Genomic DNA, 57,671 nt, shown 5'->3' on the forward strand with positions numbered 1-57,671 from the left:
GCATCCAAGTTTGACAGAGGCTCATCCATCAAGAATACTTTGGCATCACGGACAATCGCACGGCCCATCGCCACACGTTGGCGTTGACCACCAGAGAGGTCAGCTGGTTTACGTTGGAGGAAGTCGGTAAGAGCTAGAATCTCAGCTGCTTCACGCACTCGACGGTCGATATCAGCCTTGTCGTACTTGCGCAACTTGAGCCCGAAAGCCATGTTGTCATAGACCGTCATGTGTGGGTAAAGCGCATAGTTCTGGAAAACCATGGCGATATCGCGGTCTTTTGGCTCGATGTCATTCATCAACTCATCATCAATGTAGAACTCACCCTCAGTGATGTCCTCAAGTCCTGCAATCATGCGAAGAGTGGTCGACTTACCACAACCTGATGGTCCAACAAAGACGATGAACTCCTTGTCCTTGATGTCCAAATCAAAGTCCTCAACAGAGTAGAAGTCACTGTTTGGGTANTAGAAACCTTCCTTTTTCTTATTTTAGTGCGGCGATAAAGCGCTCAGCAATTTCTTTTGGTCGAGTAATGGCACCGCCAACAACGATACCAGCAACACCTAGGTCTTTGACGGCTTTTGCTTCGTGAGGATAATGAATTTTACCTTCTGCGATAACATCTACCCCAGCTTCTGTCAACTGTTTCATCAACTCCAAATCCGGACCTGACTCTTGACGACTATAAGAGGTGTAGCCAGATAAGGTTGTCCCAACAAAGTCAACACCAGCTTCATATGCCGCCATACCTTCATCATAGGTTGAAATATCTGCCATCAACAGTTGACTTGGATATTTAGCCTTAATCTGACCAATAAATTCGCTAATTGTCAGCCCATCATAACGCTCACGTTTTGTGCAATCAAGGGCGATGACGGCAATACCTAGTTCGGCTAGCTCATCTACTTCTTTCATGGTTGCCGTGATAAAAGGTTCCTGTGGCGGATAGTCTCGCTTAATAATGCCAATAATCGGCAAGTCCGTTACCGCTTGAATTTCTTTGATATCACGGACGCTGTTAGCACGAATCCCAACAGCACCAGCTTGCTCAGCAGCCTTAGCGAGAAGCGGTATCACACCACCTGTTTCACTGTATAACGGCTCATGCGGTAAGGCTTGACAAGAAACGATGAGACCATCTTTGACTTGACCTAAAAATGCTTCTTTGGTCATTTGGCCCATAGACCTTGCCTCCTTTTCTAATCTATAACAACTTACGTTTACAAGTTTTATTATACATTATTCCCATTTTTTTGCAAGCGTTTTTTTTGTTTCGGTTTCATTTTCACGCTTCTGTATCTGCTTTCATAACCTTAAAACTACTTTCAGCACTCTGAAAATAGAATCAGTCTTCAAATAAAATAGGCTTTACTGTAGAGGACAGCATTAAACTCAATCCGATGATTACGATTAAAATCTCACAAAATAAAAAGTAATGAGGACAAAAAACGCCCGATGTTCGGACGTTTCTTGGTTAGGATAGGCTTCTCTGAATAGGAGCAACAGATTAGCTTTTAACCATTTGATTAACCTTATCTGCGTGAGACTCTAGGTCTTTTTAAGCTAGTGGTTGCTAGCCCAAGAGCCGCGAGAAATGAAATAGTTCCCGTAACTGCAAGCCTTGAATCTTCTTCGCCAGTATTTGGTAACATGGTAGCTGGCTTGGCGACATTCATCATCTGACTTAATGGTGCGCTGGCGGATGACCTCATAACAGCTGTGATATTTTCAGAAATATTCACTAAGCACTCAGGTTCTAGATCGTTTGCCAATAAAGTTGTTGCGGTAACCTGCTGTTGAGGAGGAACAGTCGCTATTGGTTTGTAGACAATCCCATATTCACTGAAGTGATTAGCGGTGAAGACGACATAGCGCTGACCGTTTTGTTCGATTTCAGTAAATGGCAAGACCTCACGCTCATTGCTATTGGGCAAATAAACAACATGTGCAACAGATTTCTCGGCATCAATTGGAAGAGAGACCGTTGCTGGAAACTTCGGCTTGAGGATGTGACCATCTTTATCAAGCGTTTCGATATAGGCATCAACCTGTTCTTGCTCGGTAATCAGTTTGTTATAGTCAATCCGCTGCATCACACGGTCGAGATTGAGCACAGTGGTTAATGTGTAGTTCGTCAAGTCCTCTGGAACAGTTGACAATATGCTTCTAATGGCGCTGTAATCGGCAGCCTTGTAGGTTAATCGCTCCAGATAGCTTGTTAAATTGCTCTGCCAATCGTTAACAATCTCCTGCTCATGACGTTCCCGGTTGGGACTGATTGCCGCAAGCAATGCTTGAAGTGGCTGAGCGACTTCTTCTTTATATAAAGATAGGTTAGAAGGAACTCGCTCGAGGACCTTGTTCAGCTCTGCATAATCTGCCAATAGATAGTCCTCAGCTTTCAAGTGCCCCATAAGATTAAATTCAGCAAGAGCTGGACCAGCTGCATAAAAGGTACCTTTTCCAGTGATACCGTAGTAATCTATCTTAGCACTGCGAATCGCTCGTTTAACGGGAATCACAAAATCTTTTTCAGCAAGTGTCCCTGTGTGATTGCGGTAGCGGTCATAGACCACTGTTTCTCGTCCATCAAGTTCGGTGACTTTCACCACAAACTTAAAGGGACGACCAGCAGATTCAAACACCACATCAATCGTATCAACTAGGGCTGTTTCAGCTACTGGTACAGTAACTGTAGCTGGGTAAGCTCTTGTTCCCCAGTCCATTGTTTTCCAGAGATTGTCCTCATTACCATCGGTAATGTTGGTCAGCGGGAAACCATTGTCTGTATTTCCTTTATTGGTTGTTGGCGTTACCCCTTTGACAAGATTTACCCTTTCTTCACCAAGGGCATGACCGATAATCTCGATATCATTGAGACGTATAGGAGACGTCGTCTCCCGTGACGTCATTTTTAATCTAAACTTGCTGGCAATAGCTGTCGTCGTAAAGCTCTCGTTAGCATCCAGTTGGCGATTGTAGCGACGTTCCACTAATGTCCAATCGTTGAGGAAGGGATTGAACACTTCGACATCAATATCATATGGGAAGGTTGTGGCTAACTGCGGGAAGGCCAAGTTAATGCTATCCAGACGATAAGTGCCGTCTAAATCAACCTCTAACTGATGACGCCCGCCGCCTTTTGGTTGCCAAGTAAAGTCCGTTAAGCCATCGCTGAGCAGGCTTATTTTGCCTTCCGCTGTTTCAGAAGCTGTGACAAAGGTTTTACCCAGCACCAGATTACTTTTAGGAATAAGTTGTTCCCCTTGCCGTTTAATGGTTCTGTAAGAATGCTGGTTGAGCACTGTACGAGCTAAGCTACCGAGGCTTGTTGTATCTGGTTGAGTGACCAGATCGGCGGTGTCAGATTTGAGAGCTGTCCACCGTGATTCCCAACGGTACCAGTTGCTCTCAGCTTTGACATCCTCAGGTCGTTTGCTGGTGCCAGCTAACTCAGCTTGACGGTTGCGAATCCAGATTTCCCAACGCTTTTTATAAAAGTCAGCCGTCAGTCCAGACCATTTCCGGTTAGAGTAATCTTTTAATGAACCAGAGCGCTCTGTCCCCCATGTGGTGACAATCGTTCTGGCATTGGCTTCAAACAGGTCGCTCGTCCAATCATCAGCATCAGGCAGCAGCTTATGAGCCATCAAAATCCAATTATCCAGCATGAATTTTTGCGTTGTTGCAGCCAGCTGGTCTGTCAAATCAATGGTTTTCAGAAATTCGCCAGCATAATGGTTGAATTTATTGAGGTTTCGTTCCTGTTTAGCCGCAATCATGCGGTCGTAGTATTCTTTAGCCCCATTGCTTAAAACTTGATTGGCTAATTCAGCGACATCATAGCGATAAGCGGCTGAATCTTTGAAGGTGTCGTAGCCTGATAGCATCAACTTCAGGGCTTGGTCGATCTTTTCACGGTCGTAGTAAATGCTACTATGTCCCCAAGTGGAAGCAGCTTTGAAGTTTTCCTTTGGTCGGGCATTGATAACGGACTCCGGTGCACCTTGATAATATTGTCCCTTATCGCGATAAGAGGTCTCTAACAAGAGTTTCCACGCTTCTTTAATCGGTGCATGGTCGCTGCCGATACGGCGCTCTGCGTATTTATCCAGCCATTGGTTGATGTCAATCGGCCCATCTGCCCAGTTAGTGTCAAATAATAACCCATAAACGACAGGATTGTTTTCCAATGCTTCAGCTGTCAGACCGATACCCACCATGTGCTTACGTTGCTTGAGCATTTTTAGGGGATCAACAGCAACTTTAGTGAGGTTCCCATCAGAGCCCATGCGTCCACCGAAGTTATGGAGAACGTTGTAAATCCAAGGCGTGCCATTATTCTCAAAAAGCCCATGCTCGTGCCGCATATCGGTCTGCAAGTCAAGAGCCAAAAGTTTAGACTTGTCCAAATCCAGCATTTGTGGCGCTTTTAGATTACCTTGCCACTGTTGCATAACCCAAATGGCTTGTGGGTCGTGTTCTAGCATTTTTTGCTGCACAGAGCGGTAAATCTGACGGACATCTAAGCCACCTGTATTGCCCCCTTCGTGGAATGGGTCAGTAGAATAATAATGTGATACTGAGCCGAAAACATTACGTTGCTTGGCATAGAAAACATCAGCTACCCGAGAGAAGAAATCCTCCTTACCTGCCTGGCGCTCCTCTTGCGTCAGATAGGTCTTGATAATTGATAGCCGAATAAAGCTCGGCCAGTGGTCTTTCGGTGTCAGGACAGCACCAGGATTTTTCTGAGCAAAGGTTTCAGGCACTTGACCAGCAAAGCCTTGAATAACAGGTTTGATGCCAAACGTCTGCATGCGGTCATGAATCCGACGCCCCAACTCCACCCTTTGGGCAAACCAGTTATCAGGCAGAGAACCTCCGATGCTATAAAGGTTTTGCATGTAGAACCAAGCATAGTAGGCAGGTCCTGGAATGTAATCCTTAATCTCTTGGTCACTGTAATTAAATTCCCTCAGGGTCTGGCGGAGAACTTCCTCTTGCCCAACGATGTCTAGCATGAGGTTAATACCATTCATAGCTGACCAGTCGAGAAGCTTCTCGTACTCATCCCAGTCCCAAAAGGCCATGGTGTAGGAGTAGGTCGTGTAGTTCAAGGCGTAACGGTGGTCAAAGTTAGCCTGCTTAATCACTGGACCTTCTACTGGTGTGACCTCGGAAAAAGCGGTGTTGGAGGCGAAAACAGGGTCATAATCAACCTTTGCATCAGGTAATAGTTAAAACCTGATGCAAAGGCGATCCCGTTATTGGCCTTGATGACAATACCGCCATCTTAGCGGTTATCAATTTCAAAAGTATCCTTATCATTGATGGCTTCTTTGAACTCAAAAGTGAACTTGTCCTGCCATTCTTGACCGATAACTCGCCCAACCAGCTCTCCCATTTGTTTGATGACCGTATCTTTGGCATAGGTCTTATCTTCTTCAAACCGATCCCATTTCTCTTTCCACTCGCTTTTTTCCCAATCAGTGACAGTGATCGGTTCTTTTGCTGGAATATGGTCAGAAACCTTGTGACCACGGATATCAAGCTCAGCTAAATTGGTGATAAAACGCTCAGAGTTATAAGCCATATTGACATGGATGTAAGCTGCACGCGTGTTTTCAAGGGCATAGGTCTCACCCTGAGCTGTCGCAGGAGTTTCGTCTACTTTAGCAGCGATGCGCTTGTAGTCGTTGCCATCTTCGGAGGCGTAAATGTAATAATTGCTGAATGAATTGTCAACTCTTGTTTTAACAGTAATCTTGGTCAGGTCGTATGTGCCGTCCAAGGTTAAATCCAAGACGCGATTATGGTCATACATGCCCTCATAGCTGTTTGGTTGACTGGGGACAGACTCTCAGACCGTGCTAGAGTTCCCGTCAAGAACTGCTTCAGGGCTGGTGTTATTACCAGATTTAGCGCTGATATTGGTGACGCCGACGGTAACTTCTGGACTGCTGGTTGGCTCAGCTGCTCGATCCATTACTATCGTCGGCTGACTGCTAGCATTGTCAGTCTGATTCGTCGGTTGAGCGGCTTCTTCTGCTTGCTCCGAAACCTTTGTAAGACTTGAAGCAGGTGTGTTCTCGATAGGCTGGACGACCTCCTTGACGACAGGTGCCATTTCTGATTTAAGCTCTTCTGTCTCTGCCGCAGCGACCTGCGTACTGGTTAGGAAACTTAATCCGATAATGGCAGAGCAAACACCGACGGAAAATTTCCTAATGCTATAGCGGTTCTGTTTGTCAGATAAAAATATGGCTAACTCCTTTTGGTTGCGTTTTCAATATATTTATAGTATAGCTCAACGACTACAGAAAATCAACACTTATTAAGTAAAATTTAGTAAAAAGATGTTAAATTTACCATTGTTAGTTCAGTGTGAGTTAGCTATAAGTGACCTGTGGTTCTAACTGTCATAGATGCTTGGTTGAGTAGCAAACTTTTTGATGAAAATATAAAAAAACTCCCAGAAACTGAGAGTTTAGATGTCTTAGCCATCTTATTTTCCAGCAGGTGCCATAGCATTTTGAATATTATATTTGCGTTTGAGGTAATAGCGTGCGCCAAAACCGATAGCAGCAAGAACGAGCAAAACAGGCAGAGGAAGGGTAATGTTGATGCTATCTGGCAATAGTGCTGTCGCCGAGCTGATGGTAATCCAAAGTGCCATCGAGGTAACTAAAATCAACAGACTCTTGAACATCGGCGGACGTTGGCTACGGTCGAGCCCCATGTAACGGTAGATGAAGTGGTAGTTGAGGTACATCGCAACCCCACCCAGCATCGCAAGAACCAGCAGAGACACTAGTTTGGTCGGCAGAGCTTCCTTGCTAAACAGCGTAGTCGCCGCATTCAGAAGAGCGATAACGGCAATCAAAAGTAAGGTCATGTCAAGCCACATGAGATAAGGATTGGTATTTTTTTCAGCGATGGCTGACTGGCTTATTTCCGGCTGACTAAAGCCAACTGCCCAAACCGTCGGAGCCCCCAGCAGATGACGAGCGGTCTCGCCTGTCTGTTGCGCCTCAATAATCGTTGGCAAAATGTCTTCCAGAATCGCTTTAATCTCATCGTCTGACTTACCATCTTTAATCAATTGCTTAGTAGCGATGTGGATAAATTCCTGATTTTTCTTAGTGAGTTGTTCGAGTTGTGACATGATTGTCCTTTCTAGTTTGGGATAAGTTAGGGAGTGGTCAATGGCAGAGCTGAGCTATTCTGATTTATAGAGCTACTGTTAGAAGCCTTGGCACAGAACATGTTTTTTTAGAACCATTTATTTTTGATAAAGTAGACAACAACGCTGAGGCTAAAGCCAAGCGAAATCAAGACAACAATCGTGAAAGCTTGTGGATACTGACTAAAGGGCATACCAGCTTCGCCGACGTTCATGCCGTAAGCTGAGAAAATCACCGTAGGGATATCTAAGGCAATCGTCATCAGCGCTAAGGTTTTCATAATGGTGTTCTGATTGTTGGAGATAATGGCTGCAGACGTCTCTGTCAGAGCTGATAAGACCGTCCCATAGATATCCGCCATCTCCAAGGCCTGCTGGGTCTCAATCAGGGTATCCTCTAGCAAATCTTCGTCTTCGGGGTACTTTTTCAGGCTACTACTATGAGACGATAGCTTTTTAACCACGCGCTCATTGAGTTTCAGGGAAGCCTTCAGGTAAACGACAGACTTTTCCAGCTCCATCATATCGATGACTTGCTCATTTCGGGTGGCACGTTCCAGATGGGCACTAATTCGGTCTGTTTGGCGGTCAATGCTGCGCAACGCTGTCAGAAAGAGCTCAGCATTGCGATAAAGCAGTTGAAAGACGAAACGCGTTTTCATAAAGGTGTAAAAATTCTTCACTCGCTTTTTGAGGAAATTATCAAAGAGAGATAAGGGCTCAAGACAAGTGGTAATAATAGCCTCCTTTGTAACAATGATGCCCAAAGGAATGGTGGCATAGTAATTTTTGTGATTACGCTCTTCCTGGGTCGGAACGTCAACGATAATCAAGGTATAGTTATCCTCGATAGCAACACGTGACGTTTCTTCCACATCGAGCGGTGCACGTAAGTCAGTGATGTCGATATTAAATTGCTCGGCTAATTTGACAGACTCTTCTTGTGAGGGGTTGACTAAATTAATCCAAGAGCCCGGCTGGAAAGTTTCAATTTCGTCAAACTGTCCAACGGATGATAAGAATATCTGTTTCATGATAGCCCTCCTTGATTAATGGTCATACCTTTCTATTATACACTAATTATGAAACTTTTGGGACGAAGTTGTTCTAAAAAATTTGGTATAATGGAAAGATAATGAAGAAAGACTGATAACTAACTATGCAAGATAAACTCATCGTTCGTGGGGCGCGTGCCCACAATTTGAAAGATATCACGGTGGAGATTCCTCGTGACAAACTGGTCGTGGTGACTGGTCTCTCCGGGTCTGGCAAGTCCAGTCTGGCCTTTGATACCATCTATGCCGAAGGGCAACGCCGTTATGTGGAGAGCCTGTCCGCCTACGCCAGACAGTTTTTGGGCAACATGGAAAAGCCTGATGTGGATAGCATCGAGGGGCTCAGCCCTGCCATTTCCATCGACCAAAAAACCACCAGTAAGAACCCACGCTCAACCGTAGGGACAGCGACGGAAATCAACGATTACCTGCGCCTGCTCTACGCGCGGGTCGGCAAGCCCTACTGCGTCAATGGGCACGGTGAGATTGCGGCCAGTTCAGTAGAGCAAATCGTGGATAAGGTTCTAGAGCTGCCCGAACGGACACGGATGCAGATTCTAGCGCCTGTCGTTCGGCGCAAGAAAGGCCAGCACAAACCCTTATTTGAAAAGATTGCCAAGGATGGCTATGTACGGGTGCGGGTCAATGGCGAGGTTTACGATGTGACTGAAGTGCCTGAACTGTCCAAGAGCAAGCTCCATCACATCGAGGTTGTGGTCGACCGTCTGGTCAATAAGGACAGCATTCGGTCGAGACTCTTTGATTCGATCGAGGCGGCCTTGCGACTGGCAGATGGTTACGTCATCATCGACACCATGGACGGCAACGAATTGCTCTTTTCTGAGCACTATGCCTGCCCTGTCTGCGAATTTACCGTGCCTGAGCTGGAGCCGCGACTCTTCTCTTTCAACGCACCGTTTGGTTCTTGTCCGACCTGCGATGGTCTGGGCATACGGCTTGAGGTCGATTTGGACTTGGTTATTCCTGACCCTAGCCTGACCCTGCGTGAGGGGGCGCTTGCACCTTGGAACCCGATTTCTTCTACTTACTACCCTCAAATGCTGGAGCAGGCCATGGGTCAGTTGGGGGTTGATATGGACAAGCCTTGGGCTGACCTGTCTGACACTGATAAGGAGTTGGTGCTCTACGGCTCTGGGGAGCAGGAGTTCCATTTCCACTACGAAAACGAGTTTGGCGGTATTCGTGACATCGACCTACCTTTTGAGGGCGTTGCGGTCAACATCAACCGCCGCTACCACGAGAGCACCAGTGACTATACGCGAAATGTCATGCGTTCCTATATGAACGAGCTGACCTGTGCGACCTGCCACGGCTACCGCCTCAATAGCCAAGCTCTGTCTGTTCGGGTCGGTGGTGAACAGGGAATCCATCTAGGGCAGTTGTCCGACCTGTCCATCGAAAAGCACCTGGCGGTTCTCAACGAGCTGGAACTAGGCGACAACGATGCCATCATTGCTAGACCCATCATCAAGGAAATCCATAATCGCCTGACCTTCCTCAACAACGTCGGGCTCAACTACCTAACCCTGTCTCGCTCCGCAGGCACCCTATCAGGAGGCGAGAGTCAGCGAATTCGCCTAGCGACCCAAATAGGCTCCAACCTATCTGGCGTCCTCTATGTGCTGGATGAGCCTTCTATCGGTCTCCATCAGCGGGACAACGACCGCCTGATTGACAGCTTGAAAAAGATGCGTGACCTAGGCAATACCCTGATTGTCGTGGAACACGACGAGGATACCATGATGGCGGCAGACTGGCTCATTGATGTGGGACCTGGTGCTGGTCAGTTTGGTGGCAAAATTGTCGCCTCTGGCACACCCAAACAAGTCGCCAAGGATAAACAGTCCATCACAGGCGCCTACTTGTCTGGTAAGAAGAACATTCCTGTCCCAACTGAACGACGAGCAGGCAACGGTCGCTTTATCGAGGTCATTGGCGCTACTGAGAACAATCTCAAAAACGTCTCTGCCAAGTTCCCGCTGGGCAAATTCATCGCCGTGACTGGGGTCTCAGGCTCTGGCAAATCAACCCTGATCAACAGTATCCTCAAAAAAGCCATTGCTCAAAAACTTTACAAAAACAGTGACAAACCTGGCAAGCACAAAGCAATCACTGGTATCGAGTACATCGAGCGGTTGATTGACATCGACCAGAGCCCTATTGGGCGGACACCGCGGTCAAACCCTGCGACCTATACCGGGGTCTTCGATGATATTCGTGACCTCTTTTCCCAGATCAACGAAGCCAAAATCCGTGGCTACAAAAAAGGGCGTTTCTCCTTTAATGTCAAAGGGGGACGTTGTGAGGCCTGCTCAGGCGATGGGATTATCAAGATTGAGATGCATTTCCTGCCAGACGTTTATGTGCCCTGCGAGGTCTGCCACGGTCGCCGCTACAATAGTGAGACGCTAGAAGTCCGTTACAAGGACAAGAACATCGCTGAAATTCTTGACATGACGGTCAACGATGCCTTGGAGTTCTTTGCGGCTATTCCCAAAATCGCTCGGAAAATCCAAACCATCAAGGATGTCGGTCTGGGCTATGTCACTCTAGGACAGCCAGCCACTACCCTATCAGGCGGTGAAGCCCAGCGGATGAAACTAGCCAGCGAGCTCCACAAGCGCTCCACAGGCAAGTCCTTCTATATTTTGGACGAGCCGACCACAGGCCTCCACACCGACGACATCGCTCGCCTCCTCAATGTCTTGGAACGCTTCGTCGACGATGGCAATACAGTACTGGTTATCGAGCATAATCTAGATGTCATCAAAACCGCTGACCATATCATCGACCTCGGGCCAGAAGGGGGGGACGGCGGTGGGCAAATCATTGCCACTGGCACACCAGAAGCCGTTGCAGCGGTGGAAGCTAGCTACACAGGCCAGTATTTAAAGGCGAAGCTCTAGTGAAGCTCCTATTACTGGATTAGGTTAATTTGCCTCTCCGCTACAAGCCAGGTAACAGCGCATGGACCTACTATCTTGAAATCCCTTGACCAAGCAACCGACCTTTGGCTGGGGCAAGGTTAAGGTCTATGGTTTGCTAGACGGCATCGAGCTACCCGAACGCTTCTTAGCTCCAAGAAAAGAGAATTTCCCTATCATCTCCATCAACAAGACCTTGCGTGAGGCGCTTCAAAAGACAGATGGTGATATGATTACCGTTACACTTTAGTATGATGGAAGATTAGAAGTCTACACAATCTGTCAGTCATTAAGTGAACTGATAACTACTGAAAAAATTGTGACAACAAAATCATAACCACTCGTCTAAAGAATGGTTATGGTTTTTATTATCTACTGAACATCCCCGTTCTCAATGTGGCAACGCGACACACTTCCAAATAATCAATCATCCTGCTGAAGACGTTTTATGTTATAATAGTCCCATGATAAGCTTACATGACAAGCTGGCTGTGCTCCCAGGCATCGGGCCTAAGTCAGCGGAAAAATTTGCCCAGCTGGGTCTAGTCACTATCGAGGATCTACTGGTTCACTACCCCTTTCGCTACGAGGATTTCAGCAGTCGTCAGGTCCTGGACTTGCTCGACGGCGAAAAGGCTGTGGTAGCAGGCGAGGTCGCCACACCTGCTCATGTTCAGTATTATGGGTTTAAGAAAAATAGGCTGAGCTTCAAACTGCGTCAGGGTGAGGTGGTTGTTGGGGTCAGCTTTTTTAACCAGCCTTACTTGCAGGAAAAGATTCAGGTTGGGCAGCAGGTCGCTATCTTTGGGAAATGGGATACCGCTAAAGGGCACTTGACAGGCATGAAGGTACTGGCACAGTTAAATGAGGACCTGCAACCAGTCTATCACACGACCCAAGGCGTCACCCAAACTAATCTGGTCAAGGCCATCACAGCTGCCATTGATTTGGGGTATCTGACGCTCTTACAAGAAAACCTCCCCCAATACTTACTAGATAAATATCGCCTGCTCAGTCGACAAGAGGCCTGTTATGCCATGCATTTTCCAACTGATCTGGCCCATTATAAGCAGGCGTTACGACGGGTCAAGTTCGAGGAACTCCTCTATTTTCAGCTGGACTTGCAAGTTTTGAAGCATGAGAACAAACAGGAAACCAGTGGCCTAGCCTTGACCTACGATAAAAAGCGGTTGGACAAACAGGTGGCAGCTCTGCCATTTGCCCTAACCCCAGCCCAAGAAAAGAGCTTAACAGAAATTTTGGCGGATATGGCGTCAGGCAGGCACATGAACCGCCTCTTGCAGGGGGATGTGGGGAGCGGTAAGACCGTGGTGGCAGCGCTAGCCATGTATGCCGCGCTGACGGCCGGCTACCAGTCAGCGCTGATGGTGCCGACAGAGATTTTGGCGGAACAACATGTGGCAAGTCTGCGCCAGCTCTTGCCAGATGTCTCAATCGCTCTCTTGACCTCGGGAATGAAGGCTGCTGCTAAGCGTGCGACCCTAGCTGCCATTGCTGACGGAAGTGTCGATATGGTCGTTGGCACCCACGCTCTGATTCAAGAGGGCGTGACCTACCGCAAGCTGGGACTGGTCATTACCGACGAGCAGCATCGCTTTGGGGTTAAGCAACGGCGGATTTTTCGTGAAAAGGGGGATAATCCCGATGTCCTCATGATGACGGCAACGCCCATTCCAAGGACGTTAGCCATCACAGCCTTTGGGGACATGGATGTGTCCATCATCGACCAGTTGCCTGCTGGACGCAAACCCATCATCACCCGCTGGGTCAAACACAGCCAGTTGGAGCAGGTCTTGGGGTGGCTCAAGGGTGAGCTGTTAAAGGGGGCTCAGGCCTATGTGATTTCTCCTTTGATTGAGGAGAGTGAGAGCTTGGATTTGAAAAATGCCATCGTCCTGCACGAGGAACTATCTGCCTATTTTACGGATGTGACCGCGGTCGGGCTACTCCACGGTCGCCTGAAAAATGAAGAAAAAGATGCCATCATGCAGGACTTCAAATCTCAGAAGACATCGCTGTTAGTATCGACAACGGTCATCGAGGTTGGGGTCAATGTTCCTAATGCCACGGTCATGCTGATTATGGATGCGGACCGTTTCGGACTCAGCCAGCTTCATCAGCTCCGCGGTCGAGTTGGTCGTGGAAATAAACAATCTTATGCCATTTTAGTCGCTAATCCAAAGACTGATTTAGGCAAGGAACGCATGACCATTATGACCGAGACCACAGACGGCTTTGTTCTAGCAGAGACCGACCTCAAGATGCGAGGGTCTGGTGAGATTTTTGGCACCCGTCAATCAGGTCTTCCTGAGTTTAAGGTAGCTGATTTGGTCGAGGATTACCCCATCTTAGAAGAAGCCAGAAAGGTAGCCAGTCAGATAGTGTCTAACCCAGACTGGAAAACTCAACCAGAAAACGCTGTGCTCCTCCCTTATCTCAATAAAAAAGAACACTTTGACTGACGGAGGAAGACCTATCCTCTACCTCAGAAGAAGGCAGAGAAAAAATGATGACCTTGATTAACATCGGGTGATCATTTTTTTATTGACAAATGGTGCTGGTGCTTAAATGGTTAGTAGCTCTTTTTCTGCTTGATTGAGGAAAAATTGGTATGATGTTTTGTAAAATAAATCTTTTTCCACACAAAAAACATCTTATGTATTTTAAGAAAAATTGATAATTATAAATAAAAAACACAAAAAAACTTGACAAGTCATCAGATGAATGATAGAATGACCTTGTAAAAACGTTTCCACCATTTTATTTCAATAAAAGGAGGCTCGTCATGGGTCAACAAACTGTCGATAGAAGCGATAACGTCGCTTACAACCGTGCTAAGTTGTGGCAAATCATTCTTTTTGCTGCTAACAATACCTCAACTAACATCTATCTGGTTGCCTTTAGTTTTGTTACTTATTTCTCTACTGGGATTTTAGGTTTGGCTGCTATTTTTGTCAGCCAACTCATGGGTTATATCCGTATTTTTGATGGGATTATCGACCCATCAATTGGGGTCTTAATCGATAAGACCGATACCAAATTTGGGAAATACCGTCCGATTTTGATTTTGGGTAATCTTATCACAGCCTTGTCTTTTATCTTTCTCTTCAATATCGATCACTTTGGCAAAGCTTTGACCATGCCACTCTTTATTGTAGCCCTGATTATTCATAAAATCGGCTACTCCATGCAACAAACTATTACCAAGGCAGGTCAGACAGCTTTGACCAATGACCCTAAACAGCGCCCGATTTTCAACATCGCAGACGGTGTCATGTCAGCTATTCTCTTCTCCGGCAGCCAGATTGTTGTGTCTGGTTACTTGATGAAGAAGCATGGGGGCTTTACCGATTCTTTCTTCAATGAACTCATGTGGGGTGTCATCATCATTTCGGCTATCCTAGGAGCTCTGGCTGTTGTCGGTATCTGGGAGAAGGATAACAAGAAATACTTTGGCCTCGGAGAAGAGAAAACTCAAAAGACCGAAATGAAAGATTATATTAAGGTCATCAAGGGTAACAAGCCCCTGCAGGTACTCTCCATCTCTGCTGCTTTAATTAAATTTAGCGCTCAGCTTTTTGGAGATGCGGTAGTGACCGTGATGCTTTTTGGGATTCTCTTTGGTGATTATGCCTTATCTGGTGTGATTTCAGGCTTGATGGTCATTCCAAACGTTTTAGTTACAACCTTTGCCGCCAGCGTTGCCCGTAAAAAAGGTCTGCGTCGAGCTTACATCATGTGTTTACAAGTTGGGATTGCTGCCCTTGCGGGTGTGGCTGGTTTACTCTTTGTGGCTGAACCTGGTAGTTTAAACCTTACTAGCTGGGGTGGGTTTAGTTTAGCCTTTGTTGTTCTCTACGCGCTTGGACGTTACTTTGCCTCAGCGCCGTCAGGTTTGGTATTGACCATGGGCGCTGATATTTCTGACTATGAAACCTCCGTCTCTGGGCGTTATGTGTCAGGGATGATTGGGACCATCTTCTCTTTCACAGATTCTATTGCATCATCCTTTGCTCCGATGGTGGTGGGCTGGGTGCTAGCTGCGGTTGGTTTTGCCAAAGAATACCCAACTGCTGAAACAGCTTTAACCTCTGATTTGAAATTAGCGACCATTGCACTCTTTGCTATCATTCCGATAGCAGTCTTGCTGGTGTCCCTCTTCTTGATGAAATTTTACAAACTTGACAATGAAGAAATGGCACGTGTCCAAGAGAAAATCCACGCCATGAAAGCAGCTAAAGATAATGAACGGGTACAAGACATTGCTAAAAACGTCCCATTATCTGATATGGACTATGTCGACCTATCACAGTACCCAGTAGACGAACCTTAAGGTTTCCTTACTAAAGCGGATTGGTTGTTGCCCATCCGTTTTAGTGCAATAAAAAGCAACTAGAAAGGACAACTATGAATGTTATTGGTTTAGGTGAGGTATTGTGGCGGATTTCGCCACCTGAGCACCTCATGTTCTCACAGACAACCCAATTACAGAGCCAGTTTGGAGGGGCAGAGCTCAATGTTCTGGGAGGGCTAGCTTCCCTTGGTTATAAGACTGAGTTCATCACTGTTTTACCTGATAATAGTGTTGGTCAAGCCTGCCAAAAATTTATCCAGAAACACGGCATTGGTTGTCGGTATCTGCTACATCAAGAGGGTCGTCTAGGACTGTATTTTTACGAACGTGGTTTTGGTGTTAGAAGGAGCCGTATTACCTATGATCGTTCAGGTTCTGCGTTTTCGCAGTCTAATTTTGAGCAGTATGACTGGGAGACAATTTTCAAGGAAGTTGATTGGTTCCATGTCTCAGGCATTACAGCAGCACTTAGTCCAACTTGTTATGACCTAACCTTAAAAGCGATGAAAACGGCTAAAAACCTTGGGATAGGGATTAGTTTTGACCTTAATTACCGTGAGCAGTTGTGGCTTTCTTTTGAAGAAGCTAGACAAGGTCTGACGCCCCTTGTTGAGTTAGCTGATATTTGTATCGGCTTGGAGCCAATCAGTTTACCAGATCAAGCTGGTCACGATGTCAAAGACAATCTTGGCCTGACGCGTCCTTATCAGGATTTGGACCTTGTAGCTAGAGTTGCTAATCAGTTGGTAGAACGTTACCAACTCAAAGCACTCGCTTTTACACAGAGGGAATTAATCAATAATTGCTACCACCTAAAAGGTTTTCTTTACCAAAATGGTCAACTCTTACAAACCCCGCTTGAAGAGACTGTTGCAATCGATCGTGTCGGGACTGGCGATGCCTTCACGACAGGTATTATTTTTGGTCACCTAGATGGTCGCAAGGAACAGTATTTGCTTGACACAGCTATGGCTTGTTTCCTTTACAAACATAGCGTTGAAGGAGATATTAATCTCCTTGGTCGACAAGAACTTGAGGGACTGCTCAGCCATCCCCAACAAGAAATCATAAGATAGGAGAAAATTATATGTTATACCCACTCTTGACCCCAACCCGTAGACTATTTGACCTCAATGGGCTTTGGCACTTTAAGCAGGGGGCTTACGCGCCGTCTGCTCAATCGCGACTGGCGGATGAGGTGGTTAGCGAGCTTATGGTCGTACCGTCCTCTTTCAATGATGTCTTGGTCGACAAGGACAAACGGCTCTTTATCGGAGACAACTGGTATGAGCGCGAGATGGCGTTGCCACCTTTGGCTGACCATGAGGAAGTGGTCTTGCGCTTTGGATCGGTGACCCATCAGGCCAAGGTCTACCTCAATGGGCAACTGGTAGCTGAGCACAAAGGCGGTTTTACTCCTTTTGAAGTGGTGGTGGCTCCTCAGTTTTTGACCGCTTCTCCCCTCAAAATCACGGTTTGTGCCAATAATATTTTGGACTACACCACACTTCCTGTGGGCAACTACATCGAGAAAGCTCTGCCTGATGGTGGCATTAAACAGGTGGTTAAGGAAAACTTTGATTTCTTTAACTACGCAGGGATTCACCGACCTGTCAAGCTCTACACTCGACCAAAACAGCATATTGAGGATATTACTGTCAACTATGTTTTGTCAGAAGATTTATCAGAGGCTCGTATCCGTGTGGCAGTGGCCCAAAGCAGTCAGTTAGAAGCGCGTGTTAGCCTACTTGACGAGCAAGGACGGCTGGTGGCGCAGGGACAAGCTGACCAAAAGTTAACACTGTCTCCAGTGCAACTCTGGCAACCGCTTGATGCTTACCTCTACACCTGCCGTGTGGAACTACTGGATGGGGCAACCGTCGTCGATTGCTACGATGAGCCTTTTGGTCTCCGTAAGGTTGAGGTTAAGGATGCCCAGTTTCTCATCAATAACCACCCCTTTTATTTCAAGGGCTTTGGTAAACATGAGGATACCTATATCAACGGTCGGGGGCTCAATGAAGCTGCTAACCTGATGGACTTGAATTTGCTCAAATCCATCGGTGCCAATTCCTTCCGCACCTCTCATTACCCTTATTCTGAGGAGATGATGCGCTTGGCGGATCGTATGGGAATCGTGGTTATCGATGAAGTGCCTGCGGTTGGGCTCTTCCAGAATTTTACCGCAGCCTTGGATTTGTTAGGCGATAAGGAAACATCTGATAACACCTGGTCAGTCATGAAGACCAAGGAGGCGCATGAAGCGGTCATTCGTGAACTGGTCCAGCGGGATAAGAACCATGCCTGTGTGGTCATGTGGGTGGTTGCTAATGAGCCGTCCTCTCATGAAGCAGGGGCGCGTGAATACTTTGCACCGCTTATCCAGCTCTACCGTGACTTAGACCCTCAAAAACGCCCAGTAACTCTGGTCAATATCATGATGGCTCTGCCAGATAAGGATTTGGTCACGGATTTGCTGGACGTTATCTGCCTCAACCGCTACTATGGCTGGTACAAGGACCATGCTGAATTAGAAGATGCCAAGATAAACCTGAAAGAGGAGTTAGAGCACTGGCATCGCCTTTACCCAGACAAGCCAATCATGTTTACCGAGTACGGTGCAGATACCCTACCTGGCTACCACTCACTCTGGGATATTCCGTATACGGAGGAGTACCAGTGTGACTACTACGCTGCTAACCATGAGGTCTTTGACATCCTACCTTACTTTGTCGGAGAGCAGGTCTGGAACTTTGCTGATTTTGAGACCAATGTCAGTCTCATTCGCATCAAGGGCAACCACAAGGGTCTCTTTAGTCGTAACCGTGACCCTAAACAAGTGGTGCGCTTGTTTAAGGAACGTTGGGCGGCAATCCCTAATTTTGGCTATAAATCATAAAGCGTTAGGCACCTGCACGTTGATGTAGGTGTCTTTCACTATGTGCGGTCAAATGGAGAGGGCAACAAATCAGTAAATGATATAGCTTACTGTAAATTGGAGAGAAATTTTACTCGTATAAGTTGACAGAACGGGTGGGCTTGCTATAATAAAGAGAAGAGGAGGACACATGAAGAAAAGTCATCAACCCTTGGCAGACCAGGCAGCTCAACGGCTGGAAGCCTATATCAAAGAACAGCAATTTGAACCAGGCACACGCCTGCCCAATGAATACGATTTGGGCGCCTTGTTGCAGGTTGGTCGCAGTACCATTCGTGAGGCCGTTCGTCGGCTGGCTGCCCGCAATATTTTAGAAGTCAGACAGGGATCGGGTACCTATATCAGCAGCAAGAAAGGAGTGGCTGACGATCCGCTTGGATTTGCCTTTATCAAAGATACAGCTAAATTAACCCACGACTTATTTGAAATCCGTTTGCTCTTAGAGCCTCGTGTGGCTGCTAAGGCCGCGCTCAACGCGACGGAAGAGGATTGTCAGGAGCTGGAAGACTTGATTGCAGCCATTGAAGCCTCTTATGATAACCAAACGACCGACCATGTCCAGCTAGACGTGGCTTTACATCGTCGTCTGGCTAAAATGAGTGGCAATCTGGCCTTGGATAGTCTTTTACCGGTTATCCATCAGTCCATCACCCTGATTAACCATAATTTTGCTACAAAAGAGTTACAAGATGATAGCCGTCTGGCCCACCGAAAAATTCTTGAAGCGGTCAAGAGCAAGGACAGCATCCAAGCTCATGATGCTATGCTACGGCATATCCTAGCTGTCAGCGCTGGTTTTGAATAGCGAGTTTCTGAAACAAAACTTTTCTCAGTTCAAAAAACAGAGGTTCATACTTCTTAATGCAGAAAGCAATGGTAGCAAATCCGTTGCTTTTTTGAGATAGTCAGGGGAACTCTTGTCCCATCCCTTCTCTCGAATCATCATATGAATTTAACTTTTTTGCTCCTGTTTCAAATAAAAATAAGTTTTTTCCTTGACAAATCATCTGATGAATGATAGGATAAAATTAGGTAAACGTTTTTATAATCAGCTAATCGAAAGGAGTTAACATGCTAGAACGGCTAAAAACCAACTATGCTTTTGCAGTGATTCGCGGGAAATCATCAGATGATGCTTTGGAGATTTCTCGCCATGCCATCGCAGGAGGGATTAAAAATATCGAAATCACCTACACCACACCAGAGGCCAGTCAGGTCATTGCAACCCTGCTTGACGAGTATGCAGGTGACGAGACCGTGGTCATCGGGGCTGGGACGGTCATGACAGATGATCTGGCGCGTGAGACGTTGGTGGCAGGAGCAAAGTTTCTGGTCAGTCCACATTTTTCCGCCAGTATCCAGCGCCTTGCCCAGGAGGCTGGTAGGCTCTATTTCCCAGGTTGTGCGACAGCCACAGAGATTGTGGCAGCGATGGAGGTCGGTTGTGAGATCATCAAGCTATTCCCTGGCGGCAGTTTAGGGCCTGCTTTTATCAAGGATATTCACGGACCGCTACCACAGGTAGAGCTTATGCCATCGGGCGGGGTGTCAATTGACAATGTCGCCAGCTGGAAGGCAGCCGGTGCTTGTGCGGTTGGTGTTGGCTCTGCCTTGAGTGCCAAGGTGGAGACTGAGGGCTACGCCAGTGTGACAACTTTTGCCCAAGCCTTTATGGCAGCAGTGGAGGGATAAGATGACTTTTAATGATATGGACTTTATGTTGACGACGGCAAGCGCCAAACACCTGTACAGCTTTGCCAAGGACATGTCAATCTACGATTTCCATTGCCACCTGGATCCGCAGGCGATTTTTGAGGATAAGCCCTACCACAACATCGTTGACCTCTGGTTGGCTGGTGACCATTACAAGTGGCGTCTCATGCGGACAAATGGCATAGCGGAGGACTTGATCACTGGTGAAGCCCCAAAATCGGAGAAATTCCGAGCATGGATTGAAACCGTCAGCAGGGCTTTCGGGAACCCGCTCTACCATTGGAGCCATCTGGAGTTGAAAACCGTTTTTGGGATTGATGAGGTCATCAAGGCTGAGAACTGGAAGAGCCTATATGACCGACTGAACAACATCCTAGCAGGTGGCGTCATCAGCCCTCGGTCGCTCCTACGCTTAGCCAAAGTCAAGTTTGTTGGCACAACTGACCATCCCTTAGATGACCTCGTCTGGCATGAGAAAATTGCAGCAGATGAGACCATTGATATGGTGGTAGCGCCGACCTTCCGTCCAGATGAGGTTTTTGTGGCTCATGCCAATTTTGCCAACTTTATTGACCGTCTGGCGATCAAAACAGGCCGTACTATCACAGGTTTTGCAGATGTAGTCGCTGCAATGGAAGACCGAATCGCCTACTTTGTGGCGCATGGTTGTCAGGCGTCAGACATTAGCTTTGGGGCAGTGCAGTACCTGGCGACTGAACCAGAACAGTTGGACGAGATTTTGACCAAGGCGCTAGCTGGTCAACCCCTGACAGAAGAAGACAAGGCCTACTGGCAATCAGGCATCTATCTGGCACTCTGCAAACTCTATCACCAGTACGGTTTAGTGACCCAAGTTCATTTTGGAGCTGTTCGTAACAGCCATAGCCGTCTCTCTGGTCAGCTGGGACCTGATAGCGGATTTGATTCTATGGGTGACCAGATTGATCTGGCCGATCACCTCAACCGCTTCCTCGATGCCCTAGCTAGCAGCGACCAGCTACCTAAAATGGTCTGGTACACTCTTAATCCGAGTTACAATGTACTTTTGGCCAATACGCTGGCCAATTTCCAAGCGAATTCGGCTGGTCAGCGTAGTCAGTTACAGTTTGGAGCAGGTTGGTGGTTCAATGACACCAAGACTGGCATGATAGATCAGATGACCCATTATGCAGAGCAGGGTCTCTTGGCCAACTTTATTGGGATGTTAACTGATTCACGGAGCTTCATGTCCTTCCAGCGGCATGATTATTTCCGCCGTATCCTCTGCAGTTTTATCGGTGACTGGGTTGAGGCAGAAGAAATCCCAAATGATGATGACCTGCTCAAGCCTTTTATCGAAGGTATTTGCTACCATAACGCTCAGCTATTTTTCAACAATTAACCCCTAAGGAGACAAGTCATGAAAATGTCCTTTCGTTGGTACGGGAAAAAGGATCCCGTTACCCTAGAAGAAATTAAAGCAATCCCTGGGATGCAAGGAATTGTCACAGCTGTTTATGATGTGCCTGTTGGTCAAGCCTGGCCTCTGGAGAACATTCTAGAGTTGAAAAGACAGGTGGAGGCTGCTGGCCTTGAGATTACCGTGATTGAGTCCATCCCGGTCCATGAAGACATCAAACAGGGCAAGCCCAACCGTGATGAGTTGATTGAAAACTACAAGACCTCAATTAAAAACGTTGGATCAGCAGGGATTCCAGTGGTCTGCTACAACTTTATGCCCGTTTTTGACTGGACGCGATCAGACCTTCATCACCCACTACCAGACGGCACCACCTCGTTAGCCTTTCTCAAGGCTGACTTAGCAGGGGTTGACCCTGTGGCAGATGACCTTAACCTGCCAGGTTGGGACTCGTCCTATTCTAAGGAGGAGATGAAGGCCATCATTGAGAATTATCGTGAAAACATTAGTGAAGAAGACCTCTGGGAGAACTTGGAATACTTCATCAAGGCCATCATGCCAACGGCTGAGGCGGCTGGTGTCAAAATGGCCATTCATCCTGATGATCCTCCATATGGTATCTTTGGTTTGCCACGCATCATCACAGGTCTCAAGTCTGTGGAGCGTTTCCTCGACCTCTACGATTCGCCAAACAATGGCATCACCATGTGTGTCGGCTCTTACGCGTCTGACCCAGCTAACGATGTGCTAGCCATCCACGAATACGCCCTCAAGCGCAATCGGATTAACTTTATGCACACCCGTAACGTGACCGCAGGCGATTGGGGCTTCCAAGAGACCGCTCACCTGTCCTCGGCTGGTGACATTGACATGAACGCGGTCATCAAGCTCTTGGTTGATTACAACTGGCAAGGGGCGCTACGTCCTGACCATGGGCGTCGCATCTGGGGTGACCAGGCCAAGACCCCTGGTTACGGCCTCTACGATCGTGCCTTGGGAGCGGCTTATTTCAATGGTCTCTACGAGGCCAACATGCGAGCGGCTGGAAAAACCCCTGATTTTGGCATCAAGACCAAAACAGTCAGAGATAACTAGAAAGGAAAAAATTAATATGACAAAGGTGATTTCGTTTCAGGATAAGGTTGTGGTGATTACAGGTGCAGGGGGTGTGCTCTGCGGTTCGATGGCTAAGGCCTTTGCCGAGGCAGGAGCTAAGGTTGCTCTGCTGGACCTCAACCAAGAGGCTGCCCAAGTTTTTGAGGATGCTATTGTGGCTGATGGCGGTGTGGCCAAGGCGTACAAGGCCAATGTCCTTGAAAAAGACAGTTTAGAAGAGGTGCGTGAGGCAGTGTTGGCAGACCTTGGCCCTTGCGACATCCTCATCAACGGGGCCGGAGGTAATAATCCACGCGCCACAACCGATAATGAGTTTCATACTCTTGACCTGCCAGAGGGGACCAAGTCCTTCTTTGACCTTGACAAGGCTGGGATTGAATTTGTCTTCAACCTCAACTATCTGGGGACGCTTCTGCCGACGCAGGTTTTTGCCCCAGACATGGTCGGTCGACAAGGGGCAAATATTATTAACATCTCCAGTATGAATGCCTATACCCCTCTGACCAAAATCCCTGCCTACTCAGGGGCTAAATCAGCAATTTCAAACTTTACCCAGTGGCTGGCGGTTCATTTTTCTCAGGTGGGTATCCGTTGCAATGCTATCGCTCCAGGCTTCTTGGTAACCAACCAAAACCGCGGCTTGCTCTTCAACGAAGATGGCACGCCATCTGCCCGTGCAGAGAAAATCTTGCGCAACACACCTATGGGTCGCTTTGGTGAAGCTGAAGAGTTAATCGGTGGCATCTTCTTCCTGGCTGATGAGAACCTATCTAGCTTTGTCAACGGCGTTGTCTTGCCGATTGATGGTGGCTTCTCTGCCTATTCAGGTGTGTAATGGTTATAAGACTGGTATAAGATCACAGGTTAGCTGGAGTAGCCCCTACCCTTCTGTCAATCTAGCAGGGTGGGATTGACCAGCTAACCTTAATCCCTATAAGAAAGGATGACAGGCATGGTGCACTTACATTTACAAACAGACGGCTTACAACCCCTTCATGAGACCAATCCCCTCTTGGTTTCTTACAATATTGAGTTTGCTGAGGTGACGGGTGGGACCTTTTGGAAGGCTTATTCGCCAGAGGAAATCGCAGGGACTAAGGACTTCTATGTAGAACCGATAGGCGAAGGCATTACAGCCATGTACAAGGATTTGATGCAGTATTATGATCCGATTGACCTGTCCAATGAGAAGCTCCGCTATTTGGCCAAAGAACTGGGCGAAGCCTGGATTCGGGTGTCGGGAACTTGGGCGACCAAGACCTATTATGATTTTGATGGCAGAGCTGGTGGTCAAGTGCCTGATGGCTATCTCAACCTCCTGACTAAGGAGCAGTGGATCGGTGTCTTGGACTTTGTCAAGGCGGTTGGGGGACACCTCATGGTGTCTTTGGCCAACTGTCCTGGGCTGCATTCGGCGGAGGAGCCCTGGAATCCCGAGCAATCTAAGCAGCTCTTTGCCCTCAGTCAACGCTATGGAGTGCCGATTGAAGCGGTAGAATTTACTAATGAGCCGAACATGATGGAGGAGACGGGTTTTCCAAAAGGCTATACCGCAGCCCATTATCGTAGGGACCATGACCTTTTCTTTGCCTGGTTAGGTGAGCATTACCCAGACTGTCTCAGGGTGGGGCCAAGTACTACAGGTGGGGATAACATCGTCTTTGGTAAGCCTGATACGACAGGTACGGGTGGTGTTGAGCAACTGGTCGGTGAGGTGGCCAACTGTGAGGATCTCTTGGAAGGGACCAAAGAAGGCTTGGACGTCTTTTCTTACCACTACTACAATGGGGTGTCCGAACGTCTAGCGCCAGTCCTGCCAAGTGGTCATTGGTCAGCTGAGGAGGCTTTGTCAGAGGAGTATCTGGCGGTGTCTGGGAATTTCTGTCAGACCTACTTGCCGCTGCGAGACCGCTTTGTGCCTGGAGCGGAGATGTGGGTGACGGAGTCGGGGGATGCTGGCGGCGGTGGCAATACCTGGGCATCGACTTATCTGGATGTCCCACGGACCCTCAATGAATTGGGAACCTTTGCTAGTTTGACCAAGGGGGTTATTTTCCACAATACCTTGGCGGCTTCTGATTATGGTTTCTTAGAACGGGTGGTCTTTACCCCACGGCCAAATTACTTTGCTGTGCTCCTTTGGAACCGCCTGATGGGGCAGCAGGTCTTTGCCAGTGGTGAACCTATTCGAGAGGGGGCGCATGTCTTTGTCCATTCTCGTCAAGATGGCAAGGGAGGTTATGCTTATCTGGTCATCAACAATTCAGAGACGAGCGCAACACGGGTAACCCTGCCAACATCGGCGGACCTTTACCTGATCGCCCCTACTGAAGGCAAGCGTCGTTCGGCTGTCATGACCTTGAACGGTCAGAGCTTGCAGTTGACCAGTGCTGGCACTTTACCAGACCTCCCAGCTGTTAGACAGGCTGCTGGGGACTTGGACTTGCCTCCTGCCAGCTGTGCCTTTATTTTGCTGGATGCAGACTAGGCTAATCATGTGAACAAGGAGGATACTGTGACAACACGAGCAACCTATCTTTTCTGTGTGGATTCAGATGGCTGTGCCATGGATACTATGACTTACAAGCACGAGCTTTTCTTTGGTCCGCTGATCACGAAACATTTTCCGATTGCAGACCCAGATGCTTTTCAAACAGACTGGGAGAAACTCAATCTCTATTCCCGTACCCGTGGGGTCAACCGCTTTACGGGTCTGGTCATGTCCTTGCAAGCGGCTGGGGTGACAGGTATTGATCGCTTGGTGGATTGGGCTAAGACGACTGATTCGCTGTCCAACGCCTCCTTAGAGGCGGCAATTGCTGAGCAGGACAGCCAGGATTTGCAGGCAGCCCTGGATTGGTCTAATGATGTTAACACCCACATCAAAGCCTATGAGGGTGAGGCGTTAGCCTTTCCGAATGCCAGAGAAGGACTAAAAAAACTCAGTCAGTTAGGCGAGGTCTATGTGGTTAGCTCTGCCAATCGCGAAGCGGTCGAAAAAGAATGGAGCGACCAAGGGCTTCTGGAGTTTGTGACGGACCTCTACTGCCAAGACCGCGGCAAAAAAGAAGATGTCCTCGCTCAGCTCCTGACCAGGGTGGAGAAACCAGACCATTTGCTGATGATTGGAGACTCCCCAGGCGATTGTCAGGCGGCCGAGCAAAATGGTGTGGCTTTCTATCCGATTATCGTCGGGGATGAGGCCCAGTCTTGGTCAGACTTGTTAGAGCATGAAGCGGATAACGTTATCGCAGGTTGTTATGATGAAGCAAGCTATAAGAGCCGCTTCTGGGAGAATTTAGATTAAGGAGAATTTATGACACATCTTGTTGATTTAACCAAAACGCCTTACAACTTGGATAAGGCGGCCATTGCTTGGGTGGAAGAGACCATCGCTGGCATGACCTTAGATGAAAAAATCGGTCAACTCTTTGTCAATATGGGAGCCAGCCGTAGCGAGGACTACCTGACAGAAGTCTTGGATACTTATAAGATTGCTGCAGTTCGCTACAATAAGGGAACAGCCGCAGAAGTCTGGGAGCAAAATTACATTTTGCAAACCAAGTCTAAGATTCCGCTCCTCATCGCTGCCAATACAGAAGCTGGTGGTGATGGGGCCGTGACAGACGGGACAAAGGTCGGTGACGAAATCAAAATCGCAGCGACCAACGACCCTCGCTATGCTTATGACATGGGCAAAATTGCTGGGATTGAGGCCTCAGCTGTCGGCTGCAATGCCTCCTTTGCCCCAATCATGGATTTGACCCGAAACTGGCGCAATCCCATCATTGCTAACCGTACCTGGGGGGCTGATGTGGATCAGACCATCGAGCTCTCCAGGGCCTACATGACAGGGATTATGGAACAGGGCATTCTGCCCTTTGCCAAGCATTTCCCAGGGGACGGGATTGATGAGCGTGACCATCACCTCTCCTATGCAGCCAACCCCATGACCAAGTCTGAGTGGATGGAGAGTTTTGGACGGATTTATAAGGAAATGACTGACGCAGGGTTACCAGGGGTGATGGCTGGTCACATTCACCTGCCAAATGTTGAAAAAGAACTGCACCCAGAGCGTGAGCTGGATGACATGTTGCCTGCTTCTCTCAATAAGACGCTGTTGGATGAGCTCCTGCGCGGCGAATTGGGTTATAACGGTGCAATCGTGACCGATGCCTCTCACATGATTGGGATGACAGCATCCATGCCCCGTCGAGAGCTTTTGCCGACGGCTATCGAGGCAGGGTGTGACCTTTTCCTCTTCTTCAATGACCCTGATGAAGACATCGCTTGGATGAAAGAGGGGTATGAGAAGGGGATTCTGACAGACGAACGCCTGCATGATGCCCTGCGTCGGACGCTGGGACTCAAGGCCAAACTGGGCCTTCATACCTTCGAAGGACGCCGTGAAGACATCCTGTTGCCAAAAGAGGAGGCTCTGTCTCGCATTCATACGGCAGAAGCGCAAGCCATTTCAGATGAGGTAGCAGACAAGGCCATTACCCTCGTTAAGGCCAAGCAACAAGGGATCTTCCCTGTGACGCCAGAGCGCTACAAGCGAATTCTAATTGTCAATGTTGAGGGCTACAAGGGTGGCTTTGGAGCTATGATTAACGCTGGGAAAAAGCGAGCATCTGACAAGGTCAAAGAACTCTTAGAGGCCAGAGGGCACGAGGTTGCCATCTGGGAGTCCACCGAAGAGCGAATCATGAAACTGCCTCCTGAGGAGCGCGGAGCAGCCATTGCCAATGTCTATGCTCAGAAACAACCGATTGCCAATCTGACCGACCACTATGACCTCATCATTAACTTGGTCGATGTCAACTCAGGAGGTACAACCCAGCGCATCATCTGGCCAGCAGCCAAGGGGACGCCAGACCAACCTTTTTATGTGCACGAAGTGCCAACCATCGTCATCTCTGTTCAGCATGCCTTTGCCCTAGCAGATATGCCACAGGTCGGTACTTACATCAATACCTACGACAGTATGGACAACACCATGACAGCCCTAGTAGCGAAATTGGCTGGTGAGTCAGAATTCACAGGCATGTCACCTGTTGATGCTTTCTGTGGCTTGCTTGACACCCAGATTTGGCGGAATCCGAAGAGCTGACGAACCATTAACGAAACTAGCGAGGCATATGCCGAGAGTACAAACACCAGCTAGACCGAATCAGATTTCTGAAGTGAATCATAGAACTCTAGACGATACCGTCTAGCCAACATTATTCTCGCCCACAAAATAAAAAAATAAGGCAGATATAAAGCCCTTGCTAGGAGTATCATCTTAGCAAGGGCTTTATCGTTATTGAGTTAGTAGGTGTAGTAGTCGAAGAATAACATCAGCTGTATTCAGCGTACTCTCTAATCAGAGATTAGTCAACTGGTGTCCTCTACATCAAGAACATTAAGAGCAAGAAATCCTATGAGAGTAGAAAACCTAAGACTTTTCTACTCTCATAGAGAAAAAAGAGTTTTTTTACTTATACGCATCAAGTAACCGAGATAAGACAAATTGAAGCACCCGAGTGCTAACTTGTCTCTTAAACGTTTTACTTTCAAACACTTCCCCCAGTTAGGAGAGTAATCGGCAAGATATACTCACGATTAGTTTGTTGCTTATCAATTTTTTTCATGAGGACATCAACCAAAAGCTCTGCTATTTCCCGCAGGGGTTGCTTAATGGTCGTCAACTCGGGATGATAGGTCTCGATAAAGTGTGTGCCATCATAGCCGATGATTTTCAGTTGCTCAGGGATCTGTAAGCCCAGCTGGCGAGCAGTGCTCATGGTCAAAAGTGCTGTCAGATCATCAGAAACAAAGACCCCATCCGGCTGGTGTTGTGTCAAGCAAGATTTGATTTCCATGGTTTTACGAATGGGAGAAAAGTCTGTCGGGATATTGACGACAGGAGCTTGAGGCAAAATAGACTGAAAACCTTGACGTCGTAGGCCTGTTGGTGAGTCCGAATTATCATTACCAGCAATCATCATGATGCGTTGACAGCCAGAGCGGTGCAAGGTCATAGCAGCCGTAATCCCGCCAGCAAAGTTATCCGATGAAATCACCGTAATATCAGGAGCTAGGTTACGGTCGAATGAAACGATAGGAGCTTCCACTCGCTGGTAGTCGTCAATTCCCAAATTATGGCTAGATGAGATAATACCGTCGACTTGGTTGGCTGCCAGCATCTCTAGATACTCTCGTTCCTTGTCAGGGTCATTTTGGCTGTTGCAGATGATGACCTTGTAGCCTTTTTTGAAGAGTTCAATCTCAAGGTATTCAATCAGTTCGGCGTAAAAAACGTTGGAAATCTTTGGGAAAATCAGACCGATGAGCTTGGCTGATTTGCCCTGCAAGCTCCGCGCCAGATTGTTAGGCTTGTAGCCCAGTTCTTTCATGGCTTCCTGAACCTTTTGAATCGTCTTCTCAGACAGGTAGCCTTTTTTATTGATGACCCGAGAGACGGTGGTCGGACTGACCCCAGCCAGTTCCGCCACGTCGGTAAGTTTTGCAACCATTATTTCGCTAATTCAAAGTAGCTACCAGTTACCTGCCCAGACAAAAGCGCAATGCCGGTCTGCTCAGCCGTTGGAAAGACCCGACTGGTAAAGACTTTTTCTCCTTTATTGATAAAAATTTCCACGATGGACTTGTCCACAAAGACATTGAGCGTCACTGCACCAGCAGCCACTTGGCAGCCCCTCGTTGTGCCAAAGTCAGTCGCAAAGGGGACCCCCACCTGACTGCGATCCAGTTCTATGATACCATTTTCCGTGTCCACTGTCAGGCGCAAACCATTCCCCTCACGATCAGCAAAGAGCAGGAGCTCGCTCACTTGCCCAGGAGCGCAGCTAAGCTCCAGCTCGTAGCTGTTTTGGGTCAATGGCAGAGCAGAGAAAACCTGTTCGCTTCGTCTCAGGCTAGTGATGGCTGGAACAGGGTACTGGTAGAGCTTGCCGTCTTTGATGGATAGCTCCTTAACCAAACTCATGGCACCCTGATAGCCATAGTCGTCAGTTGGGTAGTCCACATCAGGCAGACCAATCCAGCTGACAATCAGCGCCCGCCCGTCAGGCGTGTTAAACCCTTGAGTGGCATAGCACTCAAAGCCCTCATCAAGGTTGATGATAGTGCTTGGATTGGTCAGACGGGCTGCTTCAGCATCAAAAGTTTGACCGATGACATAGGTGTTAGGGTAGATGTTTTGGTAGTCCAGCTCTGCCTTGTCCAGACCTTGCGGGCTGTAGAGGAGAACAGGCTGTCCATCAACAAAGACCAGATTAGGGCATTCAATCATGTACTCACTCCCTCTTCCACCGAAGTCTAGGTTACCCACTTCAGACCATTTGGTCACGTCACGATCTTCAGCCTTGTAGAGCTTGATAAAGCCTTGTTTATCATGGTTTTGAGCGCCGACGCTGGCATAAAATTCATTCTCGTATTCAAAAATCTGTGGATCACGAAAATGCTCAGTCGCATCACTAGCTGGCGCAATCAGCACCTCGGCGATTTTCTCGATTTGTCCCGTCTGATCCATCCAAGCGCCGACCTGCAAGGGTGTCCGCACCCAATTCTCATCGCGGACATTGCCCGTATAGAAGATAAAGAGTTTCCCATCTATCTCATAGGCTGAACCTGAATAAGCACCGTGGCTGTCCAGTGGCGTGTCTGGGTAGATGACTGTGCCGGTCTCCGTGAAGCGAACCAAATCTTCGCTCTCCGTATGCACCCAGGACTTGAGCCCATGAGCAGGACCGTAGGGCCAGCTCTGGTAAAAGAGGGTAAACTTCCCATTAAAGTAAGAAAAACCGTTGGGGTCATTGAGCATTCCTGATGTGGGCTCGATATGGTAACCTGCTCGCCATGGAGAACTGGCTGTCTTGTCTTGAATATCAGTCAGTTCTTTTTCTGTCCAATCCTCGTAGCGCTTATAGCGTATCTCTGTCGGTAAATTCATGTTCAAACCTTTCTAGTCAGTTATCGTCACTATATATAGTAAACGTTTGCGACTGAAAAATCAAGGATTTTTAGTAAAAATAAAAAATTTCTGCAAAACGCTTGACATATTTTAGAAAGGTGATAAAATAAAAGGGTAACGAAAACCAAAAACGTTTTCAGAACGAAAAAATTTTAAGGAGACATCTTGCAATGGATAACAAACAAATTGCAAAAGAAGTGATCGAGGCTCTGGGTGGTCGCGAGAACATCAAGAGCGTTGCCCACTGTGCAACTCGTCTGCGTGTCATGGTCGTTGATGAAGCGAAAATTGACAAAGAAAAAGCAGAAAACATCGACAAGGTTAAAGGCGCTTTCTTTAACTCAGGTCAGTACCAGCTGATTTTCGGTACAGGTACTGTTAACAAAATTTACGATGAAGTCGTTGGCCTTGGCTTGCCAACCGCAACAACTGGTGAGCAAAAAGCGGAAGCTGCTGCGCAAGGCAACTGGTTCCAACGTGCTATCCGTACCTTTGGTGACGTCTTTGTCCCAATCATTCCAGCTATCGTAGCGACTGGTTTGTTCATGGGTCTGCGTGGACTCTTGGCTGCCTTGAACATGCCACTTGAAGGCGATCTCTTGGTTTACTCACAAATCTTAACAGACACGGCCTTCATCATCTTGCCAGCTCTCGTTGTTTGGTCAACTTTCCGTGTATTTGGTGGCAACCAAACCATCGGTCTCGTTCTTGGTTCAATGTTGATTGCTGGTCAACTCCCTAACGCTTGGTCGGTTGCTTCAGGCGGTGATGTGGAAGCCATGAAATTCTTCGGCTTCATCCCAGTTGTTGGTTTGCAAGGTTCTGTTTTGCCAGCCTTCGTGATTGGTGTGGTCGGTGCTAAGTTTGAAAAAGCTGTCCGCAAGGTTGTCCCAGAAGTCCTTGACCTCTTGGTAACGCCATTCATCACCCTTCTTGTGATGTCTATCCTGGGCTTGTTTGTCATCGGTCCAGTCTTCCACGTGGTAGAAGAATACATCTTGGCTGCGACTAAGGCTCTGCTTGCTTTGCCATTTGGTCTTGGCGGTCTGATTATCGGTGGTACGCAACAAATCATCGTGGTCTCAGGTGTACACCACATCTTCAACTTGCTTGAAATCCAACTCTTGGCTGACTCTGGCCTCAACCCATTCAACGCTATCATCACAGCAGCTATGACGGCTCAAGGTGCGGCAACTGTTGCGGTTGGTGTGAAAACAAAAGACGCGAAACTGAAAGCTCTTGCTTTCCCAGCAGCTCTTGCAGCCTTCTTGGGTATTACTGAGCCTGCTATCTTCGGTGTTAACTTGCGTTACCGTAAACCATTCTTCTTGTCACTCGGTGCAGGTGCGCTAGGTGGTATGTTGGCTTCTATCCTTGGTTTGGCTGGTACAGGTTCAGGTGTCACCATCATCCCTGGTACTACCCTCTACCTGGGTAATGGTCAGTTGTTCCAATACCTCCTTATGGTAGCTGTTTCATTTGCACTTGGATTTGCCTTCACTTACTTCTTTGGTTTTGAAGATGAGGCTGCTGTAAAAAAGCCTAGTCCTTCAGTTGCACCAGTACAAGCACCCGCAGCTGAAGTGACCTCTAAAGATGAGGTGCTTGTTAGCCCACTTGCTGGGCAAGCGGTAGCTCTTGCAACCGTTAATGACCCAGTCTTTTCTAGCGGTGCTATGGGGCAAGGAATTGCCATCAAACCTAGTGCTAATACCGTTTACGCTCCAGCTGATGGAACGGTTTCTGTGGCCTTTGAAACTGGGCATGCCTACGGTATCCAGTCTGACAAGGGTGCTGATATCCTGATTCACATCGGTATCGATACCGTGTCAATGGCTGGTGATGGTTTTGAGCCTAAGGTTAAAGCAGGTCAAACCATTAAGGCTGGTGATGTCATCGCTACCTTTGATTCTGCGAAAATTGCAGCGGCAGGTCTTGATGACACAACCATGATTATCATCACAAACACAGATGCCTATGCCCAAGTGACCCCACTTGCAGACGGTACAGTGACTGTTGGTCAAGACTTGATTGCCTTGAGCAACTAATATTCCCAAGGCTAGGCATTGTCCTAGCCTTGCTTGTTAGACTAGAGACTGTTTTAGAACAAGTAAACAGCACTGTCAACGCTCTGATAGTCAGATCAGAGATGGCGCCAATACTTGTCCTAAAGTGAGCGTCTCTGTTCTGACAAGAACATATTCTTCAGAGATAGAAAGGAAGACGATGACAACAAAACTTTACGGTAGTCTGGAAGCTGGTGGCACCAAGTTTATCTGTGCTGTCGGCAACAGCGATTTTGACGTGGTGGCTAAAACCCAGTTCCCAACGACCACTCCTGATGAGACCATTGCCCAAGTGATTGCCTTTTTTGAACAATTTGAGGCATTAGAGGCTATTGCGGTGGGGTCTTTTGGTCCTATTGATATTGATGAAAACTCACCGACCTACGGTTACGTGACAACAACTCCAAAATCACATTGGTCTAATGCCGATATGATTGGTCCTATGAAAAAGGCTCTTAATGTGCCGATTTACTTTACGACGGATGTTAACTCGTCTGCTTATGGCGAAGTTATTTCCCGCGATGGCGTCGAAAACTTGGTCTACTACACGATCGGCACAGGCATTGGCGCTGGGGCTTACATGAATGGACAGTTCATCGGTGGTATTGGGCATACCGAGATGGGACACACCTATATGGCTATCCATCCAGAGGAAGGCGAATTTGAAGGGATTTGCCCATTTCACAAAAACTGCCTCGAAGGGTTGGCAGCCGGTCCATCTCTTGAGGCCAGAACCGGTATCCGTGGGGAACACATCCCACTAGATAGTGATGTTTGGGATAAACAAGCCTATTACATTGCCCAAGCTGCCATTCAGGCAACCATGATGTTCCGCCCAGAGGTTATCGTCTTCGGTGGTGGCGTCATGGCTCAAGACCACATGCTCAAACGCGTGCGGGATTACTTTAGCCAGCTCCTCAACGGCTACCTGCCAGTACCTGCGGTTGAGGATTATATCGTGACCCCGATTGTGCCAGAAAACGGCTCTGCAATCATCGGAAACTTCGCCTTGGCGATGAACATTGCTCCCGAAGACGAGGGCGCCATCTAAGATCCAAAAACAGATTCGATCTATGGTCGGTCTGTTTTTCTTTTGGAAGATTGCAGAGCGACCTAATGAGTAGACAAGTCTAATTTAGAGTAACATCTGGTACCGGGTCGTCGCTCTGCTATTGCCCAAAAGGGTCAGACTTTCCAAATGCCTCAAAATATGCTACAATCAAGAAAATCATTCAAGGAGTTATTATGCCACAACCATTATTTTTTAAGTCCGTCTTGCAGGAAAAAATCTGGGGTGGTCATCGCTTACGCGATGTATTTGGCTATACCTTGCCAAATGATAAGATTGGCGAATATTGGGCAATTTCCGCTCATCCCAATGGTGTATCAGTTGTCTCAAACGGTGCCTTAGCTGGACAAGCGCTGGACACCCTTTATGCCGAGCGCCCCGATCTTTTTGGTTACCCAAAAAGCCCAGTCTTTCCCCTCTTAACTAAAATTTTAGATGCCAATGACTGGTTAAGTGTTCAGGTTCATCCTAATGATGCCTATGGTCTGGCACATGAAGGTGAGCTTGGCAAAACAGAGTGCTGGTATGTGATCGCAGCAGACGAAGGTGCAGAGATTATCTACGGACATGAAGCGACCAGCCGTGAGGAATTAGCTGAACGTATCGAGGCAGGCGATTGGGATAAGCTGCTGACACATGTCCCTGTCAAAGCTGGAGATTTTTTTGATGTGCCAGCAGGAACCATTCATGCGATTGGGAAAGGGATTATGATTCTGGAGACCCAGCAGTCAAGCGATACCACCTATCGGGTCTACGATTTCGACCGACGTGATGATGCAGGTCATTTACGCGAACTTCACTTGTCCAAGTCGATTGACGTGGCAACGATTGGAAAGCCCCTCAACACGACACCAGCTCGCTTGGAGCTTGAGCACCTCACGACAACGGTTTTTGTCAGCAACAGCTTTTTTACCGTTTACAAGTGGGACATTACAGGTGAAGTCAAGATGACTCAAACAGCGCCTTACCTCCTTATCAGTGTTTTAGACGGTGATGGTCAGTTAAAAATTGAGGACACGATTTATCAACTGACAAAAGGAGACCATTTCATTTTGCCAAATGATGTGATGGCTTGGGCATTTGACGGAGATATGACACTGATCGCCAGCCATGTCAATGAGAAAGAGGACTAAAAATGCTTCGAAAATTAGTTGTGATTCATCTCTGCTTTCTGGCTTTGGCAGCAAGTATGCTCTACATTAACTTTACAGGTCCCAACCTGACGTGGAACATGGGCTTGTCACTCATCGCTCTGAACTGTTCGGCAGTTGCTACCAGTACAAGCAAGTGGTATGTTCGCCTGCCCTTTCTGCTCGCTTGGTTCTTCTTCTTTCCAAATACCTTTTATATGCTGACGGATATTGTTCACATGCACTTTACCTCAACCGTGCTTTGGGAGCGCTCTAGCATGATTCTCTTTATGCTCTATGTGCCTAGTATCTTGCTGGGAGTCTTCTCAGGGGTACTAAGCGTACGCTATGCCTTTGAGAGCTTAAAAATTCGACAACCTTATCTGAGGTGGGGTTTGATTGTCATTTTGTCTAGTGTGTCCAGCTTTGCCATTCATATCGGACGTTACGCTAGGCTCAATTCTTGGGATATTTTGACCCGTCCAAAGCTGGTCATCGATGAAATGCTAGCAGTTGTCAGCCGTGAAGCTCTGCCATTTATCATCGGATTTACCTTTATCCAAATTATGGTGCTAATTTTCATGGAAGACGACAGGTAAAAAGCGAACGATACACAAAAAATAACAAAAAAACCTTGAAAAAGGTTTTTTCTTGCGTTATAATAAAAACTCCCTTTTAGGAAAATATACGATTTTAAGGAGTTCTGTTGAACATGGATAAGTTTTTCAAGCTCAAAGAGCATGGAACGAATACAACAACTGAAATCATGGCAGGGATTACAACATTTTTTGCTATGTCTTATATTTTGTTCGTCAACCCTAGTGTCTTGAGTGCCGCTGGTATGCCATCTCAAGCGGTCTTTTTGGCGACAATTATTGCCTCTGCGGTATCTACCTTGATTATGGGACTCTTTGCCAATGTGCCTTACGCTTTGGCTCCAGGGATGGGTCTAAACGCCTTTTTCACCTATACGGTCGTCTTTGGGCTTGGTTTTACCTGGCAAGAAGCCTTGGCAATGGTCTTTATCTGTGGCTTGTTTAATGTTTTTATCACAGTAACCAAGGTTCGTAAGAGTATCATTAAATCAATTCCGCTAGGTCTTCAACATGCCATCGGCGGTGGTATCGGTGTCTTTATCGCCTATCTTGGATTCAAAAACGCTAATCTGATTACTTTCTTGACCTCAGGGAGCGATATTATCACGGTTAATGGCGTTGCACCTGCTGAAGCAACTGCCGCAACCTTTGAAAATGGTGTCTATTCAGTTCTAGCTGGTGGAGGGGTTGTGCCTTCTATTACGACTTTCACTGAACCCAGTGTTTTATTGGCAGTCTTCGGTTTGATGCTGACAGCTATCCTTGTCGTCAAAAATGTCCGCGGAGCGATTTTAATCGGTATCGTGGCAACTACCCTCTTGGGTATTCCTTTTGGTGTCGTTGATTTTTCAGCCATCAATCTAGCGGAAAATAGCCTTGCGGATGCTTTTGCTGAACTTGGCACAACAACCTTTGCAGCCTTTGACGGTATGGGCTCACTCTTCAGTGACCCAGCTAAGCTCCCAACGGTTCTCATGACGATTTTTGCCTTTAGTCTGTCAGATACCTTTGACACCTTGGGAACCTTTATCGGAACTGGTCGCAAGACAGGTATCTTCTCTGAAGAGGATGAACGTGCCCTTGAAACCAGTTCGGGGTTCAACTCTAAGATGGATAAAGCCCTCTTTGCAGATGCCATCGGAACCTCTATCGGTGCGATTTTCGGCACATCAAACACAACAACTTATGTCGAGTCTGCTGCAGGTATTGCGGCTGGTGGTCGAACAGGCTTGACAGCGGTGATGACAGCTGCTTTGTTTGTTCTATCAACTTTACTGGCTCCTGTTGCAGGTCTTGTCCCAGCTGCAGCAACCGCACCTGCCTTGATCATCGTTGGGGTCATGATGGTGTCGTCCTTCCTTGATGTCGAATGGAATAACTTTGAGGAAGCTCTTCCAGCCTTCTTTGCAGCTGTTTTCATGGCCATGAGTTTCAGCATTTCTTATGGGATTGCAGCAGCCTTTATCCTTCACTGCCTAGTCAAGATTGTCACCGGCAAAGCCAAAGATGTTCACCCAATCCTGTGGGGTGCAACTACCCTCTTTATCCTGAACTTTATCATCTTGACCAAGTTGTAAGTGACTCTTCCACACAGTTAATTAGAGATACGAAAAAGCCCAAATCGGGCTTTTTTCATCTCTTAAGCCTAACATCTGAGAAATAAAACGCCAGATTTCTTTTACACTCAGTTTATAGAAGACTCTCTTTACTCACGCCTATCATTTGTCAGTATTTTCTCATTCAGAACCGACTGTGCCAATCCTAGTCCCACTCCAGAAATTAAGTCTTTAATTAAGAGTTCACATTAACCAACATCACTTATCCTTTATCGAGACACTACTATAAAATCTTCGAGAAACTGGTGAACTGACGTCTTAAACTAATCTGTAAATCCGTTTTCCATCTCCGTTTGTGTACAACTGAATAAGCCATTACAAAACAATAAACGCATTAAGACAAAACTAAAAGGACTTAGTCCTGTGCAATACAGAACCAAATCCTTTCAATAATATTTCTTGTCCAACTTTTGGAGTGCAGTTCACGTTCGTCCCAACCTCGCTTTGTAGTTCTATAATCTTCCAAACAAGATTGGAGCTTTGAGCTATTCAACACTGAACAAGTACGGATAAACAGGTTGGTCTCCCTGATGGATCTCAACTTCTATATCCTCATACTTTTCTTCCAGATAAGTTGCCAAATCTTCTGCCACCTCTTGGTCGCCTTCTTCACCGATGTAGATCATTGCAATTTCGCTATCCTCATCAATCATCTGATCAAAGGTCGCACGCAGTGCTTCTTCCATGTCTGGTGTGGATACCAGAATCTTACCATCAACCATACCCAGAATATCATTTTCATGAATATCCAAGCCATCAATTGTTGTATCGCGTACTGCCAAAGTGACGCTACCGCTAGTCACAGTTGATAAGCTATCCGTCATTGCAGCCTGATTTGTTTCCAAGCTAGCTTCTGGGTTAAAGGCCAACAGACTGGTGAAGCCTTGTGAAACAGTTCGAGTTTCAACAACAACTGCTGGGATGTCAACAACATCTGCCGCTGATTGGGCGGCCATAAAAATATTTTTGTTGTTTGGTAGGATAATCACCTGTTTTGCGTTGACTGCTTCTATAGCTTTGACAATATCCTCTGTCGATGGGTTCATGGTTTGACCACCTGAGATAATATAGTCTACACCTTGTGAAGTGAAAATATCTGCCAAACCCTGACCTGCAACTACTGCGATAATACCATAGTCTTTCTTCGGTGCAGCTGGAGCGGTTGACTTTTGTAATTCAGCAGAATGCTGCTCACGCATGTTGTCAACTTTAACTTTAACCAACATACCGTATTTGAGACCTTCTTGCATAACGAGACCTGGGTCTTCTGTGTGCACATGAACTTTGACAATTTCATCATCATTGATAACAAGAAGCGAATCGCCCAGTGTGCTCAAGTAGCCCTGAAACTCCTCGTAGTTAAACTCTTTAACATAAGTCGGTCCTTGTCCCAGAGCGACCATAATCTCTGTACAGTAACCAAAGTTGATGTCCTCAGTTGCAACGTGACCAGCTACAGATTTATGATGCTCGGCATTAATCATGCTTCCCATATTAGCTGGGGTCGGTTTGAAGTCCTCTGAGGCGACATAGTCACCTGTAAGAGCAGCTAGGAAACCTTCATAGATGTAAACGAGACCTTGACCGCCTGAGTCAACGACGCCAACTTCTTTGAGCACTGGCAAGAGGTCTGGTGTTTTAGCCAGAGCACGCTTAGCACCTTCAACGGTTGCACGCATCACTTCGACAGCATCATCTGTTTGCTCTGCTTTCTTTAGAGCCGCTGTAGCAGCACCTCTTGAAACCGTTAAAATCGTTCCCTCAACAGGCTTCATCACAGCCTTATAAGCAACCTCAACACCATTCTGAAAGGCGTGTGCCAAATCCTTACCATCAAGCTCGGTCTTATCTTTGATTGATTGTGCAAAGCCACGGAAAAGCTGGGAGGTAATCACCCCAGAGTTTCCACGTGCACCCATGAGGAGGCCTTTGGATAAAATTTGTCCAACTTGTCCAACCGTTGAGGCTGGTTTGTCTGCAACTTCTTTAGCACCATTATCCATGGTCATTCCCATGTTTGTCCCTGTGTCACCATCTGGAACTGGAAAGACGTTTAAGGAGTTGACATACTCCACCTGGTTACCCAAGCGAGTACTAGCTGCTTGCACCATATCTTGCAATACACTTGTTGTAATCTTAGTCACTTAGTTATCTCCTGCTACCTTAATGTTTTGAACATAGATGTTAACAGCGTTGACCTTAATGCCCAGCTGATTTTCCAACGCAAATTGCACCCGTTCCTGAATGTTTTTTGCTACCTCGCTGATTTTAACGCCATAGCTAAGAACGGTATAGACATCTACACTTATGCCTTCTTCAATGGATTTTACCACAACACCTTTGGCGTAATTTTCACGGCGCAAAAGTGCTTGTACATTATCCTTCAGAGCAGCACGACTAGCCATGCCAACCACCCCAAAAATCTCTGTGGTTGCTCCGCCAACAACCGTCGCAATCACATCATCTGACAGTTCAATTTGACCGTCTTTGGTATTGATTTTTACAGTCATCACCATTACCTTTTTCTATCATATTTTGCTATAAGCAAGTCGCATACTCATCTAAACGAAGTGACTCAACATTTTTTAGAAGAAATCACATCATTTTTAACAAGTAGCCAGCGAAACATCCAGCACTGCTAAATGTTCCTATCATCTCATTATAGCACAAGATGACTAAAATCACCAACCATAACTTTTTGATAGGCTAAGGTATCATTCGTAGTATCCTTGTTTTTTTTATACTCATACCAGAGGCGATAATGTTGGTTTTCCGTCAATAGAATAAATCCGTTTATCTTCTGGCACTTAATGCCAATAAAAAATCAACCATAAAGCCCTCACTAGGATTACACACCTAATGAGGGCTGGGCTTAGTTTTCGTATCTGCTGAGTGATGGCAACCCCAGCCTGGGTGTTTGTTCTAGCATCTCTATGGTTTCTTATTTTGACGTTGGCGTTTTTGATGTTTCCTCATGGCTAGCTGTTCTTGTCTAAAATCACTATTGCCGATAAAACGTAACGTTGTCATCAAAGGGGTGCGGTTTTGCCCTAAGATTCGTAAGTTCTCAACCAGCAACTCAACCCCTAATAAGACGCCAAACATGAGTAAAATCCCGCCAAATCGGCTGGAAACATTCAACAAGAGGGAGGCTATTGAAAACAGGAGGGTCAGTCCATAGACGACTAAGACTGCTCCACGATGGGTAAAGCCAAGCACTAACAAACGGTGATGTAGATGCATGCGGTCTGGCTCATAGAATTTTTTGCCCGACAACTGACGGCGAATAATCGCCAGCGCTGTATCAATAATCGGCACACCTAAAATCAAAACCGGTGACACGACAGCAACTGCTGTTGCATTCTTCAACCCCTGCAAGGACAGTACAGCAATCATGAAGCCGATAAACAGGGCACCTGTATCACCCAGATAAATGATGGCCGGGTGATAGTTGTAAGGAAAGAAACCAATAATGGCTGCAATCAGAATAAAGATGGTTAGGGTAAGGTACAAATCACTCTCAAAGAGGAAAAAGTTTGAGACCAAACCGAGCGTCGTTAAGGTAATCATTGACACCCCAGACACTAAGCCATCTAGACCATCTAAAAAGTTGATTGCATTTGTAATGCCAACAATCCAAAAAATGGTTAAAATGAAGGTCAGCCACGGCTCAAACTGCAATAGAGGACCACCAAAAGGAATTTTGAAGCTGTCAAAGCGAAAATCAGTTAAGTGATAAACCAGAATCGCAGCCACAACAATTCCTAACATTTTGTAAATCGCCTTAATTTCATAAATATCATCTATAAAACCTGTTATACCGATAACAAGACCGCCCAAGACAACAGGAAAAATGTAGTCAACATAGGAGGCAAAGCCCTCTTTGATGGGCAAAACCAAGGGCATCAAGAGCAGCGTTGACACCACAAAGGCAAAAATAATGGCTAATCCACCACTGCTTGGCATGGGTTTTTTATTGATACGTCTCGCATTAGGCTGATCAGTTGCACCTACACGCAGGGCTAGGAAACGGACGAGCGGCGTAGCGATTAAGGATAGGAGCAAGGTAGCGATAAGAACGAGGACATATTCTATAGAAAATGATACCATATGATTCTTAGCCCCTTATACTTGCTAACTCTGCGAGGACGTCGCCTTCCCTAAGCGATATTGCGTGCTCCCTCAAGTAAGCTCTAGTCTCAGAGGCTTCAGTCGCATGTTCTAACAATCTCGCATAAATCTGGTGTGGATAAGCTTCTGGCCGGTTTTTGACGTAAATCAATACCGTCAGGCGATACGTGCCTTGAAATTTATATAATTCAGCCGCTTCAACAGGATAGTCAACCATTTTCGCAAATGCGATAACATCTGACAGCTGTTCAAATGACAAGACATAGTGCGTAAAATCTGAAATAATTCCCAGCTCGTCAGCCTCTTCCATGTCTTGTTCCTCAGCTTGAGCTAATCGCTGCAGGGCTTCCGAGTCTCCATTTTCGGAAACTTTTTGCTCGATTTTCTTGAAAATTTCTTCAGGTGTCAGATGAGCTAAATCTTCAAAATTAGACAAATCGGCCATCGAGAAATCTGTCGCAACTTCAGACATGGTGACAAAAATATTCACCTTATCCGGCTTTGGTGTCACCCGAAAACTGAGCATGCCACTTTGCTTAAAGGCATCAGGCAAATCAACTTCTTCTAGCATGGCATAGAAAAATTCTTCCGTTCTTTCTTGCGGCATGATAAAATCAGTTAGTTCCAAGCCCCTATCTTCTAAATCTTTTATACTAATCGTAATTTTAAACGTTGTTTCACTGATTTGCTTTGCTTTCATTTTTCACCTCGCAATCACATCGTCCCTATAGTATACCATATTTTAAGCTAAAAGTCATTTTTAGGATGACAATGCTAAGTACGCATGCAATCCTGACCTCTTTTAGCTTTCTTTTTATTGCCAACATGGAGCTGAGCGGTCCGTTCGACAGTTAGCGTCGCTCATGCTGGTCACTAACAAGTCCATATTACCAAGCCTAGTCTCTTTTATAACTGTTCATCAGCGACTTAGCAATTAACTCTGAGATGAGACATCTTGCTGTTGTCTCATTCGCATGCCACATCATATCCCCGCTCGTCCAGTATTCAAGATGTCACCACCATTTTTATGATTGTCAATTTTAGGGTATTTTTCAAAGAAAAACCATTTAATGCTTAAAACTGCTGGCAGAGCTAGAGATAAAACTACCGGGCTAACATCGTTATCATCACTCGCATAAGCTGTCACTACATCGGATAAAAATAGCTAGTTACCTGAAGTTCACTTTATATTTTTTGACTTAAATTCTTCCATCAAAAAACCACCGAACTCGAGTTTTCGGTGGTTTCATCTGTCTTATGCTACCGCTAGAACTTTGCGGCCTTTGCGACGACGAGCTGCTAAGACACGACGTCCATTTTTAGTAGACATACGGTTACGGAAACCGTGTTTACGTGCACGACGGATTTTACTTGGTTGAAAAGTACGTTTCACGATGAATACCTCCTCTAGAATTTTCGTATTCGTTTAGCCGGCTATTGTGATATCAGTTACTAAACATACCTAAATAGTCTACCGTAAAAATCTATTCTTGTCAAGAGAAGTTCTCTATTTTTCACGCCATAAGCCTGAAAAATTTCTTGGGCTATTTTTGTTCCTTGATGTTTTCGAATGCTCAGATTCGTTATGTGCTTATAGCATTTAATATTGTTTCCTAATCATTCTGCTAAATAATTATTTCAGAAATAAACACTGTTAATACACCCCCACAGGGGTGATTACAAAGCTGAGTCCTATTACAGTTGGAGAGATTGCCTGCCGATAACTATAAAATTAAATGGTGTGAATTTGGTGTGAAAAGTGGTGTGAACTTTGCTAAAAAAACATTAAAAAACGCCTGATGGTGTGAACCAAAAGGCGTTTGAAACGTTGATATATCGCTGATATTAACGTTTTGAGAATTGTGAAGCTTTACGAGCTTTCTTAAGACCTGGTTTGGCTAATCCAATATCTAAACTAGCTCATATTCCTTTATTTAAGCTATTTGGGGTCTAAATTTTCTTACAAACTTTTAATGAATTTCAAATAGTTTTATCTAAATAGGGCAATTTTACCATAAAATTAAGATAATACGAGTCAGGTATATCAATAATTTGCCCTATTTCCTAAACTGATATGAGTAAATTCAAATACCATCTCTACTCTCAAAAGTAAGGATGGTATTTTAAGTTTTTATTGCGTGACTCCCTTCACACTAAAAAAGGTAAAAGATAAGTTAGTGTATTATTTTGTATTTTTCGCTCCACCATTATGACTATTTGGTCGAACAAACTTAATATTCTTATTATCCTTTATAAACGGTATAGCCACATGATTACCTACAACTTTTTCCATTTGTATAGCAATATCATCATCTGTATTTTGATCAGAGATAATAGGAAGTATAATCATACGTTCATAAAACTTATTCAGGTTTAGAGATAGGATATTTAACAATTCTTTAGCTTTCATTTTGGGTGAAGATTCCAAAGTTTTTTCTATTATATACTCAAGGTATTCAATTGACACACCTTTTTCAAAATATATTTTATTTGCCCAGTCACCGTCTATACTAGATTTTCCAACTTCAATAATATCACCGAAAGAACTAATACCAATAAATACAAAATTAATATTAGAACCATTCGAAGATTCTAACCCAGTTATGTCAGAAAGCTCTTTATTCGTAAAAGCCGTCTTAATATTTCCTCTTATTCCGTTAGGTCCAGTTTTTTCTACCTCATCCCATGCTTCTTTATAAATTGTACAGGAAAAAATTTTATTTTTATCAATATATTCCAATGAATCACTTTCCTTTAAACGTTCAATCAATGCTTCTGAAGTTTTCGCAGAACTCCATATTTGTTGTAATTTATTATCAGACATATATTCTACCACCTTTTAATTATTTTTATACTTTTTCCCAATCAGTATAGAAAAAAAAACAGTTAGATTACAAGCGCTTTTATGATATAATTATAGTAAAAATAATATCTACTTTCACTGTAAATATTAAAAGCCTAAAAATATCTTTTATTAAAACTTGAGAGGAGGAACTATGACTTCAATAACATTTTTAGATAAGCCAAATATCCTAGTTTTTAAAATCAAAGATGATAGCGTAGTAGCTTATAATACTCTTCTAGACTATTCAGAATCTGATTTTGTTTTTCCAGTTCTAGATAAATGGGTTGAGGGAGGTAATGATTTTGAATATATTTTTAGCAATGATGTTCTCGTGATTCCTGACCCTCGTTCTCTTCCAAATCATGAAGAATATAAAGCATACTTTAGTACAGATATGCTGTCAACTTCCACTAATGGTGAATGGTTCGCCTGTTTTGGAATCAGTCAAAAAAATGAAGGGGCAATAATTGCTGGAAATATTCAATTAGACCAGTTGCTTCATCTTAAAAAACATTTTACAATTAAGAATCATAAAAACCAATATCTCCAAATAAAATATCTATAAGATCTTGTTTAAGCACTTCATTCTAAATGAAATGCTATTTTTATATATTGAAAATTGCTTTTTTCATTACAACACATTATTTACTATAGAAAAAAGAAAAAAATTTTTTATTTTTTTAAAAAATAATTGAAATCTACTAAATTTGTGGTATAGTATATGTATAGTGGTGTTAACACATTTTTCAGGAGGATTCCTATGGAAAACAAAAAAATTATTAAATGGCTTAAGTACTGCGATAGTCAAAATATCAAACCGTGGTTATGGGATTTCAAGAATTGTTATTCTGATGATTTATCAACAAATAATCTTTGTAACATTCTAAAATACAAGTCTTATGAATTAAAAAAACCAACTGAATTTTGTGTTACAGGAAAAAGTGGTGAATATGCTGATTGCGATAAAGAAGCATTCTACTTATATCAAATGTTAGGTTGGCAAAATTCAGTAAAAGACATTATTAGAGGGGAAGCGATGAATTCCTTTATTACAACTTTTAACGAAGCTATAAAAGATAGTTCTGATTATGGCACTTTATCAAAAGTATTAGGAATAAAAGAAAAAGAACGCCATATTTCATATTCTACCCTCTATCAAAGTCAAAACTATTTAATGTTTGATAACATTCAAAATAATTTAGATGATTTCCAAAAGTTTGCAACCTTAACCCATACAATTGGAAATTTTACTGTCCTTCCCAGCTGGATGAACACAGGTCGATATTATTTTTCTAGGGACTATTGGGATATAACTTTACTGTCATTACAAGAATGGTTAAATATTTTGTCTCCTGACGCATGGACCAATTTTGTTGAAACATACTACTTACAACCTTACGTTAATACCGAATACAATGTAGAATTATTTTGGGAAGGTCACGATAAAAAAATCCTTCCAAAAAAAGAAAATTATCCAGTTTTTCTTAAAAAAGTCAATGAGCGGATCGAAGAACGTGGCAAGTATATGATTAAACAAATTTGTAATAAACTAAATAAAACAGATTTCAACTTCTATACAGATCTTGAAACAATGGATAGAATTAAATTCTCAAACGAACTTTAGAAAGGAAAATGTATGACTAGGGTATATAAGAGTGTCCGCCTTGCATACGAAGCAAAGGTATGGATAGATGAACTGATTCAAGAAAAAGAACGTAAAATTCAAGAACTAAATAAAGTGGATTTTCTAGAAAAACTTGAAAAAACACTTCTTACCAATCACTACAATGAATTGAATGGTCTTTCATTTAACATCATTCTGAAAGCCTCTATAGGAAGTGTCATAGAAGAATCCTATCGAAATACTAGACACTATCCAATTGACAAATGGCAAAAGCTACGCCAACAGATGGAAGCAGACGTAAAAAATGTTAATCCTAACTTAGAAACCACAGTTACCTCCCGTATTTATTTAGACGAGGATGTACTTGCTGGACTTGATGATTTTCGCTATAATCTGATGAAAGAAGACGGTGCTATTAGACTACCTCGGCTTAGCTATATTATCAAACTTGTTGTATATTCCTACTGGAAAGAACAACACTAATCTAAGCAGTTCAGCTGTTTAGATTTTTATCTCCCTAAAATGTATAGTTGTTGTACTACTCATATCGTTTCAAAAGAAAGAAATAACCTATGTTTAAATTAAAGCAAGTTGCTGACTTAACAAGAAATTACATTATTTCAAGTAACCGATTCACCTATGCTCTGCATTGGAAAAATATTGATTTAGACAAGGCAGAAATTAATCTGAAAAATGCTCTTGATAAATATAAAAACTTGAAATCTACAAAAGGAAACAAGAAAACAATTTTCTCTATCCCTTATTACCTTGTAACACTCCTATCCCAATGGAAAATACAACAAAAACAAGAGTTAGCACAATTTGATATTATGCAAACTCCTGACCAGCTAGTATTTACTTATATCGATACAAAAGGGAATGTCAATAGCCCATTACACGTTGATTATCTGAACAATAAAATGAACTCAGTAAGGAGACGCCATCCACGCTTAAAGCATGCCACACCACATAAACTAAGGCATACAGGTGCTACACTTGCTAGGCAGGCAGGAATGAGCCTAGAAGCCATTTCTGAGGCTCTGACTCATAGCGATACATCAACTACAAAAACCTATGTAAACACCTCGAACGTTGTTCCTCTATCTGCTGGTACTCTCGCCTATCAACATATTCAAAATAAATAGGGTAAATTTAGGGCAACTTTTAGGGCAAACTTTCGTAAAAAGCATAGAAAAAAGCACCTTGCGAAAACTTCGCAAAGTGCTCTGAAACGTTGATATAACTGAATATTAACGTTTTGAGAATTGTGATGCCTTGCGGGCTTTTTTGAGACCTGGTTCAATTTAATCCAATTTCAGTAAATTTCAAAACCCTTTAACATCAACGTTTTCACGAGTTTTTAAAATTTATTATTTCATCTAATTTCAAGTAATTTCATCTAAATGGTGGCAATTTTTACTAAAATAACACCTAATCGAGCAATCAAATACCCAAAATTGCCACCATCACATTCGATGAAACTTGCTATTTATTTTAGAAATGATATAATGGAAATAGAAAAGAGCTGAGCGGGAACTCAGCTCAACGTAGAACCGTTTAAGACGGTGGCTCGTAAATGCTAAAGAATAGCCGTTACTCTTCCAAAGTATTGACGGCTATTTCTTTTTATCGTCTTTGAAGATTTTATAGCACAATCCAATCAGAGCAATGATAAACATACCAAAACCCAAAATCGTCTGTACAACTTCAAAAGCTGTCAAAAGATTGCTCCTCCTTTCCGTCAGATTTTGATGAACTGCCCATAGGCATCACCTCACTTTCAGATAAAGGAGCCACCGTCTTCACTTTTCTACAAGACCATTATACCATATTCATTCCTAAACAAGGTTCAAATAGCGAAGTCTTTTTAACCCTGTTTAGGAATCCAAAAATCTTCCTACTCAATAGAATAGGAAGATTTTTTAATGATAAAACCACTAATTATTTTGACTTTCATTAGTTAATAAACCTAGAAGAGCCTTTGCCCTCTTTAATAAATCATCATATGTTAGAATCTTTACATGATTTTTCAAAATAATATTCCTCCTTCTCAATCTTCTTATATCAGCCTCACTTAAATCTTTTGTCCTACCTATTACAATAAAAGCAGTAGGACTATATAAATCATTTAGATTTTCTCTAACATATGGGTTATTTCGCTCCAACCAATCAAACCAATCAAAAACTTGTTGTTCTGCATGAATTAAATAACTTGAAGGATTCCCACTCTTTGTAAATAATTTATGAGTACTAGCCTCAAGTTCAACAACTTCATATAGTCCATCATTTTTTTGAAGAACATAGTCAGTTTCATATTCACTTCCAAATTTAAATTTTGGAATTACTTTTATATATTCTGTCCCAAATAATACAGCATATTTTGATATACACCTCTGTAAATCATTTTCGTTTCTCTTATCTACAGTTAGAATTCTTTCCAGCTCATCAATTCCATTCTTTAAGTGATTTATTAAGATATAAGCAGAATCATACTCTTTTATCTCTATTGCTAATTTTTCCTTAAGAATTTCAAAATCCCCATAGCTTAATTGTGAATGGTTAATATTAGAACCATATAATGAGCTATTCATTATGTTGTATTCATCTACAATTTTATATTTTTTCTTTTCACCATTATCTAATAGTACAAAACCAGAATCATACATCTTTTTATAAAGCCTCAAGAGCTCTGTTTCAGAAGATTTATTATTCGGTATTACAGGTACATTATAGATTTTACACATCAATAATTCACTGATAATATCATTATCATCATCAAATGAACCTTCCAATAAATGCGATAATTCTAGAGATTCTTCTCTTTTATTATAAGTGTATATTATGAGTTTGGTTTTTGATTTTCCCTTTTCAAAATCAAAAATTACTTCCTTTATTATTTCGTATATCGAATTGCTTTTGTTGTATTTTACATCCCCTGTATCTTCTATACCAGTAATAAAAGTTCGCAGTAACTTACTTTTTTTATATAATTCTATTCTATCCAAAAATCAATCTCCTAATAATTGTATCTGCTTTAATATTATCATAATTTTTAATTCCATTCAAAAATCTTCCTACTCAATAGAATAGGAAGATTTTTTAGTGGTTAATATCTAGCTCTTTCCCTAGCAGCATCAGCCCTTGCTTGCGATGCTCGCAATTGGTCTTGGTGATGCTGTGTTTGCCTTGCCCTTGTTTCTGCCTGTTGAGCTCGTTTTTCGGCATCTAGCATATTTCTCCGTCTTTCTTCTCTATCAGCACCAATAGCATCTAAATCAGCACCTGAGAGCGGTGTTGTGTTAGACAATCTTGCAGAATCATTGACTGATTTCCCAACACTTTTTCCTATGTAATTCAAAAATGACCAGAGAATGGCTCCTATACCCCAGAATAACTTTCCAAAAAGTGTAAATATACCTCTCACCAAAGGAATGTTCTTGTAGGCATAAACAACCGTCACGATTACCGCTATCAACAAACCAAAGGACAGTATCAAACCAAAGATGTCTGCAGTTCCCATTTCTTATCCCTTCCGTCTTCTTCTACCGCCAGCCAATCCAAGGCTTGACAGCATCGCCACACCAAAGAGTGCCAACAGGCTTTCTTGCTCTCCTGTGTTGGGTAGGGCTGCTTGACGAGCTTTGCGTGAATAGGTAATTGTGCCATCAGGGTTGAGCATTTGCCCTGGCTCAAGTTTCGGTGTCGTCTTACCACTATCACCCACAACAACGCTACCACCGTCTGGCAAGTCAACACGGGTACCACCTTGGGCAATGCGTGCGTCTTCTTCAGCTTTCAACTTGTCGTATTGAGCTTGGAGAGTTGCGAGTTTAGCCTTTTGTTCCGTCAAGCGGGCATTGATGGCATCAACTTTCTTGTGAGCAGCTTCTGCGTCAAGTTTGGCTTTTGCAAGAGTTGCATTTGCTGCATCAAAGGCAGATTTTGCTTTATCAAGGTTGCTGTCTGCATTGGTGTACTTGTCTAACTTGTCAGCAAGCACTTTGGCTTCACTTTCAAGGTCAGCTCGTTTCACCAACAATTCAGCTCGTTTAGCATTCAAGGCATCAAGTTTGTCAGTTTCAGTCTTGTGGACAGCCTTAGCTGAATCAAGAGTAGCAATACTTGCCTCAAGAGTAGCATGGGCACTGTCAGCTTTAGCAGTTGCATCGACAAGAGCTTGTTCAGCGTCTGCCAATTTACCTTCAGCTTCAGTCAAGCGAGTTTGAGCGGTCATGTAGCCGTCAAGTTCTTCTGCAAGAGCTTTGGCTTCTTCAACCAAGCGGTCTTTTTCTGCCAAGAGTTCTGCTTTTTCAGCATTGAGGGCATCAAGTTCAGCTTGTGCAGTTGTAAGAGCAGATTTTGCAGTTGCAAGTTCTTGAGTAGCTGTTGCCTGAGTAGCTTGGCTAGTTGTGAGTGCAGATTGAGCTTCAGCCAACTTAGCTTGTTTGGTCGCAACATCAGCTGTGAAGTTATTAACAGCTTGTTGAGCTTCAGCTTGGCGAGTTTGTGCGTTTTGAAGAGCAATCGTTGCAAGACGCAGGTTGTTTTCTGCGACCTGAGTTTGAAGGGGAGTTGCCATAGCATCAGCCAAGACTTTCTCAGCTTTTGTCTTCAAGTCAAGAGCAGTAGCATAGTCTGAACTTGCTTTAGTCAAGTCTGCTTTAGCATTAGCAGATGCGGCTTGAGCTTGAGTTAAGTTAGATTGGGCTTGAGTGAGGTTGGCTTGGAGAGTGGTTGGGTCGTTAGGGTTGGCGATTGGTGTGCCGTTGTATGGTCCAAACAAATTGATGACATGAGTTCTTCCACCAAATGTTGCAAAGGCAACACCAAGTTGAGATGAACGTGTGTCAAAAATGTTTGTAGTATGAGCCCATTTAGATGGAGCGTCAGCAAATGTCATTCCAATCATAGCTTGATAGATTGATTGTTTAACCTCATATATGCTAACATTCTTATGGTTGTGATAAGGAACGATGTTTGACGCGTTTTCAGATGACATATCATCTCGACCAATGTGACCAGCATCTTGAATTAGTTGGTTGCGTTGAATGTACTTTTGGGCTTGACGTTGAGCTGCTAAGAGAGCTTCTTCTGAAATTGTTAATGATGCAAGACCCATTTTTTGACGAATTTCATTAATAACTTGTAAGTTATATTGGGCTAATTCAAGTAATTCTTTTTCTGTTAGAGCATCTAAATTGACAAATCGATTTTTATCTGATACCCTAATAGAGGTGCTTGAGGCTTCTTCTACCTTAACACCCATACCAGTCAGGACACGATTTGTGTCTTGGCTATTTTGTTGTGAGTGGAGATCATAAGCGTCTTTAAAGGTAATTGTGTTAGATTTGGCACCAATACGTTGTTTTGTTGCGTCAGTAATAGTGTGTGTTACACTTAAGTCAATATTAACAACGTCAACATTATTCAACGCATCTTGGGCTTTCTTAACCGCATCTTGTGCAGTTTTAACAGCAGTATCTGTTTGAGTAACCTTAGCAGTAGCTGTGGTTAATTTAGCCTTAGCGGTATCAACAGCGTCAGATTTGGTTTTAACGTCTGTTTGAGCAGTAGTGATGCGTGTTTGACGGTCAGCATCAGCCTGTTTAGCTTTAGCGACTGCGTCTTGAGCGACTTGGACGTTGGTTTGAGCGGTTTGTACGGCTTTAATAGCTTGGTCAAGTTGAGCTTGAGCTTCTGGTAAACCAGTGTTGTTCAACGCGTTTTGAGCAGCTGTAACGGCATCTTGTTTGGCTTTCAAGTCAGCATTGGCTTGGTCGAGAGCCGCTTGGGCAGAATCGACATCAGATTGTTTGCTTGCGACAACAGCAGTCTGAGCTGTGATTTTGCTGTTTACGGCATCAGTATCACGAGCATTATCAGCTTGGTCTTGCAAGTTGGCTGCTTGGTCAGCTTGGTTAGCCGCAATGGCTTGTGGTGTTGCTTTTGAAGCGTCAGCTTGGGCTTTTGCAACATCAGCTTTAGCGGTGTCAACAGCAGTTTGAGCGTCAGCTTTAGCCTTGTCAGCTGTATCAGCTTGGGTTTGAGCGTCATTTTTAGACGCTTGGGCTGTGTCAAGATTTGCTTTTGAATCAGCTACAACCTTAGTTTGGTCTGCAATTTTTGCATTAACGTCAGCTGTTTTAGTGACATTAGCTTTTTGAGCGTCAGCATTTGTTGCTTGGTCAGCTTTGATGTCCTCAATAGCTTTTGGAGTTGCCGCATTAGCAATAGCTTGAGCGTCATCAAGAGCTTTTGTAGCATCATCAACAGCGGTTTGAGCGTCTGTGACAGCTTTGTCAGCACCATCTGCAACCGATTGTGCAGCATCAGCTTCAGCCTGAGTAGATGCGACAACTTGAGCTTGTGCATCAAGAGCTGTCTTCACTTCAGCTGAAGATGTTGGTTGCGATTGTTCTGTGACAGTTGTTTCAGCAACTGGTGCAGTTTGAAGTTCTTCTGCGAGAACAGTTGGGTTAGCAACTGCGGCAAGAGTGATGGCAGTAGTAGCTGTGGCTACGGATTTGAGTGGTTTCATAAAATCCTCCCTTTTTTTGGTTAAAAGGGCAACTCCTGTGTGTTTAGAAGAACTACCCCATATACTACACTATTTTACCACCTTTAAGTGCAACATTCAATAAATAATTCACAAAAAAGTGCAATATAGCGTACTTTTGTTTTGTTTTTTTACCCTTAAAATAGTAAGAAAAGGGTTAAAATCATGAACAAAGATAAGTTACAAGCATTTATAGCAGGAAGAATTAGATACTTACGACAACAAAAAGGATTGAGCCAAGAAAAACTGTCAGAGTTGGCAGGGCTTGGAACAAAACATATCCATAATATTGAAAAACAAAAGTATAACTTTCAAATTCAGACCCTTAGCAAAATAATCTCAGCACTTGACGTTGACGAGGCAACCTTTTTCAATTTTGATTTTCCAAATCAAAGTCAAGAAGTTGATAATTTGATTGAACAACTATTAGCACTCCCTGATGCTCAACGTGATAGCATTGTTGAAGCTATCAACACCTTATTACGTAACATCAATAATCAAAACCGCTAGAAAATCATCTAGCGGTTGTTTTATTTATTTCAGGTAACCATCATTACTTAACAGTCGCTCCTCTGCTTCAACAATATCTAATGGACGAGGAATACCGTAGTCACCCACAACACGTTTGTATTTCTCCACCTTCATAATATCATTATAGAATGTTTCCATATCGAATTCTTTACCTAATGCCGAAAATAAATTTTTTAACATCGTCGGTACAAGCTCCTTTTCCACACGTTTTGTCGTCAGAAACCAGTCAACAGCATCCTCATCAGATAACAGTTCAGATTTATCATAGTCCCTTCTTTCCTCCTCTGCACGCTTCAGCTCTGCTTTCTCTTTTCTCTTTTCCAAAGTTCTAAACTTCACATCATCACTATAATAATCATTAATAATTTTGTCAATCACATCTTCAGAATAAAATTTAGGATTTGTTCCCAAGTCTGGATCGTTTTCATAATTTAACATAATTGCTCGAGCTCTATCTGATGATAAATAGAGCTTTTTTCTCAGATAAGCACTAGTATAATAAGTTTTTCCCTTAAATTCCTTGCTATCAATTGATGGTTTAGACATATAACCCCCTTCATAAACGGTTAATATTTTTTTAAAATCATAAGTTACACCACAATTATAAAGGATTTATGCATGAAAGTCAACAACCGCTTATTTTAAAAACGTTTATTTAGTCGTTTTTCTGTTGATAAAAACGTTTATGTCTGTTATGCTATTAGTGTAAATGACGACGTCACGAAATTTACAGTAAATCTGTAGCAAACAGTGGTTGCTATCCTCAAAAATAATATATTTTTACTAAGAAAGGAGGATGCTTATATGGCATTCTATAAAAAATCAAATGGCTACAGTTCTAGCCTTGCTCAACAACTTCTTGACGATGAGGTGGTCAAACTCGCTGGAAAGCAATTAGAAGACCAATTTGAATTTGTCCAGACTGGCGAAATTGTGAACGGCAAAGAAAAGATGAAACGTACTAATAATGTACAGGCTCATTATGTCTATGTCGCTACTGACACTCAAAACCCTTTTAAGGTAAAGTTTGCATTAGAAAACAAACCTGATTTAAATGGGTTCGAGATTGGCGATACCGTCACATTTGAAGGGTTAGAGGCCTATGAAAACAACTATGGTCAGGTCTATTTTCGAGCAACAGGCATTAAGAAAGGGAAATAACTTATGGCTTTTGTGAACCCTAAAAGCCAAGTTCAGAAAGTATCAGGAGCGGTTGTTCCTGATACTGCTGATTTTGGTAAAGATAGATATACTTTAGCACAATTTATTTTACGAAACTTGAATAACGCTCTTGATATTAACGATGAATCCTCTTATCTCAATTCATTTGATATTAAAGTTTTGAGTAATGATAGTGGCATGCTATTTATTCCTAACTTACCTGTATCGTATCCGATAAACTCCCAACTTTATTTCAATCTATATGCGATTTGTGCTGGTATTCTTTATCCCTATAAGACATTATTACCTCAGAATAACGCCTATTTTGTTCCCTATGATACTGATAATCCAAATCAAGCACGAGCATTCTTTTTCCCATGGCTGGACGGTGTTCCTAGTCGTTTACAAATCAAAGATATTAACCGTTTCATCAATGAACGTGTTTCCGAGCATTGTATCCCCTTAATGGCAAACGGAGTCAACGGAATAAATCTAGATATGAACAAAGTAGTCCATCTAGCTATTTCAGGTGCATCAGGAACAGGCAAGTCTCACTTTGTTCGCTACCTTATCTTGTGCTTGAAAAAGCTAACAAACCAAATCATCTGTATAGACCCTAAACTGAGTGATATTTATCTTTTAGGGAAGGAACTAGGGTTAGAGGTCTTTGCACCTACTCATGGTTCTAACTTGAATAGCTTTATAACAGAAGTTAACGAACTTCTTGGACGAGTTATCAATAAAATTTTTGAACGTCAAGAGATGCTGTTGACACAACCTAACAAACATTTTAAGCGTATTTATATTGTTATTGATGAATTGTTAGCGTTAGTACAAGGTAGCTCGAAACAAGCACGTGAATCATTCTCTCAGTTACTTGGAACAATTGCATTACTTGGACGCCAAACAAATATTAGTCTTATCTTATTAAGTCAAAGATTCGATGCTACTGCGTTTGCTGGCAATACAGCTGTCCGAGAACAATTAAACTGCGTTATCATTTTAGGCGAAGTGAACGCTAATACTTGTCAATTCTTGCTGCCAAATACCAATGTTGATAACATTGTCGTCCCTGCGGGTATTGGTACAGGTATCATCAAGTTTACTGACAGCGAACACCGCACACACATCATGCCTTTGCTAACTCCAACTTACTCTATTTGAAAGGAAATATTTTATGAAGCATTATTTCAATCAGTACAACCTCATCAATTTTTCCGTATTTTTATTATTAGTAACTACTGCTATTGAGCGTCTTTTGTCGTTTGTAATGATTAAGACAGCATTAACAACTGTTGTACCACTATTTGTTTTTGTTTGGTCACTACGCTTAATTATGGTAATCGTCGTAGCCATGCTATTTTTTACCATTCTGCTCGAGTTCACCAATCGTAATGCAGATTTTGATTACTTCCGAAATAGCATTAAGTCCTATGTCGCAACTTGGAAAATCCGTAGATACTGCACTCTTATCAACATTGAGCCAACAGTTGAAGAATCCGCTCGATACACAAGCACTAAGCAGATGATTATTAAAAAAGCAAACCGCTCATTATTAACATTAACGGTGACATACTATGAGAAAAAGGCTTTTCTAAAAGGAAGACTCCCTGCTAACACAGAAAGCTCTGACTTAATCGAGGAATTGTTGCCAAAAATCAAACGTGAACTGAATTATTTAGATAAAAATTACCAGTTCAATGACATTGTAAGAGATGACGAAAGTAGGACATTCTCATCAGTTGCAATTAGAAAAAATAAAAACAAAGGCTTTCATCTACAATAATTGGTGCGGTGGCTGCTGCTGGAGGCAAGCAAGCCAACCAGCACCACCAACTAGAACTACCCCTGTCTATGAAGTGGGGTGGGGTAAGGTCAGTATTACCCTTACCCCACTTAGCAGACAAGACAAATAACATATAAGGAAAAAATCAATGACAAACGAATTAAATTCCCAGTTCAAGGCAAGCTCATTTTGTTGTACCTTAAACAACATTGACAAACTCTTCGACCTTAATGATAAAACGTTTGATAAATCAAAGTATTCAGACGAAACACGAAAACTAGTTGAAGAATTCCGTGCTAACCTTGACCCAAATAAAACCTACTCAGAACAAGATATGGTTGAACACCTCATCTATTTATGGGTTGATGGTAAAGAAGAAACTCGTTCAGCTGCTGCAAACTATGAAATCGGGGAGAATGACGTGCATCACTCACATCTGATTTTAGAAGCCAAAAACCAAACACGCTTTTCAGCCATCAAAAAGCTCTATCCAACTATCCATGTTGAACTAACACGAGGGACACGTGATGATGTCATTTCCTACCTCAATAAAACAGGTAAGCATGAAGAGAAATCTCACACAACCGTTGTTCCAATGATGAATCATGGGATTATCGAAGCTAATCAACAAGGAAAACGTACTGATTTAGAAACCATTCAAGAACTTCTTGCGGCTGGACTCACACCTGAGCAAGTTATGCGTCAAAACCTTTCCTATCGGCGATACTCGAAAATGATTAAAGAACATTACTATCAGATGAAGGTTGAGAATGCACCCTTAGTTAAAGAAATGAGCATTTATTGGCACCTGGGGGGGCCGGGCACAGGAAAGAGCTTTCTGCAGGTTCTTTTGAAAAAGGAATTTGGGCATGATAGTGTCTATGTCCTCTCCGACTACGGTACAGGTGGATTGGATAATTACACAGGCGAGCCTATTCTATTCATGGACGAGTTCAAAGGCGATGTTGACTACCAGACCTTCTTAAAACTGCTTGATGTTTACCCTAACCAGGTTCATGCTCGCTATACTAACATTTACGCTCTTTGGTCAGAGGTTCATATCTCCAGCATTTTTACCCCTAGAGAAATCTATAACCTTCTTGTACCAAAGGAGCAACAAAAACATGACCCTATTGAACAACTCTACCGACGCATTCACACAGTTGTGTACCATACTAAAACATCTGACAATCAATACAAAACTCTAAAAATGACCATGACTGATTATTTAGAACTTGTTAGACGGAAGTTAGATTTTGAAACATTGATTACGGACTACATTACTGAAGATGATACCACTTCAGATTATACCTACGACCCAAACAAAAAAGCTACCACTGACACCTCCACCGACCAAAGCGAGACTGACAGCGATAGCTCAACCAAACAACAATAGCCACAACTATTCTTGTTGTTGCTATTATCTCAAAATACGATGAAATAAACAAGAGGTAAGCAATATGCAAGTCATTTTACCAGATGAACAAGTTAAACAAATTCAGCTTCTGATTGCCGAGCTGATTAAACAAGAAATTGAAAACAGATTAACAAATAGTAATCTTGAAAGTCCGTTTTTGAATAAGCAACAAGCCTGTACCTATCTAGGCATCTCGAACAATACACTGGATTCTTGGATTCAAAAAGGTTTACCTGCTATCCGAGTGGGAAAAACAGTGCGATTTGATAAAGCCGAAATCAAACGTTGGCTACAAAATCAGTAGCATTTTTACCGTGGTTTGTTTATAATAGAGCCACGGTATTTTTCTAGCTCGATTAGGATAGGAGAATACAATGACCATTTCAAAAACCAAAAACAGCACTTATCGTCTGCGTTTGTACATTCCTGATG

At 44.0% G+C, this 57,671-nt stretch carries 48 protein-coding genes and 4 pseudogenes (1 of these 52 running past the window's edge); 31 read left to right on the forward strand and 21 right to left on the reverse strand.

The features are described from left to right. From ACERC5_RS02615 to ACERC5_RS02650, 8 genes and pseudogenes are all read right to left on the reverse strand, one after another. Positions 1-467 (reverse strand): annotated as a pseudogene (locus tag ACERC5_RS02615) (ABC transporter ATP-binding protein); the annotation flags it as partial. Positions 468-486: 19 nt separating this feature from the next. Further along, positions 487-1,185 (reverse strand): N-acetylmannosamine-6-phosphate 2-epimerase, encoded by a 699-nt coding sequence (locus ACERC5_RS02620; protein WP_018368159.1) that lies wholly within the window; start codon positions 1,183-1,185, stop codon positions 487-489. A gap of 350 nt (positions 1,186-1,535) precedes the next feature. Beyond that, positions 1,536-5,159 carry an alpha-N-acetylglucosaminidase gene (locus tag ACERC5_RS02625; RefSeq protein ID WP_373660093.1) on the reverse strand — a complete coding sequence of 1,208 codons (3,624 nt, stop codon included), beginning with the start codon at positions 5,157-5,159 and terminating at the stop codon, positions 1,536-1,538. A gap of 140 nt (positions 5,160-5,299) precedes the next feature. Then, positions 5,300-5,830: a hypothetical protein gene (locus ACERC5_RS02630; RefSeq protein ID WP_373660094.1), complete on the reverse strand. Its 531-nt coding sequence runs from the start codon at positions 5,828-5,830 to the stop codon at positions 5,300-5,302. A gap of 36 nt (positions 5,831-5,866) precedes the next feature. After that, positions 5,867-6,133, reverse strand: coding sequence for a hypothetical protein (locus ACERC5_RS02635; RefSeq protein ID WP_373660095.1), 267 nt, complete (start codon positions 6,131-6,133; stop codon positions 5,867-5,869). A 33-nt stretch (positions 6,134-6,166) separates the two neighbouring features. Further along, positions 6,167-6,268: pseudogene (locus tag ACERC5_RS02640) on the reverse strand (YSIRK-type signal peptide-containing protein); the annotation flags it as partial. A gap of 243 nt (positions 6,269-6,511) precedes the next feature. Next, positions 6,512-7,171, reverse strand: a complete 660-nt coding sequence (locus tag ACERC5_RS02645; protein WP_373658007.1) for a DUF1129 domain-containing protein — start codon at positions 7,169-7,171, stop codon at positions 6,512-6,514. A gap of 107 nt (positions 7,172-7,278) precedes the next feature. Further along, entirely contained in the window at positions 7,279-8,223 is a 945-nt protein-coding gene (locus ACERC5_RS02650; RefSeq protein ID WP_373660096.1) for a magnesium transporter CorA family protein, read from the reverse strand. Between the two features lie 125 nt (positions 8,224-8,348). On the opposite strand from ACERC5_RS02650, the gene uvrA reads away from it, so the two are divergent. The 14 genes from uvrA (at position 8,349) to ACERC5_RS02720 (ending at position 27,843) form a co-directional block, all read left to right on the forward strand. Beyond that, a complete protein-coding gene (uvrA, locus tag ACERC5_RS02655; RefSeq protein WP_373660097.1) occupies positions 8,349-11,171 on the forward strand; it encodes an excinuclease ABC subunit UvrA in 2,823 nt (940 codons plus the stop codon). Between the two features lie 85 nt (positions 11,172-11,256). Then, entirely contained in the window at positions 11,257-11,439 is a 183-nt protein-coding gene (locus ACERC5_RS02660) for a DUF1905 domain-containing protein (protein ID WP_373658004.1), read from the forward strand. Positions 11,440-11,653: 214 nt separating this feature from the next. Next, on the forward strand, positions 11,654-13,672 hold the full coding sequence (recG, locus tag ACERC5_RS02665; protein WP_373660098.1) for an ATP-dependent DNA helicase RecG: 2,019 nt from the start codon (positions 11,654-11,656) through the stop codon (positions 13,670-13,672). A gap of 323 nt (positions 13,673-13,995) precedes the next feature. Beyond that, a complete protein-coding gene (locus ACERC5_RS02670) occupies positions 13,996-15,543 on the forward strand; it encodes an MFS transporter (RefSeq protein WP_373660100.1) in 1,548 nt (515 codons plus the stop codon). Between the two features lie 74 nt (positions 15,544-15,617). Beyond that, positions 15,618-16,640, forward strand: coding sequence for a PfkB family carbohydrate kinase (locus ACERC5_RS02675; protein WP_373660101.1), 1,023 nt, complete (start codon positions 15,618-15,620; stop codon positions 16,638-16,640). Between the two features lie 11 nt (positions 16,641-16,651). Continuing rightward, the gene (gene uidA / locus ACERC5_RS02680; protein WP_373660102.1) at positions 16,652-18,463 is read left to right on the forward strand and encodes a beta-glucuronidase; all 1,812 of its coding nucleotides are present in this window, start codon (positions 16,652-16,654) and stop codon (positions 18,461-18,463) included. A gap of 169 nt (positions 18,464-18,632) precedes the next feature. Continuing rightward, positions 18,633-19,307, forward strand: coding sequence for a FadR/GntR family transcriptional regulator (locus ACERC5_RS02685; protein WP_373657998.1), 675 nt, complete (start codon positions 18,633-18,635; stop codon positions 19,305-19,307). A gap of 266 nt (positions 19,308-19,573) precedes the next feature. Continuing rightward, entirely contained in the window at positions 19,574-20,194 is a 621-nt protein-coding gene (eda, locus tag ACERC5_RS02690) for a bifunctional 4-hydroxy-2-oxoglutarate aldolase/2-dehydro-3-deoxy-phosphogluconate aldolase (protein ID WP_373660104.1), read from the forward strand. 1 nt (position 20,195) lies between these two features. Continuing rightward, the gene (gene uxaC, locus ACERC5_RS02695; RefSeq protein WP_373660106.1) at positions 20,196-21,596 is read left to right on the forward strand and encodes a glucuronate isomerase; all 1,401 of its coding nucleotides are present in this window, start codon (positions 20,196-20,198) and stop codon (positions 21,594-21,596) included. 18 nt (positions 21,597-21,614) lie between these two features. After that, positions 21,615-22,709: a mannonate dehydratase gene (locus ACERC5_RS02700; RefSeq protein WP_373660107.1), complete on the forward strand. Its 1,095-nt coding sequence runs from the start codon at positions 21,615-21,617 to the stop codon at positions 22,707-22,709. Positions 22,710-22,725: 16 nt separating this feature from the next. Continuing rightward, positions 22,726-23,565: an SDR family oxidoreductase gene (locus tag ACERC5_RS02705; RefSeq protein WP_373660109.1), complete on the forward strand. Its 840-nt coding sequence runs from the start codon at positions 22,726-22,728 to the stop codon at positions 23,563-23,565. Positions 23,566-23,682: 117 nt separating this feature from the next. Next, entirely contained in the window at positions 23,683-25,218 is a 1,536-nt protein-coding gene (locus tag ACERC5_RS02710) for a beta-glucuronidase (protein ID WP_373660110.1), read from the forward strand. A gap of 78 nt (positions 25,219-25,296) precedes the next feature. Beyond that, positions 25,297-26,037, forward strand: a complete 741-nt coding sequence (locus ACERC5_RS02715) for an HAD family hydrolase (protein ID WP_373660137.1) — start codon at positions 25,297-25,299, stop codon at positions 26,035-26,037. 9 nt (positions 26,038-26,046) lie between these two features. Continuing rightward, a complete protein-coding gene (locus ACERC5_RS02720) occupies positions 26,047-27,843 on the forward strand; it encodes a glycoside hydrolase family 3 protein (RefSeq protein WP_373660111.1) in 1,797 nt (598 codons plus the stop codon). Between the two features lie 445 nt (positions 27,844-28,288). On the opposite strand, the gene ACERC5_RS02725 is transcribed toward ACERC5_RS02720, so the two are convergent. Together ACERC5_RS02725 and ACERC5_RS02730 are read right to left on the reverse strand one after the other, a co-directional pair. Then, on the reverse strand, positions 28,289-29,251 hold the full coding sequence (locus ACERC5_RS02725; RefSeq protein ID WP_018368166.1) for a LacI family DNA-binding transcriptional regulator: 963 nt from the start codon (positions 29,249-29,251) through the stop codon (positions 28,289-28,291). After that, positions 29,251-30,690 (reverse strand): sucrose-6-phosphate hydrolase, encoded by a 1,440-nt coding sequence (locus ACERC5_RS02730; RefSeq protein ID WP_373660112.1) that lies wholly within the window; start codon positions 30,688-30,690, stop codon positions 29,251-29,253. The genes ACERC5_RS02725 and ACERC5_RS02730 overlap by 1 nt, the downstream gene beginning before the upstream one ends. A 191-nt stretch (positions 30,691-30,881) precedes the next feature. Between ACERC5_RS02730 and ACERC5_RS02735 the strand changes: the two genes are divergently transcribed. From ACERC5_RS02735 to ACERC5_RS02760, 6 genes and pseudogenes are all read left to right on the forward strand, one after another. Continuing rightward, positions 30,882-32,759 (forward strand): glucose PTS transporter subunit IIA, encoded by a 1,878-nt coding sequence (locus ACERC5_RS02735; protein WP_373657991.1) that lies wholly within the window; start codon positions 30,882-30,884, stop codon positions 32,757-32,759. 178 nt (positions 32,760-32,937) lie between these two features. Then, the gene (gene scrK, locus ACERC5_RS02740; protein ID WP_373660113.1) at positions 32,938-33,828 is read left to right on the forward strand and encodes a fructokinase ScrK; all 891 of its coding nucleotides are present in this window, start codon (positions 32,938-32,940) and stop codon (positions 33,826-33,828) included. A 194-nt stretch (positions 33,829-34,022) separates the two neighbouring features. Further along, complete coding sequence (gene manA / locus ACERC5_RS02745; protein ID WP_373660114.1) at positions 34,023-34,979, forward strand: mannose-6-phosphate isomerase, class I; 957 nt, start codon at positions 34,023-34,025, stop codon at positions 34,977-34,979. A gap of 2 nt (positions 34,980-34,981) precedes the next feature. Then, entirely contained in the window at positions 34,982-35,575 is a 594-nt protein-coding gene (locus ACERC5_RS02750) for a DUF1361 domain-containing protein (protein WP_373657987.1), read from the forward strand. 113 nt (positions 35,576-35,688) lie between these two features. Next, positions 35,689-37,149: an NCS2 family permease gene (locus ACERC5_RS02755; protein WP_373660115.1), complete on the forward strand. Its 1,461-nt coding sequence runs from the start codon at positions 35,689-35,691 to the stop codon at positions 37,147-37,149. 360 nt (positions 37,150-37,509) lie between these two features. Then, positions 37,510-37,581 (forward strand): annotated as a pseudogene (locus ACERC5_RS02760) (IS3 family transposase); the annotation flags it as partial. Positions 37,582-37,673: 92 nt separating this feature from the next. On the opposite strand, the gene ACERC5_RS02765 reads toward ACERC5_RS02760, so the two are convergent. From ACERC5_RS02765 to ACERC5_RS02790, 6 genes are all read right to left on the reverse strand, one after another. After that, a complete protein-coding gene (locus tag ACERC5_RS02765; RefSeq protein WP_373657984.1) occupies positions 37,674-39,332 on the reverse strand; it encodes a DAK2 domain-containing protein in 1,659 nt (552 codons plus the stop codon). Beyond that, the gene (locus tag ACERC5_RS02770) at positions 39,333-39,698 is read right to left on the reverse strand and encodes an Asp23/Gls24 family envelope stress response protein (protein ID WP_018368174.1); all 366 of its coding nucleotides are present in this window, start codon (positions 39,696-39,698) and stop codon (positions 39,333-39,335) included. A 421-nt stretch (positions 39,699-40,119) separates the two neighbouring features. Beyond that, positions 40,120-41,298, reverse strand: coding sequence for a glycosyltransferase family 4 protein (locus ACERC5_RS02775; protein WP_373657982.1), 1,179 nt, complete (start codon positions 41,296-41,298; stop codon positions 40,120-40,122). A gap of 7 nt (positions 41,299-41,305) precedes the next feature. Beyond that, entirely contained in the window at positions 41,306-42,019 is a 714-nt protein-coding gene (locus ACERC5_RS02780) for an adaptor protein MecA (protein ID WP_373657981.1), read from the reverse strand. Between the two features lie 555 nt (positions 42,020-42,574). Beyond that, entirely contained in the window at positions 42,575-42,712 is a 138-nt protein-coding gene (rpmH, locus tag ACERC5_RS02785) for a 50S ribosomal protein L34 (protein WP_018368178.1), read from the reverse strand. Between the two features lie 789 nt (positions 42,713-43,501). Beyond that, positions 43,502-44,143, reverse strand: a complete 642-nt coding sequence (locus ACERC5_RS02790; RefSeq protein ID WP_373657980.1) for a hypothetical protein — start codon at positions 44,141-44,143, stop codon at positions 43,502-43,504. A 172-nt stretch (positions 44,144-44,315) separates the two neighbouring features. Between ACERC5_RS02790 and ACERC5_RS02795 the strand changes: the two genes are divergently transcribed. The 4 genes and pseudogenes from ACERC5_RS02795 to xerC (ACERC5_RS02810) form a co-directional block, all read left to right on the forward strand. Beyond that, a complete protein-coding gene (locus ACERC5_RS02795) occupies positions 44,316-44,729 on the forward strand; it encodes a hypothetical protein (protein ID WP_105209103.1) in 414 nt (137 codons plus the stop codon). Between the two features lie 195 nt (positions 44,730-44,924). Next, entirely contained in the window at positions 44,925-45,788 is an 864-nt protein-coding gene (locus tag ACERC5_RS02800) for a hypothetical protein (protein WP_373657978.1), read from the forward strand. A gap of 12 nt (positions 45,789-45,800) precedes the next feature. Further along, positions 45,801-46,271 (forward strand): hypothetical protein, encoded by a 471-nt coding sequence (locus tag ACERC5_RS02805; RefSeq protein WP_373657977.1) that lies wholly within the window; start codon positions 45,801-45,803, stop codon positions 46,269-46,271. Positions 46,272-46,423: 152 nt separating this feature from the next. Continuing rightward, a pseudogene (gene xerC / locus ACERC5_RS02810) lies at positions 46,424-46,933 on the forward strand (tyrosine recombinase XerC); the annotation flags it as partial. A gap of 471 nt (positions 46,934-47,404) precedes the next feature. On the opposite strand, the gene ACERC5_RS02815 reads toward xerC (ACERC5_RS02810), so the two are convergent. The 4 genes from ACERC5_RS02815 to ACERC5_RS02830 form a co-directional block, all read right to left on the reverse strand. Further along, positions 47,405-47,533, reverse strand: coding sequence for a putative holin-like toxin (locus ACERC5_RS02815; RefSeq protein ID WP_373660138.1), 129 nt, complete (start codon positions 47,531-47,533; stop codon positions 47,405-47,407). Positions 47,534-47,725: 192 nt separating this feature from the next. After that, the gene (locus ACERC5_RS02820; RefSeq protein WP_373660116.1) at positions 47,726-48,793 is read right to left on the reverse strand and encodes a Shedu anti-phage system protein SduA domain-containing protein; all 1,068 of its coding nucleotides are present in this window, start codon (positions 48,791-48,793) and stop codon (positions 47,726-47,728) included. A gap of 101 nt (positions 48,794-48,894) precedes the next feature. Further along, complete coding sequence (locus tag ACERC5_RS02825; protein ID WP_373660118.1) at positions 48,895-49,308, reverse strand: hypothetical protein; 414 nt, start codon at positions 49,306-49,308, stop codon at positions 48,895-48,897. A 3-nt stretch (positions 49,309-49,311) separates the two neighbouring features. Next, positions 49,312-52,326 (reverse strand): SEC10/PgrA surface exclusion domain-containing protein, encoded by a 3,015-nt coding sequence (locus ACERC5_RS02830; RefSeq protein ID WP_373660119.1) that lies wholly within the window; start codon positions 52,324-52,326, stop codon positions 49,312-49,314. Between the two features lie 183 nt (positions 52,327-52,509). On the opposite strand from ACERC5_RS02830, the gene ACERC5_RS02835 reads away from it, so the two are divergent. Then, positions 52,510-52,854: a helix-turn-helix domain-containing protein gene (locus ACERC5_RS02835; RefSeq protein WP_373660120.1), complete on the forward strand. Its 345-nt coding sequence runs from the start codon at positions 52,510-52,512 to the stop codon at positions 52,852-52,854. Positions 52,855-52,878: 24 nt separating this feature from the next. On the opposite strand, the gene ACERC5_RS02840 is transcribed toward ACERC5_RS02835, so the two are convergent. After that, positions 52,879-53,421, reverse strand: coding sequence for a hypothetical protein (locus ACERC5_RS02840; RefSeq protein WP_373660121.1), 543 nt, complete (start codon positions 53,419-53,421; stop codon positions 52,879-52,881). A gap of 258 nt (positions 53,422-53,679) precedes the next feature. Between ACERC5_RS02840 and ACERC5_RS02845 the strand changes: the two genes are divergently transcribed. The 6 genes from ACERC5_RS02845 to xerC (ACERC5_RS02870) form a co-directional block, all read left to right on the forward strand. Next, on the forward strand, positions 53,680-54,036 hold the full coding sequence (locus ACERC5_RS02845) for a hypothetical protein (RefSeq protein ID WP_373660122.1): 357 nt from the start codon (positions 53,680-53,682) through the stop codon (positions 54,034-54,036). A 3-nt stretch (positions 54,037-54,039) separates the two neighbouring features. Beyond that, complete coding sequence (locus ACERC5_RS02850; protein ID WP_373660124.1) at positions 54,040-55,200, forward strand: helicase HerA domain-containing protein; 1,161 nt, start codon at positions 54,040-54,042, stop codon at positions 55,198-55,200. 13 nt (positions 55,201-55,213) lie between these two features. Further along, on the forward strand, positions 55,214-55,822 hold the full coding sequence (locus ACERC5_RS02855; RefSeq protein ID WP_373660125.1) for a hypothetical protein: 609 nt from the start codon (positions 55,214-55,216) through the stop codon (positions 55,820-55,822). Between the two features lie 148 nt (positions 55,823-55,970). Next, positions 55,971-57,218 carry a replication protein RepA gene (locus ACERC5_RS02860; RefSeq protein ID WP_373660126.1) on the forward strand — a complete coding sequence of 416 codons (1,248 nt, stop codon included), beginning with the start codon at positions 55,971-55,973 and terminating at the stop codon, positions 57,216-57,218. A 64-nt stretch (positions 57,219-57,282) separates the two neighbouring features. After that, positions 57,283-57,543, forward strand: coding sequence for a helix-turn-helix domain-containing protein (locus ACERC5_RS02865; RefSeq protein WP_373660127.1), 261 nt, complete (start codon positions 57,283-57,285; stop codon positions 57,541-57,543). Positions 57,544-57,613: 70 nt separating this feature from the next. Beyond that, on the forward strand, positions 57,614-57,671 hold the 5' end (the start) of the coding sequence (gene xerC, locus ACERC5_RS02870) for a tyrosine recombinase XerC (RefSeq protein ID WP_373660129.1). It continues 1,163 nt past the right edge of the window; 58 of the gene's 1,221 nt are visible here — the first part of the coding sequence; its start codon is at positions 57,614-57,616; the stop codon falls past the right edge of the window.

It is taken from the genome of Streptococcus sp. E24BD (genome assembly GCF_041807825.1).
Lineage (GTDB): Bacteria > Bacillota > Bacilli > Lactobacillales > Streptococcaceae > Streptococcus > Streptococcus entericus.

Bases quoted from the DNA above. Each gene is read 5' to 3' on its own strand.
- ACERC5_RS02620 (WP_018368159.1), bottom strand. From the start codon at position 1,185: ATGGGCCAAATGACCAAAGAAGCATTTTTAGGTCAAGTCAAAGATGGT.
- ACERC5_RS02630 (WP_373660094.1), bottom strand. From the start codon at position 5,830: ATGTATGACCATAATCGCGTCTTGGATTTAACCTTGGACGGCACATAC.
- ACERC5_RS02635 (WP_373660095.1), bottom strand. From the start codon at position 6,133: ATGGCACCTGTCGTCAAGGAGGTCGTCCAGCCTATCGAGAACACACCT.
- ACERC5_RS02645 (WP_373658007.1), bottom strand. From the start codon at position 7,171: ATGTCACAACTCGAACAACTCACTAAGAAAAATCAGGAATTTATCCAC.
- ACERC5_RS02650 (WP_373660096.1), bottom strand. From the start codon at position 8,223: ATGAAACAGATATTCTTATCATCCGTTGGACAGTTTGACGAAATTGAA.
- uvrA (WP_373660097.1), top strand. From the start codon at position 8,349: ATGCAAGATAAACTCATCGTTCGTGGGGCGCGTGCCCACAATTTGAAA.
- recG (WP_373660098.1), top strand. From the start codon at position 11,654: ATGATAAGCTTACATGACAAGCTGGCTGTGCTCCCAGGCATCGGGCCT.
- ACERC5_RS02670 (WP_373660100.1), top strand. From the start codon at position 13,996: ATGGGTCAACAAACTGTCGATAGAAGCGATAACGTCGCTTACAACCGT.
- ACERC5_RS02675 (WP_373660101.1), top strand. From the start codon at position 15,618: ATGAATGTTATTGGTTTAGGTGAGGTATTGTGGCGGATTTCGCCACCT.
- uidA (WP_373660102.1), top strand. From the start codon at position 16,652: ATGTTATACCCACTCTTGACCCCAACCCGTAGACTATTTGACCTCAAT.
- ACERC5_RS02685 (WP_373657998.1), top strand. From the start codon at position 18,633: ATGAAGAAAAGTCATCAACCCTTGGCAGACCAGGCAGCTCAACGGCTG.
- eda (WP_373660104.1), top strand. From the start codon at position 19,574: ATGCTAGAACGGCTAAAAACCAACTATGCTTTTGCAGTGATTCGCGGG.
- uxaC (WP_373660106.1), top strand. From the start codon at position 20,196: ATGACTTTTAATGATATGGACTTTATGTTGACGACGGCAAGCGCCAAA.
- ACERC5_RS02700 (WP_373660107.1), top strand. From the start codon at position 21,615: ATGAAAATGTCCTTTCGTTGGTACGGGAAAAAGGATCCCGTTACCCTA.
- ACERC5_RS02705 (WP_373660109.1), top strand. From the start codon at position 22,726: ATGACAAAGGTGATTTCGTTTCAGGATAAGGTTGTGGTGATTACAGGT.
- ACERC5_RS02710 (WP_373660110.1), top strand. From the start codon at position 23,683: ATGGTGCACTTACATTTACAAACAGACGGCTTACAACCCCTTCATGAG.
- ACERC5_RS02715 (WP_373660137.1), top strand. From the start codon at position 25,297: ATGGATACTATGACTTACAAGCACGAGCTTTTCTTTGGTCCGCTGATC.
- ACERC5_RS02720 (WP_373660111.1), top strand. From the start codon at position 26,047: ATGACACATCTTGTTGATTTAACCAAAACGCCTTACAACTTGGATAAG.
- ACERC5_RS02725 (WP_018368166.1), bottom strand. From the start codon at position 29,251: ATGGTTGCAAAACTTACCGACGTGGCGGAACTGGCTGGGGTCAGTCCG.
- ACERC5_RS02730 (WP_373660112.1), bottom strand. From the start codon at position 30,690: ATGAATTTACCGACAGAGATACGCTATAAGCGCTACGAGGATTGGACA.
- ACERC5_RS02735 (WP_373657991.1), top strand. From the start codon at position 30,882: ATGGATAACAAACAAATTGCAAAAGAAGTGATCGAGGCTCTGGGTGGT.
- scrK (WP_373660113.1), top strand. From the start codon at position 32,938: ATGACAACAAAACTTTACGGTAGTCTGGAAGCTGGTGGCACCAAGTTT.
- manA (WP_373660114.1), top strand. From the start codon at position 34,023: ATGCCACAACCATTATTTTTTAAGTCCGTCTTGCAGGAAAAAATCTGG.
- ACERC5_RS02750 (WP_373657987.1), top strand. From the start codon at position 34,982: ATGCTTCGAAAATTAGTTGTGATTCATCTCTGCTTTCTGGCTTTGGCA.
- ACERC5_RS02755 (WP_373660115.1), top strand. From the start codon at position 35,689: ATGGATAAGTTTTTCAAGCTCAAAGAGCATGGAACGAATACAACAACT.
- ACERC5_RS02770 (WP_018368174.1), bottom strand. From the start codon at position 39,698: ATGACTGTAAAAATCAATACCAAAGACGGTCAAATTGAACTGTCAGAT.
- ACERC5_RS02775 (WP_373657982.1), bottom strand. From the start codon at position 41,298: ATGGTATCATTTTCTATAGAATATGTCCTCGTTCTTATCGCTACCTTG.
- ACERC5_RS02780 (WP_373657981.1), bottom strand. From the start codon at position 42,019: ATGAAAGCAAAGCAAATCAGTGAAACAACGTTTAAAATTACGATTAGT.
- ACERC5_RS02790 (WP_373657980.1), bottom strand. From the start codon at position 44,143: ATGTCTGATAATAAATTACAACAAATATGGAGTTCTGCGAAAACTTCA.
- ACERC5_RS02795 (WP_105209103.1), top strand. From the start codon at position 44,316: ATGACTTCAATAACATTTTTAGATAAGCCAAATATCCTAGTTTTTAAA.
- ACERC5_RS02800 (WP_373657978.1), top strand. From the start codon at position 44,925: ATGGAAAACAAAAAAATTATTAAATGGCTTAAGTACTGCGATAGTCAA.
- ACERC5_RS02805 (WP_373657977.1), top strand. From the start codon at position 45,801: ATGACTAGGGTATATAAGAGTGTCCGCCTTGCATACGAAGCAAAGGTA.
- ACERC5_RS02825 (WP_373660118.1), bottom strand. From the start codon at position 49,308: ATGGGAACTGCAGACATCTTTGGTTTGATACTGTCCTTTGGTTTGTTG.
- ACERC5_RS02830 (WP_373660119.1), bottom strand. From the start codon at position 52,326: ATGAAACCACTCAAATCCGTAGCCACAGCTACTACTGCCATCACTCTT.
- ACERC5_RS02835 (WP_373660120.1), top strand. From the start codon at position 52,510: ATGAACAAAGATAAGTTACAAGCATTTATAGCAGGAAGAATTAGATAC.
- ACERC5_RS02840 (WP_373660121.1), bottom strand. From the start codon at position 53,421: ATGTCTAAACCATCAATTGATAGCAAGGAATTTAAGGGAAAAACTTAT.
- ACERC5_RS02845 (WP_373660122.1), top strand. From the start codon at position 53,680: ATGGCATTCTATAAAAAATCAAATGGCTACAGTTCTAGCCTTGCTCAA.
- ACERC5_RS02850 (WP_373660124.1), top strand. From the start codon at position 54,040: ATGGCTTTTGTGAACCCTAAAAGCCAAGTTCAGAAAGTATCAGGAGCG.
- ACERC5_RS02855 (WP_373660125.1), top strand. From the start codon at position 55,214: ATGAAGCATTATTTCAATCAGTACAACCTCATCAATTTTTCCGTATTT.
- ACERC5_RS02860 (WP_373660126.1), top strand. From the start codon at position 55,971: ATGACAAACGAATTAAATTCCCAGTTCAAGGCAAGCTCATTTTGTTGT.
- ACERC5_RS02865 (WP_373660127.1), top strand. From the start codon at position 57,283: ATGCAAGTCATTTTACCAGATGAACAAGTTAAACAAATTCAGCTTCTG.